This window comes from Streptomyces sp. NPDC107471, from assembly GCF_055582845.1.
Genome location: NZ_JBVJPC010000006.1, coordinates 110,456 through 165,787 on the forward strand (window position 1 = coordinate 110,456; position 55,332 = coordinate 165,787).

Below are 55,332 nucleotides of genomic sequence, written 5' to 3' on the forward strand. Positions count from 1 at the left end.
GGTGCCGTTCGTCGGAACCTACGAGAGCTCCTCCGCGAGCTCCGCGAGGACCTCGGCGTGGCACGGTTCGGGCGCGCACCAGCAGGCCAGGGCCTTGCCGCGCAGGCCCGGCAGCAGGGCGAGCAGATCCGGCCGCCCCAGCAGATGCGCCCGGTACTTCGCCATCACCTCGGCCCGGGTGCCGTCCCGGCGGCGCGTGGGGGTGTCGTAGGCGAAGGGGTTGTACAGCGGGTGCTTCGGCAGGTCCCAGCCGCCCATCGTCCAGCGGCGGCCGACGTAGACGAGGTCGGCGGGCGCGTGTTCGAGGCGGGGGCCGTACTCGTGGATACGGCCCCGGACGTTGACCACGCGCGTGTGCACGGTTTTCTCAGTGCTCGTAGGGCAGCAGGTCGGGCCGCTTCGGCGGCAGGCCGTCACCGGAGGAACGGCCCGTCAGCCGGCGGCCGATCCACGGGAGCAGGTGCTGCCGGGCGAAGCGGGCGTCGGCGATGCGCCGCGCGACCCACCGCGGGGGGACCGTCGCCGGGACCGGCGTACGCCACTCGGTGTCCTCGGGGTCGTAGCCGAGGGTCTGCCACACGGCCTCGGCGACGCGGCGGTGGCCCTCGGCCGTCAGGTGCAGCCGGTCCACGTCCCACAGGCGCGGGTCGGAGAGGGAAGGGGCGCCGTACAGGTCGACGACCACCGCGCCGTGCCGTGCGCCGAGCTCGTCGACGACCGTGAACAGCTCCTCCATGCGCGGCCGGAAGCGCTCCAGGACCGGGCCCTGGCGGCCGGGGCTGCGCATCAGGACGAGCTGCTTGCAGGACGGGGCCAGCCGCTCCACGGCCTCCGTGAGCAGGTCGCGCACCCGGACCATGTCGCATTTGGGCCGCAGGGTGTCGTTGAGCCCGCCCACCAGCGTGATCACGTCCGCCTGCATCGCCGCCGCCACGTCGACCTGCTCGTCGACGATCTGCTGGATCAGCTTGCCGCGCACGGCGAGGTTGGCGTACCGGAAGCCGGGTGTCACGGCGGCCATCCGGCCGGCGAGGAGGTCGGCCCAGCCCCGGTAGGAACCGTCCGGGAGCAGGTCCGACATGCCCTCGGTGAAGGAGTCGCCGACCGCGACCAGGCTGGAGTAAGTGGGATTCGTCTGCATGGCGGAAGAAATGGTAACGCGCTCACATACTTACCGGTCGGTGGGTTCGGATGTGCTCACACCTGCCGTCCGAACAGCTCCCGCAGCACGTCCTCCATCGTGACCAGACCGGCCAGCCGGCCGTCCGCGCCGAGCACCGCGGCCAGGTGTGTCCGGCTGCGCCGCATCGCCGTCATCACGTCGTCCAGCGGTGTGCTCTCCCGGATCCGTGCGATCGGGCGCATGTCCCGCACCGGGAACGGCAGATCCCGCGGGGAGGCGTCCAGTGCGTCCTTGACGTGCAGGTAGCCGACGATCCGGCGGCCCTCGTCCACCACCGGGAACCGGGAGAACCCCGTCTCGTTCGACAGCGCCTCCAACTGCTCCGGGGTGACGCCCACGCGCGCGTAGACCACGCCCTCCAGGGGCAGCACCACGTCCCGTACGGGACGCCGGCCGAGTTCCAGCGCGTCGTGCAGCCGCTCCCGCGCGCGTTCGTCGATCAGGCCCGCCTCGCCGGAGTCCCGCACGATCCGGGCCAGCTCGGCGTCCGAGAAGGTGGCCGTGACCTCGTCCTTGGTCTCCACGCGAAGCAGCTTCAGCAGGGCGTTCGCGAAGGCGTTGACCGTGAAGATCACCGGGCGCAGTCCGCGCGCCAGCGCGACCAGCGGCGGCCCCAGCAGCAGCGCGCTGCGCACCGGCTCCGCGAGCGCGATGTTCTTCGGCACCATCTCGCCGAGCAGCATGTGCAGATAGGTCGCCAGGGCCAGCGCGATCACGAAGGACACCGCGTGCCCGGCGCCCTCCGGCACCCCCACCGCGTGGAACACCGGCTCCAGCAGATGCGCGATCGCCGGCTCCGCGACCACACCCAGGACCAGCGTGCACAGCGTGATCCCGAGCTGCGCGGCCGCCAGCAGCGCGGAGACGTGCTCCAACCCCCACAGCACGGCCTTCGCCCGCCGGTCGCCCTGCTCGGCGTACGGCTCGATCTGACTGCGCCGCACCGAGATCAACGCGAACTCGGCCCCCACGAAGAACGCGTTCAGCACGAGCGTCGCGAGCCCGATCAACAACTGGACGACGGTCATCGCAAGCTCCTCCGTACGCGTGCGGGCCGGCCGACGGGCCTGATCCGGGCTTCGTTGCGGGGCGGCCGGGCGGTGCTTCGGGTGCCGGTTTGCCAGTACGGCGGCCGGAGCGTAGCCGTGGCGGAGCCCTCGCCCGGGGGCGCTTGGACGGCCGGGGTCGTCTCTCGCGTTGCCGGGCCGGGGGTCGCGGGGAGGGGCTGCCGCGCCCTGCCGCCCGGTCGGGGTTCATCGCGGGGCGGGCGGGCGGTGCATCCGGACGGGATCTCCTGGCGCGGCGACTGGTCCGTGCCCGCGGGCGTCAGGACGGCCGGCATGGTCCGGGTCGTCTCTCGCGATGCCGGGCCGGCGGTCACGGGGAGGGGCTGCCGAGCCCTGCTGCACGGTCGGGGTTCATCGCGGGGCGGGCGGGCGGTGCATCCGGACGGGATCTCCTGGCGCGGCGACCGGGCCGCGCCCGGCGGCGCCAGGACGGCCGGTATGGTCCGGGGCGCCCTTCGCGTTGCCGGGCCGGCGGTCGCCGCGAGGGGCTGCCGCCGCCCGGGCGGCTGCGCGCCGCTGCCTGGCCGGGTTGCCTCGCGGGGCGGCCGTACCGCGGATCGGGCTCGGGTCTCCCGGTGCGGTGACCGGACGGCAACCGCCGCGCGGATCGCTTCGGCGGGTGCCTGTACGGCAGTCGCCGCGCGAGCCGCAGGTCCCTCGACGGCACCCACCCTGCATGTCCCCTCCGGTGGCGGCACATCGTGAGCCCCCTCCGACCCCCACTGAACCGAAGTCATGAGCTCACCCCTTCCCCGTCCCCGGCCAGGGGTGCGTGGAGGAGGAGGCGGGCGGCTCTGCGGCCCTGGGCGTCGGTGACGTCCAGTTGCCAGCCGGCGACACGGACCGAGTCGCCGGTGGCCGGGATCCTGCCGAGTTCCGTCGCCAGGAGGCCGGCCAGGGTCTCGTAGGGGCCCTCGGGGGCCCGCAGCCCCACGCGGGCGAGCTGGTCCATGCGGGCCGAACCGTCGGCACGGAAGAGCTCCCTGCCCTCGTCGTCGGTGCCCGCGGGGGCGAGGTCGGGCGTCTCGTGCGGGTCGTGCTCGTCGCGCACCTCGCCGACGACCTCCTCGACGATGTCCTCCAGCGTGGCCACGCCCGCCGTACCGCCGTACTCGTCGATGACGACCGCCATCGTGCGCTTGCCGGAGAGCCGGTCCAGGAGCCGGTCCACGGTGAGGGACTCGGGCACCAGCAGCGGCTCCCGCAGCAGCTCGGCGACCGAGGCGCGGGGCCGGCGCTCGGCGGGCACCGCCAGGACGTCCTTGATGTGCGCGATGCCGACGACCGAGTCGAGGCTCCCCCGGTAGACGGGGAACCGGGACAGCCCCGTCGCGCGCGTCGCGTTCGCCACGTCCTCGCAGGTCGCCTGGACGTCCAGGGCGATGACCTGCACGCGCGGGGTCATGACGTTCTCCGCGGTCAGGTCCGCGAGGTTGAGCGTGCGGACGAACAGCTCGGCGGTGTCCGCCTCCAGCGCGCCCGCCCGCGCGGAGTGCCGGGCCAGCGCCGCCAGCTCCTGCGGGCCCCGCGCGGAGGCCAGCTCCTCGGCGGGCTCCAGGCCGAAGCGGCGCACCACCCGGTTGGCCGTGTTGTTGAGGTGGGTGATGAAGGGCCGGAAGGCAGCGCTGAACCAGCTCTGCGCGGTGCCCACCCGCTTGGCCATGGCCAGCGGCGAGGAGATCGCCCAGTTCTTGGGCACCAGCTCGCCGACCACCATCAGGAAGACGGTCGACAGCGCGGTCCCCAGCACCAGCGCCAGCGACCGGGACGTGGACGGCGAGACCCCCAGCGACTCCAGCGGCCCCGCGATCAGCGCCGCGATCGACGGTTCGGCGAGCATGCCGACGACCAGGTTGGTGACGGTGATCCCGAGCTGCGCCCCGGAAAGCTGGAACGTCAGACTCCGTACGGCTTTCAGGGCGCCGGACGCACCCCGCTCGCCGCGCTCCGCCGCCCGCTCCAACTCTCCGCGCTCGACCGTGGTCAGCGAGAACTCCGCCGCCACGAAGGCACCGCAGGCCAGCGAGAGCAGGATCGCCACCAGCAGGAGGAGCACTTCGGTCATCGGGTCACCTCCGTCCCATGATCGGACAGGGTCCCCAGGATCGCCCGTCCTACCCGGCGAAGGGCTTCACCCAACGCCGCCACTTCTCCTCGGGCGCGTACCCCGCCGCGCGCCATGCGTGCTGTGCCGTCTCGTTGCGCACCAGCACCATCGCGTCCCCGCGCCGCCCGCCGAGCCGTACGAACCGCTCCTCCGCGGCCGTGAGCAGGGCCGCCCCGATGCCCCGCCGGCGGCGCTCCGGGTGCACCGCGAGCCGGTACAGATGGCACCGCCAGCCGTCGAAGCCCGCGATCACCGTGCCGACGAGTTCACCGTCGAGCTCGGCGAGGATCAGCGCCTCCGGGTCCCGTGTGACCAGCCGCTCCACGCCGTCCCGGTCGTCGCTGATGCTCGTGCCCTCGGCGGACCGCTTCCAGAAGGCCAGCACGGTGTCGAGGTCGTCGGGCGTCGCGGCCCGTATCCGCAGGTCGGTCATACGACGATCCCATCACGCCCGACAGTCCGGCACCCGGAGTTCCAGCATCCGGACGGCTACCGGCCGCGCAGCTCCGCCAGCACCGGTGCGAACGCCTCCATGGACGCCTCCAGCACCGCCAGGTAGGTGAAGCCGTACCGCTCGCGCTGCGCCAGCACCTGCGCGACGATCTCCTCGACCGTGCCGATCAGCATGATGGGCAGGTCCAGGGCCTGCTGGAGGGTCAGGTCCGGCAGTCGGTGCAGGAACGGCGTGGCGACGGCCTCGCGGTCGTCGGTGACCACGACCGTCTGGACGAGCAGGTTCAGTTCGGCCGGTTCCTTGCGCCCCTCGGCCAGCCGCCGGTAGCGCGCGACCCGTTCGTCGAGCTGCTCGGCGGTGGTCGGGATCAGCTTGCCGTTCGTGTCGCCCGGCACCAGGATCGCCCCGGTGAAGGCCGCGATGTCGGCGTGCTCGGCGGACAGTTCGAGCATCCGGTTGCCGATGCCGCCGATCAGCAGGGGCACCCGGGGCCGCTGCACGGGCTGCGGCACATGGTCCGGCGAGGACAGCAGCCGCTCCAACTCCTCGACCGTGCGCCGCAGATGGTCCACCCGCTCGCCCGGCGAACCGAAGGGCAGCCCCGCCCCGTCGTGCTCCGACTGCACATAGCCGGTGCCCAGGCCGAGTTCGAGGCGGCCGCCGGTCAGCGCGTCCACCGTGGCCACCTCGCGGGCGAGCAGCGCCGGGTTCCAGAAGCCCGCGTTGAGGACGAACGTCCCGAGCCGCGGCCGCTCGGTGACCTCCGCCGCCGCGACCAGCGCCGGGAACGGCGCGATCTTGCCGAGATGGTCGGGGACCAGGATCACGTCGTACCCGAGTTCCTCGGCCCGGCGGCACTTGGCGCGCCAGTCGGCGTCGGTGGCGGCCGCGGTCAGATTGACGGCGAAGCGGAAGGTGCGGGGCATGAACTCTCCTCAGCAGCAAGCGACTTGAGTTGTCTGCCCCGCGATTGCATCACTCGTGCGCGATCGCCGCCAGTACGTTCATGCGCGAGGCGCGCAAGGCCGGCAGCAGGGCCGCCACGATGCCCACCACGGCCGAGCCCACGACGACGGCCACGATCGTGCCCCAGGGGATCGCCAGCGCGTTCATGCCCTGGAGCGCCAGCACCTGCTGGGTGCACACCCCCCACACCAGCCCGAGCGCGAGCCCGAGGACCGCGCCGAACACGGCGATGACCACCGACTCCAGCCGGATCATCCGGCGCAGTTGCCGCCGGGCGAGCCCGATGGCGCGCAGCAGCCCGATCTCCCGGGTGCGCTCCACGACCGACAGGGCGAGGGTGTTGACCACGCCGAGCACCGCGATGACGATCGCGAGCCCGAGGAGCGCGTACACGAGGTAGAGCAGGACGGCGATCTGGTCGTGGACCAGGTCCTTGTAGTCGGCGAGGTCGCGCACCTGGACCTGCGGATACGGGTCGAGCGTCTTCTCCAGCCCCGCGCGCAGCCGGTCGGCACCGGTGCCGGGGGCCGTGTTGACGTACAGCGCGGAGTCCTGGCCGCCCGGCGCGAACCGCTCCAGCGTGCCCAGCCCGAAGTAGAGACCCCCCTGTGTCCCGAACCCGTCCGCCGAGTCCTGGTCGGTGAGCGCGCCCACGGTCAGTTCGGTCCTGCGCCCGCCCTGGAACTCGACGGGCACCCTGCTGCCCACCCTCACACCGTGGTCGCGCGCGAAGTCCATGTCCATGCCCAGGTGCCCGGAGGCGAGCGCGGCAGCGGTGTCCCCTCGCGCGTAGGTGATGTGGGCGACCTCGTCGAGCCGCGGGTCGTACCCGGCGGCGGTGGTCTCGACCCGCTTGCCGTCCGGCAGCCGTACGGCGACGGGCGCGAACCGCGACCGTACGACGAGCCCGGCGCCCTCGGTGCCGCGGACCGTGTCCGTGACCTCCTGCGGGAACGGCAGGAAGTTGCCGTTCTGGACGACGAAGTCGGCGCCCAGGGTCTTGTCGATCTGGTCGTCGAAGGACTTGGACATGGAGGCGCTGGCCACGGACATCCCGCCGACCAGGGCGAGACCGACCATCAGGGCGGCCGCGGTGGCACCCGTGCGGCGGGGGTTGCGCAGGGCGTTGCGCTGGCTCATCCGCCCGACGGGGCCGAAGAGGGCGGGGAAGGCGCCGCCCAGCACCCGGATCACCGGCCGCACCAGCAGCGGGCCCGCGACGACGGTGGCGAGGAGCGTCAGGACGACGCCCAGACCGAGGAGGGAGGCCGCGGAGGCCGTCCTCGACGCGAGCGCGCAGCCGACGAGCGCGGCCGCGCCCGCCGCGCCGACCAGGCCGCCCACGATCGCGCGGACCCGGAGCGGCCGTCCGGTCCCGGCGATCTCGGCGTCCGCGAGGGCCGCCATGGGGGAGACGTCCGCCGCGCGCCGGGCCGGGAGGTAGGCCGCGACGAAGGTGACGCCCACGCCGACGACGTACGCGGCCACGGGGGTGCCCCAGCCGATGACCATCTCGCCGGTGCGGATGTTCATGCCGAAGGCGTTCATGAGCGCGATGAGCCCGACGGCGAGGCCGATGCCCGTGCCGAGTCCGACCGTGGAGCCGACCAGGCCGAGCAGGGTGGCCTCGGTGAGCACCGAGCGGCGGACCTGGCGCCGGTCCGCGCCGAGCGCGCGCAACAGGCCCAGTTCCCGGGTGCGTTGGGCGATCAGCATGGAGAAGGTGTTGACGATCAGGAAGATGCCGACCAGGACGGCGATGCCCGCGAAGCCGAGCATGACGTACTTGATGACGTCGAGGAATCCGCCCAGTTGGTCGAGGTCCGACTTCGCCTGTTCGTCGGCGGTCCGGTACTCGTAGGTGCCCGTGCCGAGCGCGGCGGCCACCCGCTGCTTGAGCTGGTCGTTGCCGACGCCCTCGGCGGCGTCGACCGAGATGCTGGTGGCGGCCTCGGCGGAGCCGAGCAGCTTGGCCTGCGCGGTCGGCGGGTCGAGGTAGACCAGGGTGGCGCCGGGGTTGGTGGTGGTGAAGGTGACGATGCCGACGATCCGCACCTTGAACGAGCCCGGCGCCGCGATGACGGTGAGCGGGTCGCCGATGCGCAGGTTCCTGCGGTCGGCGGTCTCGGAGTCGATCAGGGCCTCGGCCGGGCCGTGCGGGGCGTGGCCGGAGGTGAGCTCCACGGGGCTGCGCGAGGTCGGGTTCCAGTCGGTGCCGATGGTGGGGGCGCCGGTGGTGGAGCCCACCGACTCGTTCTCTGCGTCGGCGACGGTGATCCCGTCCTCCTCGGCGTCGAAGCGGGCGGCGCCGACCCCGTCGACGCGGGCGACCCGGTCCGCGAGCGCGGCCGGCAGGGTGGCCGTCGTGCCGGACGGGATGGCCTCGCTCAGGTCCTCCTTGGGGCTGATCGTGAGGTCCGGCGCGGTGGTGGCGAAGAGCCGGTCGAAGGTGCGGTTCAGGGTGTCGGAGAAGATCAGGCTGCCCGAGACGAAGGCCACGGACAGGACCACGGCCAGCGCGGAGAGCAGCAGCCGTCCCTTGTGGGCGAGGAAGCTGCGCAGCGTCGCCTTCAGCACGGGGTCATCCCTCGCCGGGGTCGTCGCCGGACGGTCCGCGCAGCACGTCGAACCGCTTCATGCGCTCCAGCACGGCCTCCGCGGTGGGCCGCTCCATGCTGTCCACGATCCGTCCGTCGCCGAGGAAGAGCACCAGGTCGGAGTGGGCGGCGGCACCGGGGTCGTGGGTGACCATGACGACGGTCTGCCCGAGCTGGTCCACGGCCTCGCGCAGGAAGCCGAGGACCTCCAGACCGGCCCGGGAGTCGAGGTTGCCGGTCGGCTCGTCCGCGAAGATCAGCTCCGGCCGGGAGGCGAGCGCGCGGGCGCAGGCGACGCGCTGCTGCTGACCGCCGGAGAGCTGCGAGGGCCGGTGCTTGAGGCGGTCCCGCAGGCCCAGGGTGTCGATGACCTGGTCCAGCCACTTCTCGTCGGGCTTCTTGCCCGCGATGTCCATGGGCAGGGTGATGTTCTCGGCCGCGTTCAGCGTCGGGATCAGGTTGAAGGACTGGAACATGAACCCGATCCGGTCCCGGCGCAGCCGGGTCAGCTCGCGCTCCTTGAGCCCGGTGATCTCGGTGCCGCCGAGCCAGACCTGGCCGGCCGAGACGGTGTCGAGCCCGGCGAGGCAGTGCATCAGGGTGGACTTCCCGGAGCCCGAGGGCCCCATGACCGCGGTGAAGCGGCCCCGCGCGATGTCCACGTCCACCGAGTCCAGGGCGAGCACGGCCGTCTCGCCCGAGCCGTACGCCTTGGTGAGACCGCGGGCGCGGGCCGCGATCGTGTCGGCCGGGGCGGTGCCTGGTGCGTCCTCCGCAGCGGTTGCCATGGGGCCGAGGGTAGTGTGACCCGGCCCACACTCGATATCCCTCTTGCGGTCGATGCGACCTCCACCCCAGGTCGGTCCCCCGATGCCCGTGTAAGGGGCACCTGCCTCGGCGGTCCGTGCGGGAGACCCCACTTGCCAGTGCTAGCGTTTCGGCGCTAGCTTCGAAGCATGGCGAAGACCCAGTTGAACGTGCGGGTGGACGAGGGCACCGCCCGCGCCGCCCGTGAACGCGCCCTCGCCCGAGGCGTCAGCGTCAACCGCTACATCGAGGAACTGGTCATGAAGGACACCGGAGAGGCGGGCCAGGCCTTCGTGGAGGCCGCCGCCGATTTCATGAAGCAGTACGAATCCGTCTTCGCGGAGGAGTTCGGCAAGGAGAGCAAGGAACACGAGGGTCGTTGAGCGATCTGCACATCGATCTCGCCTGGCTCCTGATGCTCGCGGAGCAGAAGACCCCCGGCGATCCCCAGGTCACCGACTGGGGCGCCCTGGTCGCCGCCGTGGCCCGCCACCAGGCAGAGATCTTCGACATCCCCGTCTACGACAACCCGCACCTGCGCGCCGCGGCCCTGCTGCAACTCCTCATCCACGTCCCGGCGCTGGAGCGCACCAACGCGCTCTTCGCCTGTGCGGTCGGGTACGCCTACCTGGTCGCGAGCGGACTGCGGGTCGTCACCTCGCCCGAACTCGTCCGGGACCTCGCCAAGGTCGCCAAGAAGGGCGACGCCTCGGTCCACGACATCGCGCGCGAGCTGCGCAGATGGACCCTCTGATCAGCGCTGCGCCGACGGCGGCCGCCAGGCCGTGCCCAGCACGCAGAAGGACGTGGGCAGCGTCGGACCCTTCTCGGGCATCAACACCCGCCGGTAGGGGCCGAGTTCGAAACCGGCCGCGCGCAGCGCCCCGACCGGGTCCCGGCCCAGATGGCAGCCGCCGGTCAGCGGGGGCCACAGCGTGCGGTCCAGGGCGCGCTGGGTCAGGCGCATGGCCGGGCCGCCGCCCCTGCCGTGCTCGAAGAACCGCACCACCCCGCCGGGCCGCAGCACCCGGCGCACCTCGCCGAGCGCGCGCGGCACATCACGGACACTGCACAGCACCAGCGAGAACACCACGGCGTCGAAGGCCTCGCTCTTGACCGGCAGCGCCTCCGCGGCGCCGGGCACCACGTCGACCGGCACCTCCGAACGCAGGGCGGCCTCCACCGCCAACTGCCGCAGCCGGCGCTCCGGTTCGATCGCCACGACCTCGGAGACCGTGCCCGGGTAGTGCGCGAAGTTCAGGCCGTTGCCCGCGCCGATCTCGATCACCCGCCCGGACAGCCCGGCGAGCAGCCGCTCGCGCAGCCCGGCCATGCCCATCCGGGTCTCGGCGGCGACACTGACCCGGGCGTAGTACCGGGCGAACAGGGGATGGTGGACGGGGTCCCGGGACACCTTGCCGGTGCCGGCGGACCGTAGCGGCATGACAGCCTCCCTCGCAGAGGACGGGCCCTACCGTGATTGTCCCCCGCGCGACCCCGTCGCACCCCCTCGGACGCCTACTGCACGAAGGCGCGCACCTGCTGGTAGACGCCGTGGTCGTTGTTCATGTCGGTGTGCGAGACACAGCCGACCTCGACGTTCGTCGCGCCGCTCAGGATCGCCGTGGTGTCCGGGGTCAGCGCGTCGTCGCAGTTCGACCAGTAGCTGGCGTAGGAGACGCTGCCCGGCGTCTCGTCACCGGAGTTGAGGGCGGTGAGGAAGGAGCTGCCGGTGTACATCTCCGCGCACGAGGTGTACAGCCAGGAGCACCAGGAGGCCGTCGTGGTCCCGTGGTTGACGCCGGCGGCCGAGACGAAGTCGTCCACGTACGCCGTACCGCCGAGGTTCTTCAGGTAGTAGCGGGCGCTCAGCGCGCCCATCGAGTGGGTGACCAGGTCGACCTTCGAGGCACCGGTCGCCCGGAGCACCCGCTGGACCTCGGTGGCGAGCTGCTGGGCGGTGGTCACGTTCGACTGCGACCAGCCGTACGACCAGGCGTCCAGCTCGGCGGCGCTGTAACCGTCGGCCTCGAAGTCGGCGATCCAGTCGTCCCAACTGCTCGCGTCACTGCTGAGACCGTGCACGAAGACGACGGGGTTGTGGGTCGCCGCGTGAGCGGGGACCGCGGCGAAGGAGAGTGACAGAAGGAGAGAAGAGACCACGGCCGTGGCGGCCGCGGCGATGCGACGCCCGAAGCGCTGCATGATGCCTCCTGAAACGAGTGGGGGTGTCAGGAGTGTCGGGCGGGGTCTACGCGCGCCGCATCGGCGAAATCGCCGGTCTTTACGGGTCAATTAACTCGCCAGTAACGTGAGTTGCGTGGTGACTCCGGTGAACCCTCCGCATCAGAACCGCACTTCGCCACCGCGGCCCGTGATTCCCGCCCTTCCCGAGGGTGTCAGGGTGCGGCTGCTGCATTCCGTTCACGGCGATCCGCGCGCCGCCGCCGAACTCGTGACACGGCTGACCGACCGTCAGTCGGCCGGTCTGGACCCGCTGCCCACCGACCCCGTCGACCTCGCCCCGGCCCTGCTGCGCACGCTACGCGCGGAGATCCGGGCCCTGCCCGACGACACCCAGCTCCTCCTGCTCCTCGCGGCGGCCGACCAGTACCCGGTCGCCACCCACGCCTTCCTGCGGGCGGTCGCCGCCGCCCGCCTCGACACCCGCCCGCTGGAGACCGCAGAGGCGGCGGGCGTGGCCCACGGCGGGGCGGGCGGAGTCGTCTTCCGGGACGCCTGGACCAGGATCGCCGCGTACGAGTCCGGCTCCCCGGCCGACCGCCGGGACGTCCACCGTCTGCTGGCCCGTGTCCTGCACGGCGACGGCGAGACCCCCCGCCGGTCCTGGCACCGGGGCGCGGGCGCGCTCGGCCCGAGCGGACGGCTCGCCACGGAGCTGCGCTGCTCCGCGGACAAGGCCCGCGGCACCGGCCGACTCGCCCTGGCACGGGCCCTGCTGGAGCGCGCCGCCGTCCTCAGCGCGGACCCCTCGGACCGCACGCGCCTCCTGACCCGCGCCGCCCTGGACGCCTGGAACGCGGGCGACGGCGACCGGGCCCGCCGTCTCGCGGCGGCCGGCGGCCCGGCCGACGACGCCCTCGGCGGCCTCTTCGCCCTGCGCGCGGGCAACGCGACGGAGGCGTTCGACGGTCTGCTGACGACGCTGAGACACCGGCCGGGACCGCCTGACCCGGACCACCCGGTTCACCCGGTCCACTCGGCCTACTCGGCCTACTCGGCCTACTCGGTCCGAGAAAACGGTTCTGCGGCCGGCGTGGAACCTGTCGATCCCGGCGTCCACCTCCTCGCCCGCGCCACCGAGGCCGTCATCTACACCGGCGACCTGCGCCGCTGCCGTGAGGCCGCCCAGGTCGCCGGACGCCTCGGGATCACCCCGCCCGGCACGCTCGGCGGACTCGCGGCCGCCTTCGAGGGGCGCTACGAGGACGCCCGCGACCATCTGCGGGCGGCGGCCGGGCGTTGCGGCCCGGGCGGCGACCCCACCCTCCTCGTCCACGCCGGCATCGCCGCCCTGATGCTCGGCGACCACACCCGGGCCGCCACCGCGACCCTGCGGGCCGCCGCCTCCGCCCGCGCCCGGGGCGCGACGGCCGTCACGGCCCAGGCCATGGAGTTCCGCGCCTACGCCGACTTCTGGACCGGCCGCCCCCGGGCCGGACAGGCCGCCGCCGCGGAGGCCCTGCACCAGGCGTACGCCACCGGCCAGGACAACGGCGCCTGCCACCTCCAGGCCGCCCTCGCCATGTTCGCGGCGATCACCGGGGACGCGGACGTCTGCCGTGAACGCGCGGCCGCCGCGCGCTCGTACGCCCTCTCCCGCGGTCTCGGCCTGCCCGCCGCCCTCGCCCAGTGGGCGCTCGCCTTCCTCGACCTCACCGACGGCCGCTTCGCCGGCGCGGCGGCCCGGCTGCGTGCCCTCGCCGGGTTCGGCCCCGGGCACGGCCACCGGGCCATCCGGCACCTGGCCACCCCGCACTACGTCGAGGCCGCCGTCCGCACCGACGACACCCGGACCGCCCGCGGCGCCCACGCCGACTACCACCGCTGGGCGACCGCCGTGGCCAGCCCCGACGACCTCGCCCTGAGCGCCCGCTGCCGTGCCCTGCTGGCCCCCGGCGAGGCGGCCGTCGAGCACTACCGCACCGCCCTCGACCTCCACGCACACGGCACCCGGGACTTCGAACGCGCCCGCACCGAGCTGCTGTTCGGCAGCGCACTGCGCCGGCTGCGCCACCGCACGGAGGCCCGGGACCGCCTGCGCAGCGCCCTGGAGGCGTTCGAACACTTCGGAGCGCCCCACTGCGCGGCCCGGGCCCGTGCCGAACTCCGCGCGCTCGGCGCCCCCGCCGCCCCCACGCACGCCGTGGAGCCGACCGCGCGCCTGACCGCCCAGCAGTTGCTGGTCGCCCGCATGGTCGCCGAGGGCGCCACCAACCGGGAGATCGCCGCCCGCCTGGCGCTCAGCCCGCGCACGATCGACCACCATCTGCGGGGCGTCTTCACCCGGTTGGGCATCCGCTCCCGCATCGAACTGGTGCGGCTCATCGCCGACAGCGAGGTGCCCTGACCGGTTCTCAGGGCGCTTCGCGCACCCCGAACGCCGTCGCGTCCCACGTCCCGCCCAGCTCCGGCGCCAGCCAACCCGGGGCCCCGGCACGGAAGTCGGCGGGCGGCAGCGCGCCCGCACCGGCCGGCAGGGCACCGAGCAGCGGGGCCCCGGAGACGTCCGGCAGATCCGCGAGGTTGCACCGCGAGGCGAGGTCGGGGGAGTCGGGCCAGCTACCGATCACCACGCCCGCGAAGTCCAGCCCACGGCGGCGGAGTTCACGGGCCGTCAACTCCGTGGTGTTCAGCGTGCCGAGGCCCGCCGACGCCACCACCAGGACCGGCGCCCGCAGCAGCTCCGCCGCGTCGGCCAGCGTCCCGCCCTCGTCGTCGAAGCGGACGAGCAGCCCGCCCGCCCCCTCCACCAGCACCAGGTCGTGCCCGGCGGCCAGCTTGGCGGCGGCCTCGGCGACCTCCCGCGGGCGCACCGGCTCACGAGCGGCCCGGCGCGCGGCCGTCGCCGGGGCCAACGGATCCGGATAGCGGGCGAGTTCGGCCTTCGTCACGGCACCCGCGAGCCGGGCGACCTCGTCGGCGTCCCCGGCCTCGTCCGGCCGTACGCCCGTCTGCGCGGCCTTCAGGACGGCGACCGTCCGTCCGGCGGCGAGCGCGGCGGCGGCGACGGCGGCCGTGGTGACCGTCTTGCCGATCTCCGTGCCCGTCCCCGTGATCACCAGTACCGGCATGTCATCCCTCCCGAGCGGCGGCGCACACCGCACGCGCGATCTGTGCCACGTCCTCGTCGCCCGTGACGTACGGCGGCATCGTGTAGACGAGGTCGCGGAACGGCCGCAGCCACACGCCCTCGCGCACGGCGGCCTCCGTCGCGGCCCGCATGTCGACGTCGTGGTCCAGTTGCACGACCCCGATGGCGCCGAGAACCCGTACGTCCTTCACCCCCGGCAGCGCACGGGCCGGGGCCAGCCCCTCCCGCAGTCCCGCCTCGATCCGCTTGACCTCCGCGAGCCAGTCCTGCCCGAGCAGCAGCCCGATCGAGGCGCAGGCCACCGACGCGGCCAGCGGGTTGCCCATGAAGGTGGGGCCGTGGGCGAGCACCGGCACCTCGCCCCGCGAGATGCCGTCGGCCACCCGGGGCGTGCACAGGGTCGCCGCCATCGTCAGGTAGCCGCCGGTCAGCGCCTTGCCGACGCACATCACATCCGGGGTCACCGCCGCGTGGTCCGCCGCGAACAGGGCGCCCGTCCGGCCGAACCCGGTCGCGATCTCGTCGAACACCAGCAGTACGTCGTGTGCGTCGCACGCCTCGCGCAGCACCCGCAGATACGCGGGGGAGTGGAACCGCATCCCGCCCGCACCCTGCACCACCGGCTCCACGATCACCGCGGCCAGCTCGTCCGCGTGCCGCGCGATGGTCTCGCGCAGTCGATCGGCGTACGACTCCTCGTACTCGGCCGGGGGCGCGTCCACGAACACCTGGCGGGGCAGAACCCCCGACCACAGCTCGTGCATCCCGCCCTCGGGGTCGCACACCGACATCGGCTGCCAGGTGTCGCCGTGGTAGCCGCCGCGCCAGGTCAGCAGCCGCTGCTTGCCGGTGCGGCCCAGCGAGCGCCAGTACTGGAGGCACATCTTCACCGCGACCTCGACCGACACCGACCCCGAGTCGGCGAGGAACACATGCTCAAGGCCGTCCGGAGACATGTCGACAAGGAGCTTCGCGAGCCGGACGGCGGGCTCGTGGGTGAGCCCGCCGAACATCACATGGCTCATCCGCCCGAGCTGCTCGCGCGCGGCCTCGTTCAGCACCGGGTGGTTGTAGCCGTGGATCGCCGACCACCAGGACGACATCCCGTCGACCAGCTCCGGGCCGCCGGCGATCCGCAACCGGACCCCGCTCGCCGACTCCACGACGAGCGGGTCGACCCGGCCGGGCATCGGACCGTACGGATGCCACACGTGCCGCCGGTCGAGCGCCAGCAGTTCCGGCACCGGCAGGTCGGTCAGTTCAGGCATTGGGCGCGAGGTCCGTTCCGGCGCCCCGGCGGCGCACGGCGACGAGGTCGGTCCGCGCCTCGTTGGCCGGGGCGGCCGCGGGCGTCGTACCGCAGACCCCGCCGCCCTCGTGCGAGCCGCAGCCCGCGGATTCGTGGGAGCCGCAGCCCGCGCTCTCGTGGCAGCCGCCGCCCACCCGGTGCTCCGGCAGGGTGACCTGGTCCGCCCCCTCCACCTCGAACCCGGCGTCCGCGATCATCTCCAGGTCGGCCTTGCCGGCCTGGCCCTCGGTGGTGAGGTAGTCGCCGAGGAAGATCGAGTTGGCCAGGTGCAGGGCCAGGGGCTGCATCGTGCGCAGATGGACCTCGCGGCCGCCCGCGATGCGGACCTCGACGTCCGGGCAGACGAAGCGGACCATCGCCAGGATGCGCAGACAGCGCTGCGGGGTGAGGTTCCACTCCTTGGCCAGCGGGGTGCCCTCGACCGGGATCAGGAAGTTGACCGGAACCGAGTCGGGGTCCAGCTCGCGCAGCGACCAGACGACGTCGACCAGGTCCTCGTCCGACTCGCCCATGCCCGCGATGAGGCCCGAGCAGGCGGACAGACCGGCCGCGTGCGCCTTGTTCACGGTGTCGACCCGGTCGGCGTAGGTGTGCGTGGTCGTGATGTCGCCGTAGGTCGACTCGGACGTGTTGAGGTTGTGGTTGTAGGCGTCCGCGCCCGCCTCGCGCAGCCGCTCGGCCTGACCGTCGGAGAGCAGACCGAGACAGGCGCACACCTCGACGCCGTCGTTCTGCTCCTTGATCGCCTTGATGGTGCCCGCGACCCGGTCCACGTCACGGTCGGTCGGACCGCGTCCGGAGGCCACCAGGCAGACCCGCTTGGCGCCACCGGCGAGGCCCGCGGCGGCGGCCTCGGACGCCTGCTCGGGCTTGAGCCAGGTGTACTTCAGGATGCCCGTCGAGGAGCCGAGCCGCTGGGAGCAGTAGGAGCAGTCCTCGGGGCACAGCCCGGACTTCAGGTTGACGAGGTAGTTGAGTTTCACCCGGCGCCCGAACCAGTGCCGGCGCACCTTTCCGGCCGCGGCCACCACGTCGAGCAGGTCGTCGTCGGAGGTGGCCAGCACGGCCAGCGCCTCCTCGCGGGTCGGCAGCTCGCGCCGAAGCCCCTTGTCCACCAGCGTGTTCAGCAGGTCCATGAGAGCCGATCCTGTCCTACGGACCCGCCTGCGGCCAAGGTAGGGATCGCACAACACACCCCTCACGACGTGTGGGTATTGCCACACCGTGGGTAGCGTTTGCTGCCGCTAGGGTCTGTCCGTTGTCTACAAAAGCCCCGGAGGACCCCATGGCGTTCGGCTGGATCGACGAACAGGCGGCGGCGCGCCGGCGGGCCGGACTCGTACGGACCCTTCGGCCGCGGCCGGCCGACTCGCCGCTGCTCGATCTCGCGAGCAACGACTACCTGGGCCTCGCCCGGCACCCCGAGGTCGTGACGGGCGCCGCGGCGGCCGCGCGGACGTGGGGCGGCGGCGCGACCGGGTCCCGGCTCGTCACCGGCACCACCGAGCTGCACACCGAGCTCGAACGCGAACTGGCCGCCTTCTGCGGCTTCGAGGCGGCGCTCGTCTTCTCCTCCGGGTACGCGGCCAACCTCGCCGCCGTCACCGCGCTCGCACCGCACGGCTCGCTGATCGTCTCCGACGCGGGCAACCACGCCTCGCTCATCGACGGCTGCCGGCTGGCCCGCGGCACCACCCAGGTGGTGGCGCACGCCGATCCGGACGCGGTGCGCAAGGCGCTCGGGACGCACGACGGGCCCGCCCTCGCCGTCTCCGACACGGTCTTCTCGGTCGACGGCGACGCGGCACCCCTGGCCGGCCTCGCCGCGGCATGCCGGGAGCACGGCGCGGGCCTGGTCGTCGACGACGCCCACGGCCTGGGCGTGCTCGGCGCCGGCGGCCGCGGCGCCCCGCAGGCGGCGGGACTCGCGGGCGCCGACGACGTGGTCGTCACGGTCACGCTGTCCAAGTCGCTCGGCAGCCAGGGCGGTGCCGTCCTCGGCCCCGCACGGGTCGTCGAGCACCTGGTCAACGCGGCACGGACGTTCATCTTCGACACCGGTCTGGCTCCCGCCGCGGCGGGAGCCGCCCTCGCGGCCCTGCGGCTGCTCGGCCGTGAGCCCGAGCGGGCCGCACGCGCGCGCGAGGTGGCGACCGGACTGCACGCACGCCTGACCGCCGCGGGTCTGGAAGCGGTACGTCCGGACGCCGCGGTGGTCTCGGTGCGCGCGCCCTCCCCGGAGGAGGCCGTGCAGTGGGCGGCCGACTGCCGTGCCGCCGGGCTCCTGGTGGGCTGTTTCCGGCCCCCGTCGGTGCCCGACGGCATCTCACGGCTCAGGCTGACCGCCCGCGCGGACCTCTCCGAGGAGCAGATCGAACGCGCTGTACGTGTGATCGGCGAGACACGACCATGAGTCGGCGTGACACGGCCGTGCGCCGGACGGACTGAGGGTCAGAACGCGGCTGTGAAGCCCGCCCAGCTCTCGGGGGAGAAGAGCAGCGCGGGTCCGTCCGGGTTCTTGGAGTCGCGAACGGCGAGCAGCCCGGCCCAGGGCCCGGCCGACGGCCTCGCCGTTTCCACACAGTTGTTCGCCCCGGTGCTGTAGCTGCTGCGCAGCCAGCGCACTTCGGGCAGTCGGGTACTGGAGGTTACGTTCCGAGGCAGTGCTGTCATGGTGCCTCCTTACGCGCCGTCACCCATCCCGGCGAGGTAATCCAACGAGTCCTCGGGCGAAAGGGCGTGGATCCGAAGGGTGTTGAAGGCCTCGGTGTAGGCCTGGAGGTCTTCTTTCCGTTCGAGATAGAGGCTACTCGTCAAGTGGTCGAGAACAACCACATCCAGATCAGAAGTGCGCGAGAATGAGAAGATTACGAAAGGCCCGGTGATGCCCACATGCGCCCCGGCAGTGAACGGCAGTACCTGCAGCCGCACTTGGGGCAGCCGCGCCGCCTCCAGGAGCCTTTCCAACTGACGGGCCATCACCTCCGGGCCGCCGACCTCCCGGTGCAGCACCGCCTCGTCCAGGACGGCGCTCAGCTCCAGGGGCGGCTGCGCGCGGAGGATGTCCTGCCGGGCGAGCCGGACCTCGACCAGCGCGTCGAGGCGTTCGTCGTCCAGGCCGTCCACCGCGGCCCGGGTCACCGCCCGGGCGTACTCGCGGGTCTGGAGCAGCCCGGGCACGACCGAGGTCTCCAGCGTGCGCATCGCGCTCGCCTGGGACTCCAGACTGATGAAGTCCCGGTACGTCGGCGGCAGCACACCCCGGTACGCGTGCCACCAGTGGTGCCGGCCGCCGGTCTCGTCGGAGCCCGCCAATACCAGCAACAGCTCCCGCAGATTCGCGTCCCCCACGCGGTAGGCGTCGAGAAGTAACCGCACATCGGCCGGTTTCACCCCGCTGGCACCGGTCTCGATGCGGCTCACCTTCGACTGGTGCCAGCCCACGAGCCGGGCCGCCTCACCGCTGGTGAGGCCCGCACTCGCGCGCAGCGCACGCAGTTCGGCGCCCAGTTTCCGCCGGCGCACCGCGGGGCCGTGCTGCATGCGCTCCTCCTTACTCCTTACGAGCCGCCCAAATACGGTCTCGCGTCGTAGAGTTCACCGCTTCGAGCGACAGATATATGCATATCTTGGTGGATCGGCACCCGTCACAGCCTTCGTGATGGCACTCTGGCGATGAACCACCAGTCCGGGACCGTACTCGAACCATCCGCACCGTGTCGGACTCCGGTCCCGTGGGAAAGGGACGACGTCGCCATGGCAGACCACCTGGAAGCATCCGTCACTCTGCCGAGCGAACCCGCCTCGGTCTCCGCGGCCCGCACCTATGTCCTGAGCACACTGGCGGAGTGGGGGCTGCCGCCCACCACGGACACCGCCGAGACCGTCCGTCTCATCGTCTCCGAACTCACCACCAACGCCGTACAGCACACCTTCGGGCAGTCACCCACCTTCACGGTGGACATCGAGCTGGACCGTGACGAACAACTGCGCATCGGGGTCACCGACAGCCACCCCCGCTTCCCCAAGCGGCTGCCGGCCGCAGTCCAGCAGGACAACGGCCGGGGAATGGTGATCATCCGGTGGCTCACGGCCGAGTGCGGCGGCAAGCTCAGAGTCAGGCCCACCCGGGAGGGCGGCAAGACCGTCTCGATCGAACTCCCGTGGACGGTACCGGCACAGCCGGTCACCGCGGCGGGACAGCAGGAGCCGTGACGGACGACAGGTGACCCGGGGTCAGCGCAGGCGCGGTGACGGCTCGCGGGGTGAGGCTCCCGGCCGGGCGGCGGTACGCGGCCTGATCACCTCGCGCTCCGTCGACCGGGGAGCCGGGTGCGAGGGTGCCGCGCTGCGCTCCGGCGAGCCGGGAGGAGACCTGCACTATGCGGGCCTTGGCGCCGGGTCGGAACAGCGAGCGGTGCAGGCTGGTGGTGGACGTGACGACCGGCCGGGCCGGCGGAGTGGCCGCGGGCGCGGCGACCCTGGTGGTGTGTCGGGGCCTGTGGTGGCTGCTCCCCCTGCTGGTCCGACGGGCGGGTCTCACCGGGGCGGCCGGCGCGGTGAAGAGGGCCGCCGCGACCACTGCGAGGAGCGGTGTGGTGACGTACGTGGCGCGCTTCTGGAGCAGCTCGCCGAAATTGCGGTCGGCGCGCTCCAGCGGCGTCTCGTTGCGGGCGGTGCACGGGCGGTGGTCGGCCATACGGGTACGGACAACCGCCTGAGCCCGTGTCACGCGCCCGCGGAAACCCGAGGGGACGGCGGGAGGTCAGGTCGCCGCCGTCCCCTCGGGGGCGTCACTTGACCCGGCCGTACCAGACGCTCTTCGTCCAGATCTTCTGCAGCCTCACCACGTCCCCGGTCTTCGGGGCGTGCCAGATCTTTCCCTTCCCGGCGTAGATGCCGACGTGGTAGACGTTCGAACCCGAGTGGAAGAACACCAGGTCGCCGGCCTTGCGGCTGCCCACGCCGATGTGGCGGGTCTTGTTGTACTGCTGGGCCGCCGTGCGCGGGAGCTTCTTGCCCGCCTTCTTGAACGAGTACAGCGTGAGCCCTGAGCAGTCGAAGCGGCGGGGCCCGGTGGCGCCGTACTTGTACGGCGAGCCCTTCTTGGAGGCCGCTACCTTGAGCGCCTTCGTCGCCGGCGTCGCGGCGGCGGCGTCTGCTGCGACACCCGGCACCACGACGGAGCCGCCCACGGCGGCGATGGCGAAGGCCGAGGCCGTACCGGCCCGGACCATCAGCGACGGGACACGATTGAGCGCAGTCATGCGCAACCCTTCGTCAGCCGCCTGTGAAGGATGACCTGTCGGATTCGGGCTGGCGAAGTTGCCCGGCCGCTGACGCGGCTTCACCCCAAGGGATGCTCGGCCCGGTCATGGCGTGACCGTTCCGGCGACCCGTCGTGCTTGGGTCCTCCACTCCTGCCGATCCACTCCTGTCGACCGGTCATCCGGGCGGCGGCAGGACTCGGCGTCCGCCCGGATCGCCCCGCCGCTGCGGCGGGGGCTTGTCGTCAGTCAGGGATCTTGGCGCACGGATGTCCCAAAAACCCAACGGAACCGGGGGTTTGTGTTGTTACTCACCACTCACCCGTTCGGGTGGACACCTGAACCAACGAGGGCGCGTCGAGGGGTCCACAGACCGCGCGACCAGCACAGAAACTCCTCATTCCCTCCCTGAACTACGCGCGTTGCGCAACCTCGGCGGGCCTGAAAAAGGAGCCGCGCCTCCTGCAAATGGCGGTACGTCTTTTGGTCCGTTTCAAACGCGCTCCGGACGCCCTGTCAGACCGCGGCGTCCGGAACCGCTGCCGATGCGTCAATTGCCGGACTCGGGGGGCACGGTGACCCTGGCCGTACGCCGCTCGCCGTCCAGCACCCGCAGGGCCCTCGCCAGCGTCTGGGCGTGCAGTTCGCGCTCACCCCGGCCGTGCATCAGCACCAGCGCGTCGCGCAGCTCGGCCGCCCTGGCCACCAGTGCCTGCGCCGCGCGCAGCCCGCCGTAGGTGTCCTCGCGCCGGGCCGGGTTGATCCGGCCCAGCAGGTCGACGACGTCGAGATAACGGTCGATCAGCTCGCCCTCGGCGCGTGTGAGCGCGGGCAGCGGTGGAAGGTCCGGCACCATCGACGGCTCACCTCGCGCCCGGCGTGGTGCGCGAGGACTTCCGGCTCGGGACGATCGCGTCCGCCAGGCCGTGGTCCAGGGCGCCCTGCGCGTCCAGGATCGTCTCCCGCTCGATGTCCGCGCTCACCTGCTCGGGGCTGCGCCCGGTGTGCCGGACCAGCAGCTCCTCCAGGCGGCCCCGCACCCGCAGCAACTCGTCGGCCTGGATGGCCAGATCACTGGCCTGTCCCTGCACCGGCTCGCTCAGGGCGGGCTGGTGGAGCACCACCCGGGCGCCGGGCAGCACGGACCGCTTGCCCGGGGTGCCGGCCGCCAGCAGCACCGCCGCGGAGGATCCCGCCTGCCCGAGGCAGGTTGTCTCCACGTCGCAACTGACGTACTGCATCGTGTCGTAGATCGCCGACATCGCGCTGAACGAGCCGCCGGGGGAGTTGATGTACAGCGCGATGTCCCGGTCCGGGTCCTGGTACTCGAGGTACATGAACTGCGCCATCAGGTCGTTCGCCGAGATGTCGTCGATCCGCGTCCCGAGGAAGACGATCCGCTCCTCCAGCAGCTTCGAGTACGGATCCATCGACTTCTGCCCGAAGCTCGTGCGCTCGTGGAACTCGGGCAGGACGTAGCGGGCGGTCGGTCGGGTCATGGGTGGCCCCTCCTTCAGCGTCTGTAAAAAATGTACAGGATGTACGTGACGTTATGATGGGGACATGGCCTACGAGATTCCGGTGACGCAAGCCAGGGCTGAGCTCGCCGACCTGATCAACCGGGTGGTGTACGGCGGCGAGCGTGTCGTCGTCACACGGCACGGAAAGCCGCTGGTCGCCCTGGTCTCGGCCGCCGACCTCGAACGACTGGAGGAGCTGCCCGAGCCCGTGGAGGAACCCGTGATCAGCGCGGTCTCCACCGTGCGCGAGGTCGCGTCCGCTCCCCGCGAACAGCAGCGCTTCGGTATCGCGGCCCACCACCGGGGCACCGGCGCCTCCTGAGGATCGGAAACGCGAGACCCCCGGCCGTCGCGGCCGGGGGTACGGGGGAGCGGGTGTGCGAGCGGCACCCGCCTCTTCAGCCGACGGGGGCCGGCGCGCGTTCGTCGGCGGGGGACGCGGCACCCCTCGCCCGTGACTTCAGCGCGTTGCCCAGCACCACGGCCCCAAGGCCCAACGCCGCCCACCAGGTGAGGATCAGGGCGGGACCGGTCGCCGCCGCGCCGTCGAAGAAGGACACCGAGCGCAGCAGGGTCGCGCTGGCCCCCGGCGGGAGCCACTGGCCGATCGCGCCCACCGGCTCGGGCAGCAACTGCGGGGCCGAGGAGGCGCCGGAGAACGGGTTGCCGAGGAACATCACCACGAAGGAGACGGCCCCGATCCCCGCGGGGCCCGCCAGCGCGGCCAGTCCCGCGACGGCCGCGCTCACCGCCAGCGTCGCCAGGGCGAGCGTCCCCGCCTCCGCCCACCAGTCCCCGGCGAGGACGCCGAGCCAGTTGTGGGCCAGGGCGGCCGCGATGCCGCCCACCAGCGCGGCGCTGAGGACCAGCGCGGTCACGGCGCGCACCCCGCGCAGTCCGAGCACGGTCACGACCGCGCCCGCCATGATGCCGCTCAGTGCCAGCGGCAGCACCGACGAGCCCAGTGCCGCGCCCCGCGGGTCGGACGCCGAGGCCGGCACGACGTCCACGGTCCGCACCTCGCCGCCGCCCGCCGCGGCCTGCCGGGCAACGGCCTGCTGGAGGAGCTGGGCCACGACCGGGCTCGCCGCCGACGCGGTGAGCAGCTCCGGGCCCCGGTCGGTGACGACGACCGCGCCGTATACGGTCCGGTCCTCGATCGCGGCCCGCGCGGCCCTCCCGTCGGCGTAGCGGTGGATCTCGAAGGCGCCCTCGTGCTGCCGGAGCTGTTCCTCCACCTGTGCGGTCGCGGCGGCCGGCCCGGCCACGCCGAGCGGCAGGTCGCGGGGGGCGGTGCGGGCGGCGGGCCAGGCGAAGGCCCACAGCGCCAGGGCGGCGAGCAGCGGCACGAGGACGACGACCGCGAGCAGGCGGCGGGTGGACATGGGGACTCCAAAAAGAAGGATCGTTCGTTTTAGGTGCCTCATCACCGTCCCGCCGCGTCCGCTCCTTGTCAAGAAGGAATGTTCGTTTTAGTTTTGACGGCATGGCCCGCGTATCCCAGGCACACCTCGACGCCCGCCGCCGCCAGATCCTCGACGGTGCCGCCCTCTGCTTCGCCCGCAACGGCTTCCACGCCACGTCCATGCAGGACGTCCTGAAGGAGGTCGACCTCTCGGCGGGAGCGGTGTACCGCTACTTCAGCGGCAAGGAGGAGCTGATCGGCGCCATCGTCGAAGAGGTGCTCGGTCAGGTCCGTGAGGGATTCGAGGAGGCCGCCCGCAGCACCCCGCCCCCGCCGCCGGACCTCCTCGTCACGTCGGTGCTCAGCCGGGTCCTCGCCACGAAGGAGTACCTGACCGTGGACGGCCGGCCCGCGTTCCCGGGTCTGGTCGTCCAGGTGTGGGCGGAGACGATCCGCAACGAACAGCTCTCGGCGATCCTGCGGGAGGGCTACGGCGCCGTCCGCGCGGCCTGGACGCGGATCGTCAAGGAGTACCAGGACGCCGGGATGATGCGCGCGGACGTCCCCGCGGAGCACGTGGCCCGCACCATGATGGCGGCCGCGATGGGCTTCCTCGCGCAGCAGGCGCTGTTCGGGCCCGCCTCCGCCGACGACCTCGCGGGAGGTCTGCGGGCGTTGATGGGCATGCGGGCCGCTGCCGACACGCCCTGATGGATCACAGCTCGGTTAACGTGCCTGAAACCGGATCCAACTAGCCTGCGGATCCACGCCACCAGGGACTTTGCCCCGGGGGTGAGGCAACCGGGCCCCGCACGGTCCGGAGCGAGGACTGTGAGGTGGGACGTGCAACTGACCCCGCACGAGCAAGAGAGGCTGCTCATCCACGTGGCGGCCGACGTGGCCGAGAAGCGTCGGGCCCGCGGACTCCGGCTCAACCACCCCGAGGCGGTCGCGCTCATCACCTCGCACATCCTCGAAGGCGCGCGTGACGGCCGTACCGTGGCCGAACTCATGGCCTCCGGGCGGACGTTGCTGTCCCGCGACGACGTCATGGAGGGCATCCCCGAGATGATCCACGACGTGCAGGTCGAGGCCACCTTCCCGGACGGCACCAAGCTCGTCACCGTCCACGACCCGATCGTCTGAGGGGCCCGATGATTCCCGGGGAGATCCTCTTCGACGAGGGGCCGATCGCCTACAACGAGGGCCGCGAGGTCATCCGCCTCACCGTCCTCAACGCCGCCGACCGGCCCGTCCAGGTCGGCTCCCACTACCACTTCGCCGAGACCAACCTCGGCCTGGAGTTCGACCGGGCCGCGGCCCGCGGCAGGCGGCTGAACATCCCCGCCGGGACCGCCGTGCGCTTCGAGCCCGGCATCCCGGTCGAGGTGGAACTCGTCCCGCTCGTCGGCGCCCGCGTGGTGCCGGGACTGCGCGGGGAGACCGGAGGTGCCCTCGATGCCTGAGATCTCCCGTGCCGCCTACGCCGACCTGTTCGGGCCCACCACCGGCGACCGCATCCGGCTCGCCGACACCGACCTGCTGATCGAGGTCGAGGAGGATCGTTCCGGCGGCCCCGGACGCGCCGGTGACGAGGCCGTGTTCGGCGGCGGCAAGGTCATCCGCGAGTCGATGGGCCAGTCGCGGGCCACCCGCGCGGAGGGCACCCCGGACACGGTGATCACCGGCGCGGTCGTCGTCGACCACTGGGGGGTCGTCAAGGCCGACATCGGCATCCGCGACGGCCGGATCACCGGGATCGGCAAGGCGGGCAACCCCGACACCATGGACGGGGTCCACCCGGACCTGGTGATCGGTCCCGAGACCGAGATCATCGCGGGCAACGGCAGGATCCTGACCGCCGGCGCCATCGACGCGCACGTCCACTTCATCTGCCCGCAGATCGCCGACGAGGCGCTGGCCGCGGGCATCACGACCCTGGTCGGCGGCGGCACCGGCCCCGCCGAGGGCTCCAAGGCCACCACCGTCACCCCCGGCCCCTGGCACCTCGCCCGGATGCTGGAGGCGATGGAGCAGTACCCCCTCAACATCGGCTTCCTCGGCAAGGGCAACACCGTCTCGCACGAGGCGATGCTCTCCCAGATCCGCGGCGGCGCCCTCGGCCTGAAGCTGCACGAGGACTGGGGCTCGACCCCCGCCGTCATCGACGCCTCGCTGACCGTCGCCGAGCGGACCGGCATCCAGGTCGCCATCCACACGGACACCCTCAACGAGGCCGGTTTCGTCGGCGACACACTGGCCGCGATCGCCGGCCGGGGCATCCACGCCTACCACACCGAGGGCGCGGGCGGCGGGCACGCGCCGGACATCATGACCGTTGTCTCCCAGCCGCACGTGCTGCCGAGCTCGACCAACCCGACCCGGCCCTTCACCGTCAACACCGCCGAGGAACACCTCGACATGCTGATGGTGTGCCACCACCTCAACGCGGCCGTCCCGGAGGACCTCGCCTTCGCCGAGTCCCGCATCCGCCCCACGACCATCGGCGCCGAGGACGTCCTGCACGACCTGGGCGCCATCTCGATCATCTCCTCCGATGCCCAGGCCATGGGCCGGGTCGGTGAGGTCGTCATGCGCACCTGGCAGACCGCGCACGTCATGAAGCGGCGCCGGGGCGCCCTGCCGGGCGACGGACGGGCGGACAACCACCGGGTACGGCGCTATGTCGCCAAGTACACGATCAACCCCGCCGTCGCCCAGGGCCTCTCCCACGAGATCGGTTCCGTCGAGACCGGCAAGCTGGCCGACCTGGTGCTCTGGGAACCGGCGTTCTTCGGGGTCAAGCCGCATCTGGTGATCAAGGGCGGGCAGATCGCCTACGCGCAGATGGGCGACGCGAACGCGTCCATCCCTACCCCGCAGCCGATCCTGCCCCGGCCGATGTACGGGGCGATCGGCCGCGCGCCCGCCGCGAACTCCTTCAACTTCGTGGCCCCCCTCGCCATAGAGGACGGGCTGCCGGAGCGGCTCCAGCTCGCCAAGCGGTTCGTGGCGATCGAGTCGACGCGCGGGGTCACCAAGGCCGACATGCGGGAGAACGACGCCCGGCCCGACGTACGCGTCGACCCCGACAGCTTCGCCGTGCACATCGACGGGGAGCTGGTGGAGGCCACTCCGGCGGCCGAACTGCCCATGGCCCAGCGTTACTTCCTCTTCTGATGGCGAGGTCGTGATGTCACGGGCCGCACTTCTGGTCCTGGCCGACGGCCGTTTTCCCGCCGGGGGCCACGCGCACTCCGGCGGGGCGGAGGCGGCGGTCAAGTCCGGACGGATCACGGACGCGCAGAGCCTGGAGTCCTTCTGCCGCGGGCGACTGCACACGGCGGGCCTGGTGGCGGCGGCGCTGGCCGCGGCGGCCGTACTCGGCGTCGATGCAAGGCAGTTGGACGAGGCCGCCGACGCCCGCACCCCGTCCCCAGCCCTGCGGGTCGCCGCCAGGAAACTGGGTCGGCAACTGCTGCGTGCGGCCCGGGCGACCTGGCCGTCGGACGAACTCGCAGCGCTCGCACGGGAGTTCCCGAAAGGGGCACACCAACCCGTGGTGTTGGGCCTGGCGGCCAGGGCGGCCGGCCTGGAGGCGCTGGACGCGGCCCACTGCGCGGCGTACGAGAGCGTGAGCGGCCCGGCGAGCGCGACGGTCCGCCTGCTGAGCCTGGACCCCTTCGACGCCACGGGGGTACTGGCCCGCCTGGCACCGGAGCTGGACCGCGTCGCGGACCTGGCGGTGGAGGCGGCGGGCAGAGCGGTCGAGGAGGGTGTTGACGCACTGCCGTCGGCGTCGGCACCGCTCCTGGAGATCGGGGCGGAACTGCACGCGGCCTGGCCGGTACGCCTGTTCGCGTCATAAGGGGCGGCCTGGTCACCCACCGGGGGCGCCGGGAACTGCGCGACCAGCCCCCACCGAACCCGCACCGACGACGAACCCCACAAGGAGCCGCACATGCACCTCGACCACTCCCACGACGGCCCCGCGGCACTGAGCGCCGACGCGCACCGGAAGGACGGCACCCGCCGAGCCCTCCGCATCGGCCTCGGCGGCCCGGTGGGCTCCGGCAAGACCGCCACCGTGGCCGCCCTGTGCCGGGCCCTGCGCGACGAACTCTCGCTCGCCGTCGTCACCAACGACATCTACACCCGCGAGGACGCCGAGTTCCTGCTCAGGGAGGCCGTGCTGCCGCCCGAGCGGATCACCGCCGTGGAGACCGGCGCCTGCCCGCACACCGCGATCAGGGACGACATCTCCGCCAACCTGGAGGCCGTCGAGGACCTGGAGGACGCGGTCGGCCCCCTGGACCTCATCCTCGTGGAGAGCGGCGGCGACAACCTCACCGCCACCTTCTCCAAGGGCCTGGTCGACGCCCAGGTCTTCGTCATCGACGTGGCCGGGGGAGACGACATCCCGAGGAAGGGCGGCCCCGGCGTCACCACCGCCGACCTGCTCGTCGTCAACAAGACCGACCTGGCTCCCTATGTCGGCTCCGACCTGGCACGGATGGCCGCCGACGCCAAGGCCCAGCGCGCCGAACTCCCCGTCGTGTTCCAGTCCCTGAGGACCGAGGCCGGCGTCACGGCCGTCGCCGACTGGGTGCGGGCGCGGCTCGCCGCGTGGACGGCGTGACCGCGTCCGCGACCGGCGTGCGGGCCACCGCGCGGCTGGTGGCACGGGACGACGGGCGCGGCGGCACGGCCCTGCCCGTGCTGGAGAGCGAGGGACCGCTGGCGCTGCGGCGGACCCGGGGGAGCGGTACACAGACGCGGGTCATGCTCGTCGGCGCGATGAGCGGACCGCTCGGCGGCGACCACTTCACCGTGGCGGCCGACGTCCGCACGGGCGCCCGGCTGCGCGTGGGGTCGGCCGCCGCCACCATCGCCCTGCCGGGACAGGCCAAGGGCGAGGCCCGCTACGACGTACGGCTCGCCGTCGCCGACGGAGGCGAACTGCACTGGCTGCCCGAGCAGTTGATCTCCGCCTGCGGCAGCGACCTGTACGTCGGCACCCGGATCGACATGGGGGCGACGGGCCGGCTCGTGCTGCGCGAGGAGCAGGTCCTCGGGCGGGCGGGGGAGGAGCCCGGCCGCCTCACCAGCCGGCTGGTGCTGCGGGTCGCGGGACGGACCGTGCTGGACCAGGAGCTGGCCTGCGGACCGGGGGCGCCCGGCGGCTGGGACGGCCCCGCCGGCCTCGCGGGACACCGGGCGGTCGGCCAGCTCCTCGTCGTACGGCCGGAGTTCGCCGAGGAGCCGGTGCCGGCCCGGGTGCTCGGCGAGGGCGCCGCCGTCATGCCCCTCGCCGGACCGGCCGCGCTCGTCACCGCCGTGGCCCCGGACGCGCTGCTGTTGCGCCGGGTGCTGGACGCGGCTCTCGGGGCGCTGGCTCCCTAGTCCGCCGAGCGAACAGTTTCTTCCGTTTATCGGATTGGCAAAGAACCCCAACAAACCCTGTTCACAGTCACTTCACAAGCACGAGGATCCCCGAAGGAATCGAAACGACGTACGGGGAGGGGTCCCTCTTGAGGGAGACGAGACCGAAGTGGCGGACGACGGCACTCGGTTCGGCCGGCGTGCTCATCACGGCCACACTGATATCCGGTGCCGTCGCGGCACCCGCGTCCGGCGCCAACACGTCCGACCGGACGGGCCGGCACGTGCAGGACCGCGAGGCCGTGGGCGCCGCGATCGCCGCCGCCCGCGCCGCGAAGGCCGGCATCGACTGGGCGGACTGCCCCGCCGACTGGGGGATCGCGAAGCCGGTCCAGTGCGGCTGGGTCAGCGTCCCGCTGGACTACGCGAGGCCGAACGGCAAGCAGATCAAGCTCGCCGTCGACCGCATCGGCAACACCGGCACCAAGGCGGAGCGCCAGGGCGCCCTCGTCTACAACCCGGGCGGACCCGGTGGCTCGGGCATGCGCTTCCCGCTGCGTGTCACCACCAAGAACCCGATCTGGGCCAACGCGGCCAAGGCGTACGACTTCGTGGGCTTCGACCCCCGCGGTGTCGGCCACTCCGCGCCCATCTCCTGCATGGATCCGCAGGAGTTCGTCAAGGCGCCCAAGATGGACCCGGTGCCGGACAGCGAGGCCGACAAGCGCGCCCAGCGCAAGCTGGCCCGTGAGTACGCCGAGGGCTGCGCCGAGCGCACCGGCAAGGCGATGCTCCAGCAGATGACCACGCCGAACACCGTGCGCGACCTGGACGTCATCCGTGCCGCGCTCGGCGAGCAGAAGCTCAACTACCTGGGCGTCTCCTACGGCACCTACATCGGCGCCGTCTACGGCACGATGTACCCCGGTCACGTGCGCCGCATGATCGTCGACAGCGTGGTCAACCCCTCGCGGGAGAAGATCTGGTACGAGGCCAACCTCGACCAGGACATCGCCTTCGAGGGCCGCTGGAAGGACTGGGAGGACTGGGTCGCCGCCAACGACGCCACCTTCCACCTCGGCACCACCCGGGCCGCGGTCGAGGCGAAGTGGCTCGAACTGCGGGCCACCGCCAAGAAGAACCCCCTCGGCGGGGTCGTGGGCCCGGCCGAGCTGATCGGCTTCTTCCAGAGCGCCCCGTACTACGACTCCTCGTGGGTGCCGGTCGCCACGGCGTTCAGCAAGTACGTCGCCGGTGACACCCAGGCGCTGGTCGACGCGGCCGCCCCGGACCTCACCGACATCGCGGGCAACATCTCCTCGGAGAACGGCAACGCCGTCTACACGGCCGTCGAGTGCACCGACGCCAAGTGGCCCACGAGCTGGAAGAAGTGGGACCGGGACAACACCGCGCTGCACAAGAAGTACCCGTTCATGACCTGGGCCAACGCCTGGCTGAACCTGCCGTGCGCCACCTGGCCGGTCAAGCAGCAGACCCCGGTGAACGTCAGGACCGGCAAGGGTCTGCCCGGCGTGCTGATCGTGCAGTCCGAGCGGGACGCGGCCACCCCGTACGAGGGCGGCGTCGAGCTCCACAAGCGCTTCAAGGGCTCCCGTCTGATCACCGAGAAGGACGCGGGCTCCCACGGCGTGACCGGTCTGGTCAACCCCTGCATCAACGCGCGGGTCGACAGCTACCTGCTCACCGGAAAGCTCGACAAGGCCGACGTGACGTGCACCCCGCACGCCACGCCCAAGCCGTAGCACGAAGGACGGGACGAGGCGGCCGGTTCACCACCGGCCGCCTCTCTCATGCGCCGAGCGAGCCGAGGTACGCGTCCTCCGCCGCGTAGTCGAAGAGGTCGCCGTAGGTCTCGAACATCCTCGGGTACGCCTCGCGCCAGTCCCGCCCGGCCAGACGCGCCTCGATCCAGGCGACGGTCTCCGGCAGCCGGTCCGCGTACCGCACGACGGCGCGGTAGCCCAACTCCCGCTCGGCGGCGGACATGTCGCACACCACCGGCGCCGGCACCGACCACGGGGTGTCGCCCACGGTCGGCGACGGCGGCGGCCCGTCCAGCACGATCGTCTCGGTCTCCGCACCCATCACGGCGTCGATCGCGGCGGCGATCTCAGCCACCGTCGGCGCGTCCGGATCCACGGCGTTCAGGGCCCGGGTGCCCGGCCGTGCGGCCGCGAGCCGGATCAGCTCCGCGATGTTGTGGACGCTCGCGGGATGGAAGCGGCTCCGGCCGCCGAACGGCAGGACGCGCCGGGACCGGCCGTCCAGGTTGCGCTTGACGAAGTAGAGCTCGCGCGGTGTCCGGCAGTGCGGTCCGTGGATCGCGCCGGCCCGCAGCAGAGTGGTGGGCAACCGCTCACCGGCCGCCAGGAGTTCACGCTCCAGCCCCGCCTTGCGGGTGCTGTACGAGGTGTCTCCCGGGGCCACCGTCCGCTGGTCCTCGGTCAGCGGCACCGGGTACCGCGGAAAGCCGTCCGGTTCCTCCTGGGTGTCGAAGCCCCGGCCCTTGTCGTCCTCGTACACCGACACGCTGGAGACCACCACGGCCGAGCCCACGCGGTCGGCCAGCGACAGCAACTGCCGTGCGTGCGCGGGTCCGTAGGCCACGACGTCGACCAGGACCTCGCAGCCGTCGCCCACCGCGGCCACCAGGGCGGTGTCGTCCGCCCGGTCGGCCCGCGCGGTGCGCACCCGCGCGGGCCAGCTCTCGTCGCGTCCGCCGCCCCGGGAGACGGCCGTCACCTCCCAGCCGTCCCGGGCCAGCGCACCCACGGCCGCCCGCCCGATCTGTCCCGTCGCTCCGACCACCACAGCACGTCGTGTCATGGGGCGACCGTAGGCGGCCGACTCCGGTTCCTCCAGGGGGTTCTGCCGACGGCAGAGCTCAACTCAACGGCAGCCGCGGGAACCTGCGCTCCTTCGCCGCGGCGGCCTCCTCCGCCTTCACCACCGCCGCGTACTGGTCGACGTACTCCTGCTCGGACAGCGTCAGGATGGCGTACATGATCTCGTCGGTGATGGCCCGCAGGATCGCCTTCTCGTTCTCCATCCCGGCGTAGCGGGAGAAGTCGAGCGGCTTGCCGAAGCGGATCACCACGGGGTGGATGTTGGGGATGACCTTGCCGGGCGGCTGGGCCTCGAAGGTGCCGATCATCGCGCAGGGGACGACCGGGACCTGCGCCTTGAGCGCCATCACCGCGACGCCGACCTTGCCCTTGTAGAGGCGGCCGTCGTGGGAGCGGGTGCCCTCCGGGTAGATGCCGAGCAGTTCGTCCTTGCGCAGCACGCCGAGGCCCTCGCGGATGGCGGCCTGGCCCGCTTCCTTGCCGGACCTGTCGACCGGGATCTGCCCGGCGCTGCGGAAGAAGAAGGCGGTCAGCCGGCCCTTGATGCCGGGGCCGGTGAAGTACTCGGCCTTCGCCAGGAAGGTGATGCGCCGCTTGAGCACCGCGGGCATCAGGAAGTGGTCGGAGAAGGACAGGTGGTTGCCGGCGACGATGGCCGCACCCGACTCCGGGATGTGCTCCAGACCTTCTATTCGAGGCCGGAAGACCAGTCTCAGCAACGGCCCCAACAGCACGTATTTGAGCAGGTAGTAGAACAAGAGGGGGCGCTCCTCGGTCGGGCGGACGGCTCAACTCCGCGTTGTGGCTGGTCAACCGGCGTGAGGCGGGGGCTGTCAGTGTAGGCGCAGCGCGCGACGGCCGGAACAGGGCCGTGAACGGGCCCGCGGGGGCGCCCGCGTCCGCACCCGGTCCGCCGTCACAACCGCACGATGACCAGGGCCGTGTCGTCCGTGGCGCCGCCAGGCGGAAGCAGCTCCAGCAGGACCGCGTCGGCGAGCGTCTCGGGGTCGTCCTTGCGGTGCCGGGCCAGGGAGTCGGCCAGCCGGGTGAGCCCGGTGTCGATGTCCTCCGTGCGCCGCTCCACCAGACCGTCGGTGTAGAGCGCGAGGGTGGCGCCGTCGGTGAAGGTGGTCGCGGCCTGCGGCCGGGGCATCGGGTCGGGGCGGGCGTCGAGCGGCGGGTCGGTCGCCTTGTCCAGGCACTCCACCCGGCCGTCGGCGTGCACCAGCATGGGCGGGGGGTGGCCCGCGCTGCTGTAGGTGACGGTGCCGTGGTCGAAGTCGATGAAGGTGGTGACCACGGTGGCGGACTCGGCACCGTCGACGACATGGGCGTACCGGCCCAGCACGTCCAGGGCCTGGGCCGGACCCGCGGCCACCCGGGAGGCGGCGCTCAGGGCGCTGCGGAGCTGGCCCATCACCCCGGCGGCCGCGAGCCCGTGGCCGACCACGTCACCGACCGAGACGCCGACACGGTGCCCGCCCACCAGGTCGACCAGGTCGTACCAGTCGCCGCACACGTGCAGCGCGCCGACGGCCGGCCGGTAGCGCACGGCGGCCCGGTGGTGCAGTGTCTGCCGACGGGTGGGCAGCATGGCGTCCTGGAGGGTGAGGGCGACCTCGCGGTCCCGGGCGTGGGCCTGCCGCAACCGCTCGTTGAGCGCCTGGAGCTCACGGGCGCGGGTGTACAGCTCGGCCTCCATGACGCGGTCGCGGCCGCCGCTCGGGCCGCCGCGGGCATGGATCAGCTCGGTGACCTCCTCCACCCGGTGCACGAGCAGCACGACCTTGCCGTCCGCGCCGAACACGGGGGCGTTGCAGGGGCTCCAGTAGCGCTCCTCCCACACCCCGGGCCGGCCCGGTGCCTCGACGTCGTACCGCTGCAGGGCCATGGAGTCGCGCTCCCCGGTCTCCAGCACCCGTTGCAGGGAGGCGGCCAGGTTGCGCATGCCGCTCGGCGCGGTGTCGTTCGGGTTGTCCGGGAAGACGTCGAAGAGATAGCGGCCCACGACCTCCTCGCGCCGGCGCCCGGCCATGCGCAGGAACTCCTCGTTGACGTCCGCGTACACCAGGTCGGGCGTGAGCAGGGCGACCATGCCGGGCAGGGCCTGGAACACGGCTGGGTAGTCGATGGAGTCGGTGTCGATGGGTCTGTCGCTCATGGCTGCCGCCTCCCCGCCAGGATCGCCCCATTTTCGCATGGTATGAGGTTCAGGTGGTCAGTCCGGTGGATCCGCGAGGGACTGCTCGGCCCAGATGATCTTTCCCTCCGGTACGAAGCGGGTGCCCCAGCGCCGGGCGAACTGGGACACCAGCAGCAGTCCGCGGCCGCCCTCGTCGGTGGTGCGCGGGTGGCGCAGATGGGGCGCGGTGTCCCCGCTGTCGAGCACCTCGCAGATCAGGGACCGCTCCCGGATCAGCCGGAGCCGGATCGGGCCGACGGCGTGCCGGATGGCGTTGGTGACCAGTTCGCTCACCACCAGTTCGGTGGTGAACGCGAACTCCTCCAGGCCCCACTCGGTGAGCTGGCGGGACGCCGTCTTGCGGGCCTCGGCGACCCGGGCCGGGTCGACGGGCACGTCCCAGTCCGCGACCTGGTCGGGGCCCAGCAGCCGGGTGCGGGCCATGAGCAGGGCCACGTCGTCGTGCGGCCGGTCCGGGGCCAGGGCGTCGACCACGGCACGGCAGCGCAGGTCCAGCGAGGGCGCGGACCTCTCCAGGGCCTGGCGCAGCCGGTGCCGGCCCGCGTCCACGGCCCACTCCCGGCCGCGGGCCAGCAGCCCGTCGGTGTGCAGCGCCAGGGTGCTGCCCTCGGCCAGGGCCAGCTCGACCGACTCGAAGGGCGGACCGCCCACGCCGAGCGACGGCCCCTGCGGCAGGTCCACGAAGGCGACCTCGCCGTCGGGCAGGATCACGGCGGGCGCGGGATGCCCGGCGGTGGCCATCGTGCACTGCCCGTCGACCGGGTCGTAGACGACGTACACGCACCCGGAGCCCCGGGCGCTGCCGGTGTCCTCCGGCTCCGCGCCCACGCCCTCCTCGCGCGCCGCCCGGGCCACCAGGTCGTCGAGGTGACCCAGCACCTCCTCGGGCGGCAGGTCCAGCGCCGCCAGCGTCCGTACGGCGGTCCGCAGCCGGCCCATCGCCGCGGCGGCGCCGATCCCGTGCCCGGGCACCTCGCCGACCACGAGGGCGACCCGGGCGCCGGAGAGCGGGATGAGGTCGTACCAGTCCCCGCCGAGGCCGGTCAGCTCGTCGGCGGGCCGGTAGCAGGCGGTCACCTCCACGGCGTCCTGCTCGGGCAGTTGGTGGGGGAGCAGACTGCGCTGGAGGACGAGCGCGGCCTCGCGTTCCCGGGTGTAGCGCCAGGCGTTGTCCACGCACACGGCGGCCCGGGAGACGAGGTCCTCGGCGAGGCTCAGGTCGTCCTCGTCGAAGGGTTCCTGGCGGCGCCGGCGGAAGAAGGTGGTGACGCCCAGGGTGGCGCCCCGCGCGCGGATCGGCACGACCAGCACACTGTGCAGGCCCAACTCCAGGAAGGTGGCCTGCCGCCCGCCCGGTATGTCGGTCGCCCACTCCGCGGCCAGCGGGTCCAGCCGTTCCTCCCGCAGGGGCGTGCCCTCGGCCAGACACCGCAGCGGAGGGGAGCCGGGCCGGTAGGCGGCCACCTCGCCGACCTCGACGACGGCCTCGGGCACGCCCTCGTTCACCGACTGCTGCCCGGCCCGCCGCAGCGTCACCCGCGCGGCGGGTTCCGCTCCGTGCAGTACCGACTCCAGCAGGTCCACGGTGATGTAGTCGGCCAGCGCCGGCACCGCCACGTCGGCCAGCTCCTGCGCGGTGCTCCGGATGTCGAGACTGCGGCCGATGTACTCGCCGGCCCGGTCCAGCAGGGCGAGGCGCTGCCGGGCCCGGTGCCGCTCGGTGATGTCGACGACCGTGTAGTAGACGCCCATCGGGTGGCCCCGGTCGTCGTCGATCCGGGTGAACGACATGGTGTGCGCGGTCTCGCGGTGCGGGGCGGAGCGGACCCGGCCGACGTGCTCGTACCCCACGACCGGCTCGCCGGTCTCCAGCACCCGCCGCATCTGTGCCTCTATCGCGTCCGCGTCCAGGCCCGGCTGGATCTCGGCGAACCGCAGCCCCAGCCGCCGCTGGGCCGGGGCGCTGCCGAACTGCTCCAGTGCCGGGTTGGACCACACGCAGCGCAGGTCCGTGTCGACGATCGCTATGCCGATGGGGGAGCGGGTGACCATCTGCTCCAGCACCCGGCGGCTCATGTCCCAGCCGGGGGCCTCCGCCATCTCCGACAGCAGGACCAGCCAGCGGGCGGAGCCGTCGGAGTCGTCGGCGGCGGTGATCCGCACCATGACCGGCAGCGGCCGGCCGTCCCTGCGCAGGGCGGTCAGCAGCCCGGCCCAGCCGCCGTCGCTGCGGCACCGTTCGGCGAGCTCCGGCAGCCGCCGGGCCTCCTCCGCGACGAGCAGCGCGGAGGCCGTCATTCCCACGGCCTCCGCGGCGCCGTACTCCAGCAGACGCTCGGCGTCCCTGGTCCAGCCCCTGACGACCCCCCGGCCATCGAGCAGCAGAGGCGCGGCATCGGCCACGTCGAACCGGTGCCGCGCGGTGTCGTGCTCCTCCTGAGCGCCCACGGCCGACCTCTCTGTCGCTGAGAGTGGTCTACCACCTCTTCGTCACATCTTCACCCGGTGTGGGGGAGAGCGCGGCCCGGGGGCGGCGGGTGAGCTACTGCCGCAGCACCCTTCCGAGTACGGCGAGCGCCGATTCCAGCTCCTCCGCCGTGATCGTCAGCGGCGGTGCCAGGCGGATCGTGGAGCCGTGGGTGTCCTTGACCAGGATTCCCTCGTCCATCAGCCGCCCGCTCACCTCCCGGCCCGTGCCGATCGCCGGGTCGACGTCCACGCCCGCCCACAGGCCCCGCGCGCGGAAGCCGACCACGCCCTTGCCGACGAGGTCCGCCAGGCCGTCCCGCAGGACCGTGCCCAGCTCGGCCGCCCGGCGCTGGAACTCGCCCGTCTCCAGGAGTTCGAGCACCGCCGTGCCCACCGCCGCCGCCAGCGGGTTGCCGCCGAAGGTCGAGCCGTGTTCGCCCGGCCGCAGGACGCCGAGGACGTCCCGGCGGGCGACCACCGCGGAGACCGGGACGATGCCGCCACCCAGCGCCTTGCCCAGCAGCAGGACGTCCGGGACCACCCCCTCGTGCTCGACGGCCAGCGTGCGCCCGGTGCGGCCGAGGCCCGACTGGATCTCGTCCGCGACGAACAGGCAGCCCCTGCGGCGGGTGAGCTCGCGGACCCCGGTCAGGTAGCCGTCGTCCGGGATCACCACGCCCGCCTCGCCCTGGATCGGCTCCAGGAGCACCGCGGCCGTCGTCTCGTCGACCGCCTCCTCCAGCGCCGCCAGGTCGTTGTACGGCACGATCCGGAAGCCCGGTGTGAAGGGACCGAAGCCGGCCCTGGCCGTCTCGTCCGTGGAGAACGACACGATGGTCGTCGTCCGGCCGTGGAAGTTGTCCGCCGCCACCACGATCGTGGCCCGGTCGGCCGGGACGCCCTTGACCTCGTACGCCCACTTGCGGGCCACCTTGATGCCGCTCTCCACCGCCTCCGCGCCGGTGTTCATCGGCAGCACCATGTCCAGGCCGGTCAGCGCCGCCAGGCGCTCGGCGAACTCGGCGAGGCGGTCGTTGTGGAAGGCGCGGGAGGTCAGCGTCAGCCGGTCGAGCTGCCGGTGCGCGGCCTCGACCAGCGCCGGGTGGCGATGTCCGAAGTTCAGCGCCGAGTAGCCGGCCAGCATGTCGAGGTAGCGGCGGCCCTCGACGTCCTCCACCAAGGTGCCCTCGGCCCGGGCCACGACCACGGGCAGCGGATGGTAGTTGTGCGCGAGGACGGGCTCCTCGGCGCGGATGAGATCGGCGGAGGAACGCGTGCCTGCGGGTGCGGTCATGAGCGGATCTCCTGGGTGCAGCACTTGATGCCGCCGCCGGCCTTGTGGAGCTCGGAGAGGTCGACGGGGACGGGGACGTAGCCGTGGTCGTCGAGGCGCAGGGCGAGGGCCTCGGCCTGCGGGGCGATGAAGACGTGCCGGCCGTCGGACACGGAGTTCAGACCGAACGCCATCGCGTCGTCGCGGGTCGCGAGCACCGCGTCCGGGTACAGCCGTGCGAGTACCTCGCGGCTGCCCGGCGAAAAGGCCTCCGGGAAGTAGGCGATGTTGTCGTCGTCCAGGACGAACAGCGCGGTGTCCAGGTGGTAGAAGTGCGGGTCCACCAGTGTCAGGCTGATCACCGGGTGCCCGAAGAACTCCTGCACCTCGCGGTGCGCCTCCCTGGTAGTGCGGAACCCGGTGCCGGCCAGCACGTAGCGGCCGGTCCAGACGAGATCGCCCTCGCCCTCGCAGACCGCCCGGGGGCGCTGGACGTCGTAGCCCGCCTTCTTGAACCACAGGTCGTAGTGCGTGGACTCGGGGCGCCGCTGCGGCGCGTGGAAGAGGGAGCCGAAGACGCGGCCGCCGACGACGACCGCCGAGTTCGCCGCGAAGACCATGTCCGGGAGACCGGGCACCGGCTCCACGGCGTCGACGCTGTGACCGTGCGCCTCGTAGGCGCGGATCAGGGTCCGCCACTGCTCCTGCGCGAGGTCCACGTCGACATGGGTGTCGGGATGCATCCAGGGATTGATCGCGTACTGCACGGCGAAGTGTCTGGGTTCGCAGACGAGGAAACGCCGTCGGCGCGGCACACGGGAGTCGGACACAGAGGGGTTCCTCCGCTTCCTGCGGTGTCTACTGAGGGTTGACACCACGGTAGGAAGTGACGGGCAGGCCCGACAAGCAACAAGAATTGCGTGTCTGCGCAGGAATGCTGCGAATTCTGCCGGTGAAACGCACGCCTGCTGCGTTTATCCGCTACGCCTCCGGTGCCGGCTGACTCGCCCCCGCCTCGGGGCTCTCCGGGATGAGATGGGACAGCACCATCACGCTGATCGTCTTGCGGATGAACGGCTCCACCCGGATGCGCTCCAGCACCTCCTCGAAGTGCTCCACGTCCCGCGCCCGCACGTGCAGCAGCGCGTCCGCACCGCCGGTCACGGTCATCGCCGCGGTGATCTCCGGATGGTTGCGGACCACCTCCGCGAGCCGCCGCGGCGGGGCCGCGCCCTCGCAGTACACCTCGACGTACGCCTCCGTGCGCCAGCCCAGCGCCGACGGCTCCACCGTGGCCGTGAACCCGGTGATCACCCCGGTCTCCCGCAGCCGGTCCACGCGCCGCTTCACCGCCGTGGACGACAGCCCGATCGCCGACCCGATCTCCGCGAAGGAGGTCCGCGCGTTCGCCATCAGCGCGGTGACGATCTTCCGGTCCAGCTCGTCGAACGCGACGGTCCTGCTGTTCATGTCGGCACTGTATCCAGCACCGGCGCCCACACCTCCGCACGTGTCCAGTCGTACGAATTGCTCCTACACTCCGGGTTCATGCTGCGCGCCCTGGCTGTCGACGACGAACGCCCCTCGCTGGAGGAACTGCTCTACCTCCTGAGCACCGACCCCCGGATCGGCAGCGTCGAGGGGGCCGGCGACGCCACCGAGGCGCTGCGCCGCATCAACCGCGCGCTGGAGTCCGGGCCGCACGGCCCCGAGGCCATCGACGTGGTCTTCCTCGACATCAACATGCCCGGCCTCGACGGCCTCGACCTCGCCCGGCTGCTGACCGGCTTCGCCAAACCGCCGCTCGTCGTGTTCGTCACCGCCCACGAGGACTTCGCCGTCCAGGCCTTCGACCTCAAGGCCGTCGACTACGTCCTCAAACCGGTCCGCAAGGAACGCCTCGCGGAGGCCGTCCGCCGCGCCGCCGAACGCCTGGACGCCGCACCCCGCATACCCGTGCACGAACCCGACCCCGACCACATACCCGTCGAACTCGGCGGGGTGACCCGCTTCGTCGCCGTCGACGACATCACCCATGTCGAGGCCCAGGGCGACTACGCCCGGCTGCACACCGACAAGGGCAGCCACCTCGTCCGGATCCCGCTGTCCACGCTGGAGGACCGCTGGCGCTCACGCGGGTTCGTGCGCATCCACCGCCGCCACCTCGTCGCCCTGCGCCACGTCGGCGAACTCCGCCTGGACGCGGGCACCGTGAGCGTCCTCGTCGGCGGCGAGGAACTCCAGGTCAGCCGCCGCCACACGCGCGAGCTGCGGGACCTGCTGATGAGGAGGCCCTGACCGTGCCGCACCAGGACCCCGTCGAGCGCCGGGTCGTCGTCACCGGCCCGCCCCGCCGCGGCCGCCCCGCCTCCGGCTACTACCGGCCGCGCACCGAGATCGACGAACAGACCACCCTCGGCCACACCTACGTCCGCTCCCTGATGCGCACCCAACTGCGCGCCGCCCTCGCCGTGTTCGCCTTCCTCGGGCTGCTCATCGGCCCGCTCCCGCTGCTCTTCGCGGCCATGCCCGACGCCCACCGCCTCGAATGGGGCGTCCTCGGCTTCGGCCTGTACGTCCCCATGGTCCTGCTGGCCCGCTGGTACGTGCGCCGCGCGGAACGCAACGAACGGGACTTCGTGCGGCTGGTCGAGGACCGGTGAACTCCAGCTACTCGGTGCCGGCCGTCGCCCTGGTCGTCGTCGCCACCGTCCTCGTCGGCGCCTTCGGCCTGCGCATCTCCCGCACCACCTCCGACTTCTACGTCGCCTCCCGCACCGTCGGCCCCCGCCTCAACGCGGCCGCCATCAGCGGCGAGTACCTCTCCGCCGCCTCCTTCCTCGGCATCGCGGGCCTGGTCCTCGTGCAGGGCCCCGACATGCTCTGGTACCCGGTCGGCTACACCGCCGGCTACCTCGTCCTGCTCCTGTTCGTCGCCGCCCCGCTGCGCCGCTCCGGCGCCTACACCCTCCCCGACTTCGCCGAGGCCCGCCTCGCCTCCCAGGCCGTACGACGGCTCGCGGGCGCCTTCGTCGTCGGCGTCGGCTGGCTCTACCTGCTGCCCCAGCTCCAGGGCGCCGGGCTCACGCTGACCGTCCTGACCGGGGCGCCCCAGTGGCTCGGCGGAGTGATCGTCGCGGCCGTCGTGGTCGCCACCGTCGCCGCGGGCGGCATGCGCAGCATCACCTTCGTGCAGGCCTTCCAGTACTGGCTCAAGCTCACCGCCCTGCTCGTCCCCGCCCTCTTCCTCATCCTCGCCTGGCAGGGCGACGGCGCCCCCAGCCACGCCTTCGAGGAACCGGCCACCTTCCGCGAACAGCGCGTGGTCCGCGTCGACTCCACGCTCGACCTCAAGCTGGAGAGCCCCCTGACCGTCACGGTCACCGGCACGGTCGACGGCCGCACCCATGACGACCGGACGCTGCGACTGCGCGCCGGCACCCACGCCATCGCCAAGGGCACCCGCCTCACCTTCGCCAAGGGCACCACGGTCCCCGCCGCCGACCGCGGCACCAGCGACGGCATGTCGACCTCCCTCGCTGCGGGCCGCGAGGACCGGCCCCTGTACGCCACCTACGGACTGATCCTCGCCACCTTCCTCGGCACCATGGGCCTGCCGCACGTCGTCGTCCGCTTCTACACCAGCCCGCACGGCGTCGCCGCCCGCCGCACCACGGTCGCCGTCCTCGGCCTGATCGGCTGCTTCTACCTGCTGCCCCCGGTCTACGGCGCCCTCGGCCGCCTGTACGCCCCCGAACTCACCCTCACCGGCGACGCGGACGCGGCCGTCCTGCTGCTCCCCGAGCGCATGATCGGCGGCCTCGGCGGCGACCTGCTGGGCGCGCTGGTGGCCGGCGGCGCCTTCGCGGCCTTCCTGTCCACGGCCTCCGGACTCACCATGGCCGTGGCGGGCGTGCTCACCCAGGACGTCCTGCCCTCCCGCGGCGTACGGCACTTCCGGCTCGGCACGGTCCTCGCCATGTGCGCCCCGCTGGCCGCGAGCGTCCTGGTCGGCGGACTCCCCGTCGCCGACGCGGTGGGGCTCGCCTTCGCCGTCTCCGCCTCCTCGTTCTGCCCGCTGCTCGTGCTCGGCATCTGGTGGCGGCGGCTCACCCCGCCCGGCGCCGCCGCGGGCATGCTGGTCGGCGGCGGCTCCGCCTTCCTCGCCGTGGCCGCGACCATGGCCGGATTCCCGGCCGGCGGTCCCCTGCACGCCCTGCTCGCCTGGCCCGCGCTCTGGTCGGTGCCGCTCGGTTTCCTCACCATGGTGCTGGTGTCCCTGGCCACCGCGGGCCGGGTACCGGCGGGCACGGCGGCGATCCTGGCCCGCTTCCACCTGCCGGAGGAGCTCAGGGCGGAGGTGAAGGCGTGAGCGGATTCCTGGCCGGCCTGTGCGTCGCGATCCTCCCGCTGCTCGCCGCCGGATTCTGGCTCGGCCGGCGCACGGCCCGCCCGCAGACCCTGGGCGGCCTCGGCACCCCCGTCGAGCACGCCACCTTCGAGACCCTGCACACCGCCTCCCTGGCCGCGCCCCCGCTGCGGGCCGGGCTCACGGAGGAGACCGCCCGCAAGTCGGCCCGCCGACTGCGCTCGCTGCTCGGCACGGACGCGCTGTGCCTCACCGACCAGAAACAGGTCCTGGTCTGGGACGGCGTGGGCGGCCACCACCGCACCGAGATCATGGAACGCCTCGCCGGGCCGCTGGAGACCGGCCGCGGCGAGGCCTTCCCGCTCACCTGCGGCACACCCGACTGCCCGGTCCGCTGGGCGGTCGTCACCCCGCTCACCGTCGACGACCGCGTCCACGGCGCCCTGGTCGCCTGCGCGCCCCGCGAGTCGGCGGTCCTGGTCCGCGCCGCCGGGGAGGTCGCCCGCTGGGTGAGCGTCCAGCTCGAACTGGCCGACCTGGACCAGTCCCGCACCCGGCTGATCGAGGCCGAGATCAAGGCACTCCGGGCCCAGATCTCCCCGCACTTCATCTTCAACTCGCTCGCGGTGATCGCCTCGTTCGTCCGCACCGACCCCGAGCGCGCCCGCGAACTCCTCCTCGAATTCGCCGACTTCACCCGCTACTCGTTCCGCAGGCACGGCGACTTCACCACCCTCGCCGACGAACTCCACGCCATCGACCACTACTTGGCGCTCGTCAGGGCACGCTTCGGCGACCGCCTCTCCGTCACCCTCCAGATCGCCCCGGAGGTGCTGCCGGTCGCCCTGCCCTTCCTGTGCCTTCAGCCGCTGGTCGAGAACGCCATCAAGCACGGCCTGGAGGGCAAGGCCGAGAAGTGCCACCTCCAGATCACCGCGCAGGACGCCGGCGCCGAGGCCCTCGTCGTCATCGAGGACGACGGCGCCGGAATGGACCCGGTCCTGCTCCGCCGTATCCTCGCGGGCGAGGTCAGCCCCTCCGGCGGCATCGGCCTGTCCAACGTCGACGACCGGCTGCGCCAGGTGTACGGCGACGCCTACGGCCTCGTCATCGAGACGGCCGTAGGCGCGGGCATGAGGATCACCGCCCGGCTGCCCAAGTACCAGCCGGGCGTGCACTCGGCGAGCCGCCTCACGGGCGGCTGACGGTCAGGTACTGCGGGTGGCCACCATGCCGAGCGTGATCAGACCCAGCACGACCCAGCCGAACCACAGCCAGCCGTTGCTGCCGAGCGCCACCGTGTAGGCGGTCACCGCGACGAGACCGCCTACGGTGAGCACCCCCATCGTTCGGGTCGAGCCGTCCGTGGAACCGCTACCGGGCATCGCAACACCCTCCTCAGGATTCGTCCCCCTCCATGGTGCCCCCGTTCTGCCTGCGCACGGTGCACACGACGAAATGTGTGCCGTTCTTCCAGGGGCCTTCGCTGGTCCAGGAGCCCGCCGTGTAGACCGACGGATCGAAGCCGTAGTCGCCCGGCGGCACGTCCCGGGCGCAGGCCGGGTCCGACTCGGTGCGTGCCTCGGCCAGGGTGACGTCGGGGTCCAGTCGGGTGAATCCGAGCACCTGCTCGTCGTGGGAGCCCGCGCAGGAGACCAGCCGGGCGTCCCGGTTGGTGCGCACGTCCAGGCAGTCCCGCCGCTGCATGGTCGCCGTGTCCGCGAACGGCGAACCCGGCGCGCGATGCGCCCCGAGCGGCCCGTACACCGGCCCGTGCGCGCCCAGCACCAGACAGGCGGTGCGCCGCCCCGCCGCCCGGAAGCCGCCGTCGGTCGGTACGACGGCCTGGCTGCGGACGTCCGCGAGCCGCTCCCGGACCTCCCGGGTCCGCTCCTCGCACTCCGCCGCCCCCGTCCGCCGCGCCTCCTGTGCCGAGGCGGCCCTGGCGAACGCCACCACCTGGCCGTCCGGGGCGGTGTCGCAGGCCGGGTCCAGCCGCAGCCTGGGCGTCCCCCGGAACCGCTCCGACCCCGGCCAGTCGGCGATCACGCAGTCGCCGTCCCGCAGCGGCGCGGCGAGCCCGACCGTCCCGCCGTACGGCTGCCGCGCGCCCCGCGGGCCGACCCCGCCGTCCGGCGACCGGTCGGCCATCGCGTACCAGACACCGCCCAGGGCCAGCAGCAGCCCGAGTCCGCAGGCGAGGACGGCCCGCAGGGCGTGCGAGCGCTCCCGCCGCCGACGGCCGCCTCGGGGCGGCACGGCCTCGGGGTGCGGCCCGTACCCGTGCGGCGGTCCGGGCGGGGGCGCTTGTACGGCGGCCCAAGGCGGTTGGGAACCGAGGTCGGTCTGCGTCCGGACGTACGGCTCGGCCTGCGGTGTCACGATCCGCGACAGCGCGGCCTCCGCCTCCTCCGCCGACAGCCGCCGCCCGGGGTCCTTCGCGAGCAGCGCTCGCAGTACGGGACCCAGCGCGCCGGCGCGCACGGCGGGCCGCGGCTCCTCCATGACCACCGCGGTCACCTCGGCGAGGTGGGACTCCCGCTCGAAGGGGCCCACCCCCTCCACCGCGTGGTAGAGCGTGCAGCCCAGGGAGAACAGGTCGGCGGCCGGGGTGGGCGTGCCGCCCGTGGCCCGTTCCGGCGCCAGATAGCCCGCCGTGCCCACCAGCACCGACGCCAGCGTGTAGCGGGTCTCCCCGGCCTCCGGCCGCACGGAGATGCCGTAGTCGGTGAGCAGGACGCGCCCGTACGGGGACCCGCCGCGGTCCGGCGCGAGCAAAATGTTCGCCGGCTTCACGTCCCGGTGCAGCACGCCCCGCCGGTGCCCGGCGGTCAGCGCGTCGAGCACGGCGAGGCCGATGCGCGCGCACTCCGCCGGGGCGAGCGGTCCGCGGGTCCCGACCAGGTCGCGCAGGTCCACGGCGTCCGCGACGTACTCCATGACGATCCAGGGCAGCCCGTCGTGCTCCAGCACGTCGTGCACGGTCACCACGTGGGGGTGGCCGCGCAGCCCCGCCGCGTGCCGGGCCTCGGCGCGGGCCCGCGCCACCCGGGCCTCCCGTTCGTGGCCCGCCTCCCCGGGGTCGCGGAAGACGATCTCCTTGAGCGCGACCTCGCAGGCGAGTCTCTGGTCGTGGGCGAGCCACACATGACCCATGCCGCCGCTGCCGAGCGGGTTCAGCAGCAGGTACCGACCGGCGATGATCCGGCCCACTCCCGACGTCGGTGATCCTGAAGGCATCCGGTGACTCCCCGGTTCTGCGGGACGCTACGTGGCGACGGTGGCGCTCGGCCCGCCGGTGACGGGCGCGTCGGTCGCGGGCGCACCGGTGGCGGGCGCGCTCGTGACGGGGGCGCTGGAGACGGGGGCGCTGGTCGTCGACGGAGGCGGAGGCGGAGACGCAGGCGGCGGTGACGGTGGCGCTGGGGCGGTGCTGGTCCTCGGGGTGTCGGCTGGCGCGCTGGACGACGGCGGCGCCGAGGACGGCGGTGCCGAGGACGACGCACCGGGCCTGTTGCCGGCCGAGGCCGGCGGTGCCGAGGACGTGCCGCCCGGCCCGCCGCCGGCCGAGGACGACCCCGGCGAGCCCGAGGGCCCCGACGACGGGGGCGGCGGCGATGTGCCCGGCGGCGACCTTCGCGGCGGGGACGGCGGTGGGGGAGTGGTCGTCGGCCCGGTCCCCCCGCCGGAGGCACCCGTGCCGTCCCCGGTCACGGTCAGCGTCACGTACCGCCCGAACGGCAGCTCGGTCCCCGCGGGCGGATCGCTCGCCGTGACCCTCGCCGCGTCGGACGGTGTCCCCTGCCCGGCGTACCCGGCCGCCAGGCCCGCCTCGATCAGCGCCCGGCTCGCCTGCGCGAAGGTCCGCCCGGCGAGGTCCGGTACGGTGCGCCGCTTGCGCGCATCGAAGACGGTGTCCTTCTCCCCGGCGGTGCCGACCGGGCGGTCGATGCCGCGGGCCGGTTCCCGGACGTCGACGAGAGCGACCCGTTCCAGTTTCCGCGGCGCGGGCTTCACGGCCATCACGGACTCGCGTGCGTATCCCGCCCACTTCTTGTTGCCGTCCTCGAACCGGACGGAAATCCGGCCGGTGTCGCCGGTGAAGGGCCGCAAGGGATTTCCACACGAGCACTTCACAGCCGGAAGCCCTTGTTCATCGACAAGAATCGCGATTCCCGCCTGGAGCAAGGAGTTGTACGGGACGGCCTTTTCCTTCTTGTAGTCGTGGTTCTCGACGAGAGTGTCGTGACGGAGCAGAACCGGTGTGAGCCGATCCAGATATTCCGGTATCCCGTTCGTGCCGATGTTCAGCACGCCGGCCCACGCCTGTGCCTTTTCGTGATTCCTGGGATCGGTGAGAAATCGCTTGAGTCTGGCGACGTCACAGATGGTCGGCTGCTTGCTGCCGCCGTACAGGCCGGGCGTGTCCCCCTGCTGGAGACTTCCCTGGACGGGCCGCGACCGCACGGCGGCGGTGTCCCTGCCCAGCCCGCTGTTCTCCTCGAAGAACGGCGCGAGCGAGGGCACACCGACGGCGACCGCCTTGACCACCGTCAGTGGATTTCCCTGCGCACAGCCACTCAGCAGCAGCGCGGAAATCGCCAGGACGGCGATCCTGTGCATAAATGCGCGAAGTGTCATGACCGCTCCCCCCGGCGGTTCCCCCAACGCGCTTCATGCTACTGAATGCTCCGGAAAGGCGAAGCCTCTTATCGCTCGCGGGTGCTCAAAGAGGCCAGATACGCGTTGTACGCCTCGAGTTCCTTGTCGCCGTCCCGGTCGGCGGCCCGGTCCGAGCGCTTGGCCTGCCGCTGTTCGGAGCCGTACCACTGGAACAGCAGTGCGATGAGCACCAGAACGGAGGGAATCTCACTGAACGCCCACGCGATACCGCCGGCGTAGTTCTGGTCGGAGAGCGCGTCGATGCCGAGCGAGGCGGGCGGGTTCTTGAACGTCTCCACCATGGGCTCGGACGCCATCATCAGCGCGATGCCGAAGAACGCATGGAACGGCATCCCGGCGAACAGCTCCAGCATCCGCATCAGGTACCCGGGCCGGTGCGGTCCCGGGTCCACGCCGATGATCGGCCAGAAGAAGACGACACCGACGGCGAGGAAGTGGACCATCATCGCGACGTGGCCGGTCTTCGACCCCATCAGGAAGTCGAAGATGGGCGTGAAGTAGAGGGCGTACAGGCTCGCGATGAACAGCGGGATGGTGAAGGCCGGATGCGTGATGATCCGCATGTACCGGCTGTGCAGCAGCGCGAGCAGCAGCTCACGCGGCCCCTTGTGGCCCTTGCCGGCGACGGGCAGCGCCCGCAGGGCCAGGGTGACCGGGGCGCCGAGCAGGACGAGGATCGGCGACAGCATGCTGATCACCATGTGCTGCACCATGTGCACGCTGAACATGACCATGCCGTAGTCGTTCAGCCCGGTGCACATCATCAGCCCGATGGACAGCACACCGGTCACGTAGGAGACGGTCCGCCCCACGGACCACGCGTCCCCCCGCCGCCGCAGCCGCACGACGCCCCACGCGTACAGGCCGAGCGCGAGGAGGCAGGCGACGAGGAAGAAGGGGTCGGCCGACCACTGAAGCCCTCGTCCCAGCGTGAACGGCGGCAGATCGTGGGTCATGCCGTGCCCGCTGTGGTCCATCGCGGCGGCTCCTGATTCGTGGGGGTTGTGCAAGTCTGTCCGCCACACAGACTAGAACCGCCCCCGGCCGCGACTGCGACCGGGGGCGGATTCCTCAGTGCCCTGCGCGCCGGTCTACAGGACGCACTCGGCTTCCTCGTAGCGGTCCGCGGGGACCGTCTTCAGCGTCTCCACGGCCTCCGCCAGCGGCACCATCACGATGTCGGTGCCCCGCAGCGCGGTCATGTGACCGAACTCCCCGCGGTGCACGGCCTCCACCGCGTGCCAGCCGAACCGGGTGGCCAGGACCCGGTCGTACGCGGTCGGCGTACCGCCCCGCTGCACATGCCCGAGGATGACCGGCCGGGCTTCCTTCCCGAGCCGCTCCTCCAGCTCGATCGAGAGCTGGCGGGCGATCCCGGCGAAGCGCTCGTGGCCGTAGATGTCCTTGCCGCCCTCGTCGAAGGCCATGGAACCGGGCGCGGGCTTGGCACCCTCCGCCGCGACGACGATCGCGAACCGCTTGCCCGCCTCGAACCGCTCGCCGACCCGCCGGGCCAGCTCCTCGATGTCGAAGGGACGCTCCGGCACCACGATGGCGTGCGCGCCGGCCGCCATCCCGGAGTGCAGCGCTATCCAGCCGGTGTGCCGCCCCATGACCTCGACGACGAGGACCCGCTGGTGCGACTCGGCGGTGGTCTTGAGCCGGTCGAGGGCCTCGGTGGCGACACCGACGGCCGTGTCGAACCCGAAGGTGACGTCCGTCACCGCGATGTCGTTGTCGATGGTCTTCGGCACGCCCACGATCGGCAGCCCGGCGTCCGACATCAGGCGGGCGGCCTTGAGCGTGCCCTCACCGCCGATGGGGATGATCGCGTCGAGCCCGAGCTCCTCGACATGTCCCTTCGCCCGCTGGACGCCGTCCCGCAGATGCGAGGGCTGGACCCGGGAGGAGCCGAGGATCGTGCCGCCGCGGGCCAGGATGCCGCCCACGGCGTCGAGGTCGAGCTTGAGGTAGTCGCACTCCAGGAGGCCCTTCCAGCCGTCCCGGAAGCCGATGACCTCGTCGCCGTGGTCGACGACGGCACGGTGCACGACGGACCGGATGACGGCGTTCAGGCCGGGGCAGTCGCCGCCGGACGTGAGGACACCAATGCGCATAGCCGCGAGAACCTTTTCAGCGATGGGACGTGGCATGGGTCCGGACCGCGCTGTCCGGCTGGAACCCCGCCACCCTAGCGGCAGGAGGGGGCGGGGCCGAAGCATGCGTCCGCCTGCTGGACGGCCCCGCTCACCTGTGCGGACACCTCGTCAGACGGGCTGGTGACCGGTGCCTGGAACCGAGGTGAACGCCTCTCTCAGGCGGGCTGCTGCGCGGCCGCGATGCGCTCGTTGCGCAGGGCCTCGTACCAGCGGTCGTCGGTCGGCGGCAGCGCGTTGACGTCGAGCGCGAGCTTCAGCAGCAGGTCGGCGATCAGCGGGTTGCGCGCGAGCACGGGCCCGTGCATGTAGGTGCCGAAGACGGTGTCGTTGTACGCCCCCTCCGTACCGTCCCCGGTGCCGTTGCCCTTGCCCAGCTTGACGTTGGCGAACGGGCGGGCGGTGGGGCCGAGGTGGGTGACGCCCTGGTGGTTCTCGAAGCCGGTCAGCGGGGGCAGGCCGAGCCGCGGGTCGATGTCGGCGAGCACGTCGCCGACGCAGCGCTCGCCCTCGCCGCGCACCGAGACCACGTCGAGCAGGCCGAGGCCCGGCTCGCGCTGGCCGAGGTCGTTGATGAACTCGTGGCCGAGGATCTGGTAGCCGGCGCACACCGAGAAGACGATCGCGCCGTTGCCCACGGCCCGGTGCAGACCGCCGTCCCGGCGCAGCCGCTCGGCCGCCAGCCGCTGGGGCCGGTCCTCGCCGCCGCCGATCAGGTAGATGTCGCCGGAGGTCGGGATCGGCTGGTCGCTGCGCACGTCCAGGCGGGCCACGTCGAGACCGCGCTGGCGGGCCCGGCGCTCGATCACGAGGGCGTTGCCCTGGTCGCCGTAGGTGCTGAGCAGGTCGGGGTAGATCCAGACGACCCGCAGTTGGTTGTCGCTCACAAAAGTCCCCTGAGTCTCAGTTGCCGACGCGGCGGCGCAGGTCCTGGAAGGCGGTGTAGTTCGCGATGACCTCGATGCGGCCGGGCGGGCTCATCTGCACGGCCTGGTCGAGGTTGTCGCAGACCTGGAAGTTCTGGTTCGCGACCTCGAGGCGCACCGCGAGGTCCAGCTTCCGGTCGCCGATCACGCAGATCGGGTGGCCGGTCAGGCGCGTGTAGTCGACGTCCCAGAGCCAGGAGGTGTCGGTGCCGTCGGCGCCGCGGGCGTTGACGGAGAGGATCACCGGGGTCGGCGGCGGGTCGATCAGGCTGAACGTCTCGAGCCAGCCGGCCGGATTCTTCGCCAGCAGCAGCCGCAGGTCGCGCTGCTGGAACTGGACGATGTCGTAGCGGCCGGCCACGGCCTGCACCTGGTACATGCGTTCCAGGGCGACCTGCGGCGGTACGCCGAAGACGGCGGCGACGGCGGCGGACGAGGCGGCGTTGGCCTTGTTGGCGCGGCCGGGGAGCTGGAGGTGGATCGGCCAGGCCGAGCCGTGCGGGTCGAGCACGTGGTCACCGGAGAGCGCCCAGCTCGGCGTGGGACGGCGGAAGCCGCACTCGCCGCAGAACCAGTCGTCGCCGGGGCGCTGCATCACGCCACCGCAGGACGGGCAGGACCAGGCGTCGTCCTTCCACATCTGTCCGGCGGCGACCCAGATGACGTTGGGGGAGGAGGACGCGGCCCACACGACGAGCGGGTCGTCGGCGTTGGCGACGACGACGGCCTTCGAACCGGCCAGTCCCTCACGCCAGTTCTCGGCGAGCATGCGGGTCTCTGCGGCGCGGTCGAGCTGGTCGCGGGAGAGGTTCAGCAGGGCGATGCACTTGGGGTCGGTGTCCCTGGCCACGCCCGCGAGGTACTTCTCGTCGACCTCGATGACGCCGTACCGGGCGTCCGAGCCGCCGGCGAGCGCCGAGGTGATGCCGGCGGGCATGTTGGCGCCGAGCGCGTTGGAGACGACGGGTCCGGCGGCGCCCAGGGCCTCCGCGATCAGACGGGTCGTGGTGGTCTTGCCGTTGGTCGCCGATACGAGGACGACGTCCAGGTTCTGGGCGAGCCGGGCGAGGAGGTCGGGGTCGAGCTTGAGGGCCACCCGGCCGCCGATGACCGAACCGCTGCCGCGTCCCGCGGCTCGGGATGCCGCCGCGACGGCCTTGCCCGCCGTCACGGCCAGCTTGGCCCGCGGCGAGAGCGGGTCCGAGTTGCCTGTCATCAGTTCTCGATCCTCCTTGCGTACGCGCCGCGACTCTGCCTCCGGCCACGTGGTGTGGACCTCAGCCTATCGAGATCCGTAGGCACTCCCGAATCGCCGTACCCTTGCGGCCATGCGAAACGGCTCCATTCCGGGCACCCGTGGCCGGGTCCGGCCCCTCACCCTGCTCGGCAGCCCCGTGCTGCACGAACCCTGCGCGGAGGTCACGGACTTCGGCCCGGAGCTGGCGACGCTCGTCGAGGACCTGTTCGCGACGATGTACGCGCACGAGGGCGTGGGCCTCGCGGCGAATCAAGTGGGCGTCCCCTTGCGCGTGTTCGTCTACGACTGCCCCGACGACGAGGAGACCCGTCACCTGGGCCACGTGGTCAACCCCCGCCTGGTGGAGCAGGACGGCGTGGTGCTCCGGGGCCCGGAGGGCTGCCTGTCCCTGCCGGGCCTGGAGGCGGGTGTGGAGCGCCACGACCACGCCGTGGTGGAGGGCTTCACCGTGACAGGAGAGCCCGTGACGATTCACGGCACGGGCTTCTTCGCAAGATGTCTACAACACGAGACGGACCACCTGCGGGGCAGGACCTACGCGGACCACCTGACGGGCCGGCGCAAGCGCAAGCTCATGCGACAAGTGACCAGATCCCCTTGGCGCAGGGTGAGTGATCCCGCCTAGGGCGCGGGGCTGTGTCCATGTGCGGCTCCGCCGCGTGGGCGCGACAAGCCCCCGCCGGCCCGCACTCGGCATACGCCCGTCAGAACCCCGGACCTCCGACCTTGTCCCCCGCCGCCGCAAGCCGACCCCACAACAGGTCCGCCATGCTCCGCACCAACTCCGCCCGCGCACAGGGCCGTTCACCCAGCCACCAGTCGCCCGCCGCGTACATCATCCCGACGATCCCGTGCCCCCACACCCGGGCCAGCAACTGGCTCCCGGGGCCGAGATCCAGCCGGTCCTCGATGACCTGCCCCAGCTCCTCGCCCATCCTGCGCAGCAGGGGCGCGGAGTGCTGGCCGACGTCGAACCCCGGGTCCCCGGGCTGCCCGCCCTCGGCGGGGTGCATCAGGAACCGGTACACCTGGGGCCGGGCCTCGATCGCGGCCAGATAGGTGTCCAGGGTCGCCTCCACCCGCTCGCGCCGGTCCGCGGGAGCGTCCAGTGCGGCCCGCAGCGAGTCCAGCAGGGCGTCGGTGTGCCGCTTGGCCAGCGCGGCGTAGAGTCCCCCCTTGTCACCGAAGTGCCGGTAGAGGATCGGCTTGGTGATGCCGGCCTCCGCGGCGATGGCGTTCATGGAGGCCTGTGGGCCGTCGCGCAGCACCACCCTGTCCGCGGCCTCCAGCAGTTCGCGCCGGCGGCGGTCGGCGGACCGCTGCTGGTCGGTCCGCTGTGTGGTGTCCATGAGCTCTCCCCACCCGTGCTGAATCGGTAACGCCTGCGCAAACTAACACCCGGCGGGTGAAGGGCATCGAACAGGCTGCTGACCGGTCATGGGGAGTTGACTTTTCCTACCCGCGGGTAACAGACTTCGGTTACCGCAAGTAACATGCACGTGCGTCGCCGCTGGAGGGGACATGGCCGAGTTCACCATGGAGCTCAACGACGAACAGAAGGAGGTCCGGGACTGGCTGCACGGCTTCGCCGCCGACGTCATCCGCCCCGCGGCCGCCGAATGGGACGAGCGTGAGGAGACTCCCTGGCCGGTCATCCAGGAGGCCGCGAAGGTCGGCATCTACTCCCTCGACTTCTACGCCCAGCAGTACTTCGACCCCACCGGGCTCGGCATCCCGATGGCGATGGAGGAGCTGTTCTGGGGCGACGCGGGCATCGCCCTGTCGATCGTGGGCACCGGTCTGGCCGCCGTCGGCGTCCTCGCCAACGGCACCGAGGAGCAGATCGGCACCTGGATCCCGCAGATGTACGGCGACGCCAACGACGTCAAGGTCGCCGCGTTCTGCTCGTCCGAGCCGGACGCCGGTTCCGACGTGGCCTCCATGCGCACGCGTGCCGTGTACGACGAGGCCAAGGACGAGTGGGTGCTCAACGGCACCAAGACCTGGGCGACCAACGGCGGCATCGCCAACGTCCACGTCGTCGTCGCGGTCGTCGACCCGGAGCTCGGCTCCAAGGGCCACGCCTCCTTCATCGTGCCGCCGAACACACCGGGTCTGTCCCAGGGCCAGAAGTTCAAGAAGCACGGCATCCGCGCCTCGCACACCGCCGAGGTCGTCCTGGAGAATGTCCGGGTGCCCGGCTCCTGCCTCCTCGGCGGCAAGGAGAAGCTCGACCACCGCCTCGCCCGGGCCCGGGAGCGGGCCAGGAGCGGCGGCGAGCGGGTGAAGAACGCGGCGATGGCCACGTTCGAGGCCTCGCGGCCCGCCGTGGGCGCCATGGCCGTGGGCACCGCCCGGGCCGCGTACGAGGTCGCCCTGGACTACGCCAAGACGCGTGAGCAGTTCGGCCGGCCCATCATCGACAACCAGGGCGTGGCGTTCCAGCTCGCGGACATGCGCACCTCCATCGACGCGGCCCGTCTCCTGGTCTGGCGCGCCTCCTGGATGGCGATCAACGGCAAGCAGTTCACCGCCGCCGAGGGCTCGATGTCGAAGCTCTTCGCGAGCGAGACGGCGAAGAAGGTCACCGCGCAGGCCGTGCAGATCCTGGGCGGCAACGGCTACACCCGCGAGTACCCGGTGGAGCGCATGCACCGCGACGCGGCCATTTACACCATCTTCGAGGGCACGAGCGAGATCCAGCGGCTGGTGATCGCGCGGACGCTCTCGGGCATGCCGATCCGCTAGCGGCAACGGCTCCGGAGGGCCCGCAAGCCCTTCGGAGCCGTCACCACGTCACCGGGAGCGCCTCGGGGCCGCGCACCGATCTGCCCTTCCTGAAGGGCACCTTGTCCGGCGCGACCGCCAGCCGCAGGCCGGGCACCCGCTCCAGCAGCACCTCGACCAGCAGCTCGCACTGCATACGGGCCAGATGCCCGGCCGGGCAGGAGTGCGGCCCGGCGCCGAACGCCACATGCGGGACGGGACCGCGGGAGAAGTCGATCGTCTCCGGGTACGGGAAGACGTCGGGGTCCCGGTTCGCGGACAGGTACGACACGTAGATCGCGTCGCCCGCCCGGATCCGCACGCCGCCGACCCCCACGTCCTCCAGGGCGATCCGCGACAGGCCGACCGTGTTGCGGTGCGGGATGTAGCGCAGCAGCTCGTCGACGGCCCGTGGCCGGATCTCCGGCTCGGCGCGCAGCCGTTCGGCCAGGTCGGGGCGGGTCAGCAGCAGGTAGAACATCTGGCCGCTGTTGTGCGTCACCGCCTCGCCGCCGATCTGGAGCTGGACCGCGAGCCCCACGGCCTCCTCCAGCGTCACCTCGCCGCGGCCCACGGCGGCCCCCAGCAGGGAGGTCACGTCCTCGCCGGTGCCGCCCTCCCGGAGGCCGACGAGGTCGGCGAAGTAGGCGGCCATCTCGTGCCGGGCCCGCTCGCCGACCCGCGCCCCGTGCGACAGGGACACGATCAGCTCGGTCCAGGTGTGGATGCCGTGCCGGTCGGCGGCCGGGACGCCCATCAGTTCGCAGACCACGGCACTGGGGAAGGGGCTGAGCACCGCCGCGGTCAGGTCGGCGGGCGGGCCGTCCTGGAGCAGTTCGTCGACCAGCTCGTCGAGCATCGGGCGGGACTTCTCCCGCACCCGTTCCAGGCCGTGCGCGGTGAACGCGGCGGCCACCGCGTGGCGCAGCCGGGTGTGGTCGGGCGGGTCGAGGAAGGCGACCG

The 55,332-nt window shown here is 72.5% G+C and carries 56 protein-coding genes and 1 riboswitch (1 of these 57 running past the window's edge); of the genes, 20 read left to right on the forward strand and 36 right to left on the reverse strand.

The genetic code is table 11. The annotated features are described in order from the left end of the window. Positions 1–18: 18 nt before the first annotated feature. The 8 genes from ACZ66S_RS21670 to ACZ66S_RS21705 form a co-directional block, all read right to left on the reverse strand. Positions 19–360 (reverse strand): DUF4326 domain-containing protein, encoded by a 342-nt coding sequence (locus ACZ66S_RS21670; RefSeq protein ID WP_469903143.1) that lies wholly within the window; start codon positions 358–360, stop codon positions 19–21. 7 nt (positions 361–367) lie between these two features. After that, positions 368–1,141, reverse strand: coding sequence for an SGNH/GDSL hydrolase family protein (locus tag ACZ66S_RS21675; protein ID WP_469903144.1), 774 nt, complete (start codon positions 1,139–1,141; stop codon positions 368–370). 56 nt (positions 1,142–1,197) lie between these two features. Further along, entirely contained in the window at positions 1,198–2,211 is a 1,014-nt protein-coding gene (locus ACZ66S_RS21680) for a hemolysin family protein (RefSeq protein ID WP_469903145.1), read from the reverse strand. A gap of 772 nt (positions 2,212–2,983) precedes the next feature. Then, positions 2,984–4,315 (reverse strand): hemolysin family protein, encoded by a 1,332-nt coding sequence (locus ACZ66S_RS21685; protein ID WP_469903146.1) that lies wholly within the window; start codon positions 4,313–4,315, stop codon positions 2,984–2,986. A gap of 49 nt (positions 4,316–4,364) precedes the next feature. Beyond that, a complete protein-coding gene (locus ACZ66S_RS21690; protein ID WP_469903147.1) occupies positions 4,365–4,790 on the reverse strand; it encodes a GNAT family N-acetyltransferase in 426 nt (141 codons plus the stop codon). Between the two features lie 56 nt (positions 4,791–4,846). Next, a complete protein-coding gene (locus ACZ66S_RS21695; RefSeq protein WP_469903148.1) occupies positions 4,847–5,737 on the reverse strand; it encodes an LLM class F420-dependent oxidoreductase in 891 nt (296 codons plus the stop codon). A gap of 49 nt (positions 5,738–5,786) precedes the next feature. Then, entirely contained in the window at positions 5,787–8,354 is a 2,568-nt protein-coding gene (locus ACZ66S_RS21700) for an FtsX-like permease family protein (RefSeq protein WP_469903149.1), read from the reverse strand. A gap of 4 nt (positions 8,355–8,358) precedes the next feature. Further along, positions 8,359–9,162: an ABC transporter ATP-binding protein gene (locus ACZ66S_RS21705; protein ID WP_469903150.1), complete on the reverse strand. Its 804-nt coding sequence runs from the start codon at positions 9,160–9,162 to the stop codon at positions 8,359–8,361. Positions 9,163–9,330: 168 nt separating this feature from the next. Between ACZ66S_RS21705 and ACZ66S_RS21710 the strand changes: the two genes are divergently transcribed. Beyond that, positions 9,331–9,564, forward strand: a complete 234-nt coding sequence (locus ACZ66S_RS21710) for an antitoxin (RefSeq protein ID WP_053847655.1) — start codon at positions 9,331–9,333, stop codon at positions 9,562–9,564. Continuing rightward, a complete protein-coding gene (locus ACZ66S_RS21715) occupies positions 9,561–9,935 on the forward strand; it encodes a hypothetical protein (protein ID WP_053847656.1) in 375 nt (124 codons plus the stop codon). Before ACZ66S_RS21710 ends, ACZ66S_RS21715 begins: the two co-directional genes overlap by 4 nt. On the opposite strand, the gene ACZ66S_RS21720 is transcribed toward ACZ66S_RS21715, so the two are convergent. Both ACZ66S_RS21720 and ACZ66S_RS21725 read right to left on the reverse strand, forming a co-directional pair. After that, the gene (locus ACZ66S_RS21720) at positions 9,936–10,625 is read right to left on the reverse strand and encodes a class I SAM-dependent methyltransferase (protein WP_469903151.1); all 690 of its coding nucleotides are present in this window, start codon (positions 10,623–10,625) and stop codon (positions 9,936–9,938) included. Positions 10,626–10,699: 74 nt separating this feature from the next. Continuing rightward, positions 10,700–11,386 carry an esterase/lipase family protein gene (locus ACZ66S_RS21725; protein WP_469903152.1) on the reverse strand — a complete coding sequence of 229 codons (687 nt, stop codon included), beginning with the start codon at positions 11,384–11,386 and terminating at the stop codon, positions 10,700–10,702. A 169-nt stretch (positions 11,387–11,555) separates the two neighbouring features. Between ACZ66S_RS21725 and ACZ66S_RS21730 the strand changes: the two genes are divergently transcribed. Further along, complete coding sequence (locus ACZ66S_RS21730; protein WP_469903153.1) at positions 11,556–13,772, forward strand: LuxR C-terminal-related transcriptional regulator; 2,217 nt, start codon at positions 11,556–11,558, stop codon at positions 13,770–13,772. 7 nt (positions 13,773–13,779) lie between these two features. On the opposite strand, the gene bioD is transcribed toward ACZ66S_RS21730, so the two are convergent. Genes bioD through bioB form a run of 3 tightly spaced genes read right to left on the reverse strand, consistent with a single transcriptional unit; the run spans position 13,780 to position 16,961 of the window. After that, entirely contained in the window at positions 13,780–14,496 is a 717-nt protein-coding gene (bioD, locus tag ACZ66S_RS21735) for a dethiobiotin synthase (RefSeq protein ID WP_469903154.1), read from the reverse strand. Between the two features lies 1 nt (position 14,497). After that, positions 14,498–15,784, reverse strand: a complete 1,287-nt coding sequence (locus ACZ66S_RS21740) for an adenosylmethionine--8-amino-7-oxononanoate transaminase (RefSeq protein ID WP_469903155.1) — start codon at positions 15,782–15,784, stop codon at positions 14,498–14,500. Then, positions 15,777–16,961, reverse strand: a complete 1,185-nt coding sequence (bioB, locus tag ACZ66S_RS21745; protein ID WP_469903156.1) for a biotin synthase BioB — start codon at positions 16,959–16,961, stop codon at positions 15,777–15,779. Before bioB ends, ACZ66S_RS21740 begins: the two co-directional genes overlap by 8 nt. A 149-nt stretch (positions 16,962–17,110) precedes the next feature. On the opposite strand from bioB, the gene ACZ66S_RS21750 reads away from it, so the two are divergent. After that, on the forward strand, positions 17,111–18,238 hold the full coding sequence (locus ACZ66S_RS21750; RefSeq protein WP_469903482.1) for an 8-amino-7-oxononanoate synthase: 1,128 nt from the start codon (positions 17,111–17,113) through the stop codon (positions 18,236–18,238). 38 nt (positions 18,239–18,276) lie between these two features. On the opposite strand, the gene ACZ66S_RS21755 is transcribed toward ACZ66S_RS21750, so the two are convergent. Next, positions 18,277–18,498, reverse strand: a complete 222-nt coding sequence (locus ACZ66S_RS21755; protein WP_469903157.1) for a DUF397 domain-containing protein — start codon at positions 18,496–18,498, stop codon at positions 18,277–18,279. 9 nt (positions 18,499–18,507) lie between these two features. Further along, positions 18,508–19,368, reverse strand: coding sequence for a helix-turn-helix domain-containing protein (locus tag ACZ66S_RS21760; protein WP_469903158.1), 861 nt, complete (start codon positions 19,366–19,368; stop codon positions 18,508–18,510). A 213-nt stretch (positions 19,369–19,581) separates the two neighbouring features. Between ACZ66S_RS21760 and ACZ66S_RS21765 the strand changes: the two genes are divergently transcribed. Next, complete coding sequence (locus ACZ66S_RS21765) at positions 19,582–20,040, forward strand: ATP-binding protein (RefSeq protein ID WP_469903159.1); 459 nt, start codon at positions 19,582–19,584, stop codon at positions 20,038–20,040. Here ACZ66S_RS21765 and ACZ66S_RS21770 read toward each other — a convergent pair. The 4 genes from ACZ66S_RS21770 to ACZ66S_RS21785 form a co-directional block, all read right to left on the reverse strand. Further along, entirely contained in the window at positions 20,012–20,524 is a 513-nt protein-coding gene (locus ACZ66S_RS21770; RefSeq protein WP_469903160.1) for a hypothetical protein, read from the reverse strand. The two genes, ACZ66S_RS21765 and ACZ66S_RS21770, sit on opposite strands and share 29 nt — an antisense overlap. Before the next feature lie 94 nt (positions 20,525–20,618). Then, on the reverse strand, positions 20,619–21,092 hold the full coding sequence (locus ACZ66S_RS21775) for a C40 family peptidase (RefSeq protein WP_469903161.1): 474 nt from the start codon (positions 21,090–21,092) through the stop codon (positions 20,619–20,621). A gap of 3 nt (positions 21,093–21,095) precedes the next feature. Then, a riboswitch (cyclic di-AMP (ydaO/yuaA leader) is annotated at positions 21,096–21,229 on the reverse strand. Between the two features lie 413 nt (positions 21,230–21,642). After that, positions 21,643–21,948, reverse strand: coding sequence for a hypothetical protein (locus ACZ66S_RS21780; RefSeq protein ID WP_469903162.1), 306 nt, complete (start codon positions 21,946–21,948; stop codon positions 21,643–21,645). 7 nt (positions 21,949–21,955) lie between these two features. Beyond that, on the reverse strand, positions 21,956–22,591 hold the full coding sequence (locus ACZ66S_RS21785; RefSeq protein ID WP_469903163.1) for an ATP-dependent Clp protease proteolytic subunit: 636 nt from the start codon (positions 22,589–22,591) through the stop codon (positions 21,956–21,958). 64 nt (positions 22,592–22,655) lie between these two features. Here ACZ66S_RS21785 and ACZ66S_RS21790 point away from each other — a divergent pair, with 64 nt between their 5' ends. Next, positions 22,656–22,934 (forward strand): type II toxin-antitoxin system Phd/YefM family antitoxin, encoded by a 279-nt coding sequence (locus ACZ66S_RS21790; protein ID WP_469903164.1) that lies wholly within the window; start codon positions 22,656–22,658, stop codon positions 22,932–22,934. A gap of 76 nt (positions 22,935–23,010) precedes the next feature. Here ACZ66S_RS21790 and ACZ66S_RS21795 read toward each other — a convergent pair whose 3' ends face one another. Continuing rightward, on the reverse strand, positions 23,011–23,997 hold the full coding sequence (locus ACZ66S_RS21795; protein ID WP_469903165.1) for an ABC transporter permease: 987 nt from the start codon (positions 23,995–23,997) through the stop codon (positions 23,011–23,013). 101 nt (positions 23,998–24,098) lie between these two features. Here ACZ66S_RS21795 and ACZ66S_RS21800 point away from each other — a divergent pair, with 101 nt between their 5' ends. The 8 genes from ACZ66S_RS21800 to ACZ66S_RS21835 all read left to right on the forward strand — a co-directional run bounded on the left by ACZ66S_RS21800 (position 24,099) and on the right by ACZ66S_RS21835 (position 31,162). After that, positions 24,099–24,728, forward strand: coding sequence for a TetR/AcrR family transcriptional regulator (locus tag ACZ66S_RS21800; RefSeq protein ID WP_469903166.1), 630 nt, complete (start codon positions 24,099–24,101; stop codon positions 24,726–24,728). A gap of 132 nt (positions 24,729–24,860) precedes the next feature. Next, a complete protein-coding gene (locus tag ACZ66S_RS21805) occupies positions 24,861–25,163 on the forward strand; it encodes an urease subunit gamma (protein WP_037710300.1) in 303 nt (100 codons plus the stop codon). A gap of 8 nt (positions 25,164–25,171) precedes the next feature. Next, positions 25,172–25,483, forward strand: a complete 312-nt coding sequence (locus tag ACZ66S_RS21810) for an urease subunit beta (RefSeq protein WP_469903167.1) — start codon at positions 25,172–25,174, stop codon at positions 25,481–25,483. Continuing rightward, on the forward strand, positions 25,476–27,197 hold the full coding sequence (locus ACZ66S_RS21815; protein ID WP_469903168.1) for an urease subunit alpha: 1,722 nt from the start codon (positions 25,476–25,478) through the stop codon (positions 27,195–27,197). Before ACZ66S_RS21810 ends, ACZ66S_RS21815 begins: the two co-directional genes overlap by 8 nt. Before the next feature lie 13 nt (positions 27,198–27,210). Next, the gene (locus ACZ66S_RS21820; RefSeq protein ID WP_469903169.1) at positions 27,211–27,885 is read left to right on the forward strand and encodes an urease accessory protein UreF; all 675 of its coding nucleotides are present in this window, start codon (positions 27,211–27,213) and stop codon (positions 27,883–27,885) included. Between the two features lie 93 nt (positions 27,886–27,978). Continuing rightward, positions 27,979–28,656, forward strand: coding sequence for an urease accessory protein UreG (gene ureG / locus ACZ66S_RS21825; RefSeq protein WP_469903170.1), 678 nt, complete (start codon positions 27,979–27,981; stop codon positions 28,654–28,656). Next, positions 28,644–29,420, forward strand: a complete 777-nt coding sequence (locus ACZ66S_RS21830; protein WP_469903171.1) for an urease accessory protein UreD — start codon at positions 28,644–28,646, stop codon at positions 29,418–29,420. Before ureG ends, ACZ66S_RS21830 begins: the two co-directional genes overlap by 13 nt. A gap of 128 nt (positions 29,421–29,548) precedes the next feature. Continuing rightward, positions 29,549–31,162 carry an alpha/beta hydrolase gene (locus tag ACZ66S_RS21835; protein ID WP_469903172.1) on the forward strand — a complete coding sequence of 538 codons (1,614 nt, stop codon included), beginning with the start codon at positions 29,549–29,551 and terminating at the stop codon, positions 31,160–31,162. A 46-nt stretch (positions 31,163–31,208) separates the two neighbouring features. Here the strand turns inward: ACZ66S_RS21835 and ACZ66S_RS21840 are convergent, their stop codons facing one another. The 7 genes from ACZ66S_RS21840 to ACZ66S_RS21870 form a co-directional block, all read right to left on the reverse strand. Then, positions 31,209–32,231 (reverse strand): NAD-dependent epimerase/dehydratase family protein, encoded by a 1,023-nt coding sequence (locus ACZ66S_RS21840; protein ID WP_469903483.1) that lies wholly within the window; start codon positions 32,229–32,231, stop codon positions 31,209–31,211. A gap of 73 nt (positions 32,232–32,304) precedes the next feature. Beyond that, positions 32,305–33,024: a lysophospholipid acyltransferase family protein gene (locus tag ACZ66S_RS21845; RefSeq protein ID WP_469903173.1), complete on the reverse strand. Its 720-nt coding sequence runs from the start codon at positions 33,022–33,024 to the stop codon at positions 32,305–32,307. A 158-nt stretch (positions 33,025–33,182) separates the two neighbouring features. After that, the gene (locus ACZ66S_RS21850; RefSeq protein ID WP_469903174.1) at positions 33,183–34,427 is read right to left on the reverse strand and encodes a PP2C family protein-serine/threonine phosphatase; all 1,245 of its coding nucleotides are present in this window, start codon (positions 34,425–34,427) and stop codon (positions 33,183–33,185) included. Positions 34,428–34,484: 57 nt separating this feature from the next. Continuing rightward, positions 34,485–36,917, reverse strand: coding sequence for a SpoIIE family protein phosphatase (locus ACZ66S_RS21855; protein ID WP_469903175.1), 2,433 nt, complete (start codon positions 36,915–36,917; stop codon positions 34,485–34,487). A 94-nt stretch (positions 36,918–37,011) separates the two neighbouring features. Further along, a complete protein-coding gene (gene rocD / locus ACZ66S_RS21860; protein WP_469903176.1) occupies positions 37,012–38,232 on the reverse strand; it encodes an ornithine--oxo-acid transaminase in 1,221 nt (406 codons plus the stop codon). Then, positions 38,229–39,041: a dimethylargininase gene (gene ddaH / locus ACZ66S_RS21865; protein WP_469903177.1), complete on the reverse strand. Its 813-nt coding sequence runs from the start codon at positions 39,039–39,041 to the stop codon at positions 38,229–38,231. The genes rocD and ddaH overlap by 4 nt, the downstream gene beginning before the upstream one ends. Positions 39,042–39,192: 151 nt before the next feature. Next, positions 39,193–39,681: an Lrp/AsnC family transcriptional regulator gene (locus ACZ66S_RS21870; RefSeq protein WP_469903178.1), complete on the reverse strand. Its 489-nt coding sequence runs from the start codon at positions 39,679–39,681 to the stop codon at positions 39,193–39,195. Positions 39,682–39,759: 78 nt separating this feature from the next. Here ACZ66S_RS21870 and ACZ66S_RS21875 point away from each other — a divergent pair, with 78 nt between their 5' ends. Genes ACZ66S_RS21875 through ACZ66S_RS21890 form a run of 4 tightly spaced genes read left to right on the forward strand, consistent with a single transcriptional unit; the run spans position 39,760 to position 43,785 of the window. Continuing rightward, entirely contained in the window at positions 39,760–40,509 is a 750-nt protein-coding gene (locus tag ACZ66S_RS21875) for a LytR/AlgR family response regulator transcription factor (protein WP_053847683.1), read from the forward strand. A 2-nt stretch (positions 40,510–40,511) separates the two neighbouring features. Beyond that, the gene (locus ACZ66S_RS21880) at positions 40,512–40,874 is read left to right on the forward strand and encodes a hypothetical protein (protein WP_469903179.1); all 363 of its coding nucleotides are present in this window, start codon (positions 40,512–40,514) and stop codon (positions 40,872–40,874) included. Continuing rightward, positions 40,871–42,583 carry a sodium/solute symporter gene (locus tag ACZ66S_RS21885; RefSeq protein ID WP_469903180.1) on the forward strand — a complete coding sequence of 571 codons (1,713 nt, stop codon included), beginning with the start codon at positions 40,871–40,873 and terminating at the stop codon, positions 42,581–42,583. The genes ACZ66S_RS21880 and ACZ66S_RS21885 overlap by 4 nt, the downstream gene beginning before the upstream one ends. After that, positions 42,580–43,785, forward strand: coding sequence for a sensor histidine kinase (locus tag ACZ66S_RS21890; RefSeq protein WP_469903181.1), 1,206 nt, complete (start codon positions 42,580–42,582; stop codon positions 43,783–43,785). Before ACZ66S_RS21885 ends, ACZ66S_RS21890 begins: the two co-directional genes overlap by 4 nt. Positions 43,786–43,788: 3 nt before the next feature. On the opposite strand, the gene ACZ66S_RS21895 is transcribed toward ACZ66S_RS21890, so the two are convergent. From ACZ66S_RS21895 to ACZ66S_RS21925, 7 genes are all read right to left on the reverse strand, one after another. Next, on the reverse strand, positions 43,789–43,965 hold the full coding sequence (locus ACZ66S_RS21895; protein WP_007380401.1) for a membrane protein: 177 nt from the start codon (positions 43,963–43,965) through the stop codon (positions 43,789–43,791). A gap of 13 nt (positions 43,966–43,978) precedes the next feature. Further along, positions 43,979–45,820: a serine/threonine-protein kinase gene (locus ACZ66S_RS21900; RefSeq protein ID WP_469903182.1), complete on the reverse strand. Its 1,842-nt coding sequence runs from the start codon at positions 45,818–45,820 to the stop codon at positions 43,979–43,981. A gap of 27 nt (positions 45,821–45,847) precedes the next feature. Then, entirely contained in the window at positions 45,848–47,221 is a 1,374-nt protein-coding gene (locus tag ACZ66S_RS21905; protein ID WP_469903183.1) for a DUF6777 domain-containing protein, read from the reverse strand. Between the two features lie 68 nt (positions 47,222–47,289). Beyond that, the gene (locus tag ACZ66S_RS21910) at positions 47,290–48,240 is read right to left on the reverse strand and encodes a cytochrome c oxidase assembly protein (RefSeq protein WP_469903184.1); all 951 of its coding nucleotides are present in this window, start codon (positions 48,238–48,240) and stop codon (positions 47,290–47,292) included. A 114-nt stretch (positions 48,241–48,354) separates the two neighbouring features. Continuing rightward, positions 48,355–49,380 carry a 6-phosphofructokinase gene (locus ACZ66S_RS21915; RefSeq protein WP_469903185.1) on the reverse strand — a complete coding sequence of 342 codons (1,026 nt, stop codon included), beginning with the start codon at positions 49,378–49,380 and terminating at the stop codon, positions 48,355–48,357. Positions 49,381–49,577: 197 nt separating this feature from the next. Beyond that, on the reverse strand, positions 49,578–50,306 hold the full coding sequence (locus ACZ66S_RS21920; protein ID WP_469903186.1) for a type 1 glutamine amidotransferase: 729 nt from the start codon (positions 50,304–50,306) through the stop codon (positions 49,578–49,580). A 16-nt stretch (positions 50,307–50,322) separates the two neighbouring features. Beyond that, positions 50,323–51,561, reverse strand: coding sequence for a MurT ligase domain-containing protein (locus ACZ66S_RS21925; RefSeq protein WP_053851915.1), 1,239 nt, complete (start codon positions 51,559–51,561; stop codon positions 50,323–50,325). Between the two features lie 112 nt (positions 51,562–51,673). On the opposite strand from ACZ66S_RS21925, the gene def reads away from it, so the two are divergent. Beyond that, positions 51,674–52,228, forward strand: a complete 555-nt coding sequence (gene def / locus ACZ66S_RS21930) for a peptide deformylase (RefSeq protein ID WP_469903187.1) — start codon at positions 51,674–51,676, stop codon at positions 52,226–52,228. Between the two features lie 79 nt (positions 52,229–52,307). Here def and ACZ66S_RS21935 read toward each other — a convergent pair whose 3' ends face one another. Then, complete coding sequence (locus ACZ66S_RS21935; protein ID WP_469903188.1) at positions 52,308–52,952, reverse strand: TetR/AcrR family transcriptional regulator; 645 nt, start codon at positions 52,950–52,952, stop codon at positions 52,308–52,310. Positions 52,953–53,124: 172 nt separating this feature from the next. Between ACZ66S_RS21935 and ACZ66S_RS21940 the strand changes: the two genes are divergently transcribed. Further along, positions 53,125–54,351, forward strand: coding sequence for an acyl-CoA dehydrogenase family protein (locus tag ACZ66S_RS21940; protein ID WP_469903189.1), 1,227 nt, complete (start codon positions 53,125–53,127; stop codon positions 54,349–54,351). Positions 54,352–54,391: 40 nt separating this feature from the next. On the opposite strand, the gene ACZ66S_RS21945 is transcribed toward ACZ66S_RS21940, so the two are convergent. After that, positions 54,392–55,332, reverse strand: partial view of a cytochrome P450 gene (locus ACZ66S_RS21945; RefSeq protein ID WP_469903190.1) — the 3' portion only. The gene runs 286 nt beyond the window's last position; 941 of the gene's 1,227 nt are visible here — the last part of the coding sequence; its start codon lies beyond the right edge, outside the window; its stop codon occupies positions 54,392–54,394.

Bases quoted from the DNA above. Each gene is read 5' to 3' on its own strand.
- ACZ66S_RS21675 (WP_469903144.1), bottom strand. From the start codon at position 1,141: ATGCAGACGAATCCCACTTACTCCAGCCTGGTCGCGGTCGGCGACTCC.
- ACZ66S_RS21680 (WP_469903145.1), bottom strand. From the start codon at position 2,211: ATGACCGTCGTCCAGTTGTTGATCGGGCTCGCGACGCTCGTGCTGAAC.
- ACZ66S_RS21685 (WP_469903146.1), bottom strand. From the start codon at position 4,315: ATGACCGAAGTGCTCCTCCTGCTGGTGGCGATCCTGCTCTCGCTGGCC.
- ACZ66S_RS21690 (WP_469903147.1), bottom strand. From the start codon at position 4,790: ATGACCGACCTGCGGATACGGGCCGCGACGCCCGACGACCTCGACACC.
- ACZ66S_RS21695 (WP_469903148.1), bottom strand. From the start codon at position 5,737: ATGCCCCGCACCTTCCGCTTCGCCGTCAATCTGACCGCGGCCGCCACC.
- ACZ66S_RS21705 (WP_469903150.1), bottom strand. From the start codon at position 9,162: ATGGCAACCGCTGCGGAGGACGCACCAGGCACCGCCCCGGCCGACACG.
- ACZ66S_RS21710 (WP_053847655.1), top strand. From the start codon at position 9,331: ATGGCGAAGACCCAGTTGAACGTGCGGGTGGACGAGGGCACCGCCCGC.
- ACZ66S_RS21720 (WP_469903151.1), bottom strand. From the start codon at position 10,625: ATGCCGCTACGGTCCGCCGGCACCGGCAAGGTGTCCCGGGACCCCGTC.
- ACZ66S_RS21725 (WP_469903152.1), bottom strand. From the start codon at position 11,386: ATGCAGCGCTTCGGGCGTCGCATCGCCGCGGCCGCCACGGCCGTGGTC.
- bioD (WP_469903154.1), bottom strand. From the start codon at position 14,496: ATGCCGGTACTGGTGATCACGGGGACGGGCACGGAGATCGGCAAGACG.
- ACZ66S_RS21740 (WP_469903155.1), bottom strand. From the start codon at position 15,784: ATGCCTGAACTGACCGACCTGCCGGTGCCGGAACTGCTGGCGCTCGAC.
- bioB (WP_469903156.1), bottom strand. From the start codon at position 16,961: ATGGACCTGCTGAACACGCTGGTGGACAAGGGGCTTCGGCGCGAGCTG.
- ACZ66S_RS21750 (WP_469903482.1), top strand. From the start codon at position 17,111: ATGGCGTTCGGCTGGATCGACGAACAGGCGGCGGCGCGCCGGCGGGCC.
- ACZ66S_RS21755 (WP_469903157.1), bottom strand. From the start codon at position 18,498: ATGACAGCACTGCCTCGGAACGTAACCTCCAGTACCCGACTGCCCGAA.
- ACZ66S_RS21760 (WP_469903158.1), bottom strand. From the start codon at position 19,368: ATGCAGCACGGCCCCGCGGTGCGCCGGCGGAAACTGGGCGCCGAACTG.
- ACZ66S_RS21765 (WP_469903159.1), top strand. From the start codon at position 19,582: ATGGCAGACCACCTGGAAGCATCCGTCACTCTGCCGAGCGAACCCGCC.
- ACZ66S_RS21770 (WP_469903160.1), bottom strand. From the start codon at position 20,524: ATGGCCGACCACCGCCCGTGCACCGCCCGCAACGAGACGCCGCTGGAG.
- ACZ66S_RS21775 (WP_469903161.1), bottom strand. From the start codon at position 21,092: ATGACTGCGCTCAATCGTGTCCCGTCGCTGATGGTCCGGGCCGGTACG.
- ACZ66S_RS21780 (WP_469903162.1), bottom strand. From the start codon at position 21,948: ATGGTGCCGGACCTTCCACCGCTGCCCGCGCTCACACGCGCCGAGGGC.
- ACZ66S_RS21785 (WP_469903163.1), bottom strand. From the start codon at position 22,591: ATGACCCGACCGACCGCCCGCTACGTCCTGCCCGAGTTCCACGAGCGC.
- ACZ66S_RS21790 (WP_469903164.1), top strand. From the start codon at position 22,656: ATGGCCTACGAGATTCCGGTGACGCAAGCCAGGGCTGAGCTCGCCGAC.
- ACZ66S_RS21795 (WP_469903165.1), bottom strand. From the start codon at position 23,997: ATGTCCACCCGCCGCCTGCTCGCGGTCGTCGTCCTCGTGCCGCTGCTC.
- ACZ66S_RS21800 (WP_469903166.1), top strand. From the start codon at position 24,099: ATGGCCCGCGTATCCCAGGCACACCTCGACGCCCGCCGCCGCCAGATC.
- ACZ66S_RS21810 (WP_469903167.1), top strand. From the start codon at position 25,172: ATGATTCCCGGGGAGATCCTCTTCGACGAGGGGCCGATCGCCTACAAC.
- ACZ66S_RS21815 (WP_469903168.1), top strand. From the start codon at position 25,476: ATGCCTGAGATCTCCCGTGCCGCCTACGCCGACCTGTTCGGGCCCACC.
- ACZ66S_RS21820 (WP_469903169.1), top strand. From the start codon at position 27,211: ATGTCACGGGCCGCACTTCTGGTCCTGGCCGACGGCCGTTTTCCCGCC.
- ureG (WP_469903170.1), top strand. From the start codon at position 27,979: ATGCACCTCGACCACTCCCACGACGGCCCCGCGGCACTGAGCGCCGAC.
- ACZ66S_RS21850 (WP_469903174.1), bottom strand. From the start codon at position 34,427: ATGAGCGACAGACCCATCGACACCGACTCCATCGACTACCCAGCCGTG.
- rocD (WP_469903176.1), bottom strand. From the start codon at position 38,232: ATGACCGCACCCGCAGGCACGCGTTCCTCCGCCGATCTCATCCGCGCC.
- ACZ66S_RS21870 (WP_469903178.1), bottom strand. From the start codon at position 39,681: ATGAACAGCAGGACCGTCGCGTTCGACGAGCTGGACCGGAAGATCGTC.
- ACZ66S_RS21875 (WP_053847683.1), top strand. From the start codon at position 39,760: ATGCTGCGCGCCCTGGCTGTCGACGACGAACGCCCCTCGCTGGAGGAA.
- ACZ66S_RS21895 (WP_007380401.1), bottom strand. From the start codon at position 43,965: ATGCCCGGTAGCGGTTCCACGGACGGCTCGACCCGAACGATGGGGGTG.
- ACZ66S_RS21900 (WP_469903182.1), bottom strand. From the start codon at position 45,820: ATGCCTTCAGGATCACCGACGTCGGGAGTGGGCCGGATCATCGCCGGT.
- ACZ66S_RS21905 (WP_469903183.1), bottom strand. From the start codon at position 47,221: ATGACACTTCGCGCATTTATGCACAGGATCGCCGTCCTGGCGATTTCC.
- ACZ66S_RS21910 (WP_469903184.1), bottom strand. From the start codon at position 48,240: ATGGACCACAGCGGGCACGGCATGACCCACGATCTGCCGCCGTTCACG.
- ACZ66S_RS21915 (WP_469903185.1), bottom strand. From the start codon at position 49,380: ATGCGCATTGGTGTCCTCACGTCCGGCGGCGACTGCCCCGGCCTGAAC.
- ACZ66S_RS21925 (WP_053851915.1), bottom strand. From the start codon at position 51,561: ATGACAGGCAACTCGGACCCGCTCTCGCCGCGGGCCAAGCTGGCCGTG.
- def (WP_469903187.1), top strand. From the start codon at position 51,674: ATGCGAAACGGCTCCATTCCGGGCACCCGTGGCCGGGTCCGGCCCCTC.
- ACZ66S_RS21935 (WP_469903188.1), bottom strand. From the start codon at position 52,952: ATGGACACCACACAGCGGACCGACCAGCAGCGGTCCGCCGACCGCCGC.
- ACZ66S_RS21940 (WP_469903189.1), top strand. From the start codon at position 53,125: ATGGCCGAGTTCACCATGGAGCTCAACGACGAACAGAAGGAGGTCCGG.